Below are 57,063 nucleotides of genomic sequence, written 5' to 3'. Positions count from 1 at the left end.
GAGCCCCCTGTTTCCGACAGTGGCGATCAGGCGCGGCAAAACGGATTTGCCTGCGCGCAAGGGCCGTGGCACCAGCTGCTGGGCGTTCGTGAACCTGTTGGAACGTGGCGATATCGGCCAGGCCGTCTTGCTGACTTTACAGATGGTTCCGAAGGCACCCGCTGTTTCAAACGCTGCGGGATCGCCTCTGTCCGGCGGGCTGGTTTCTGAAAATGACGCGCTACATTGCCCCGGGGAAACAGAGCTGTCGGACAATGAAGGAGATATCCCGGCCAAGCCCGCCGGGGCTTTGTCTGCACATGGATCGATCGCTTTTTCACCCGGGCCGCGCGCACAGGCACCGCATGCAGGCACCGCGTACCGAAGCCCGGACCGATTGGTAACGAGCGCAACGCTTTCAAAAGCGAAAGACGGGAGAAACGAACACATGACCAAATATGACGTCGCGGTGATCGGCGCCGGGCACAACGCCCTGACCAGCGCCTGCTATCTGGCGAAGGCCGGCAAGAAAGTGGTTGTCCTTGAGCGCCGGCCGGTGATCGGCGGGGCCGCCTGCACAGAGGAGATGTTCGGCGGCTACAAGGTTGATATCGGCTCATCCATCCATGTGCTTTTCCCGACCACCGGAATCGCCAGGGATCTGGAACTCGAGAAGCACGGTCTCGAATATATCGAACTGGACCCTTGGGGTTTCTATCCGGTCAAGGGCACCGACAAGGCGATCACCTTTTACCGCAGCCTCGACAAGACCTGCGAGAGCATTGCCGCGATCAGCCCGCGCGATGCGGAAACCTATCGGGATTTCATGACGACATGGGGCGACGTGCAGCGTCTGATCTGGCCGGCGATGTCGGAACCGCCCTCCATGGGACAGACGATCGCCTCGGTGCTGAAAACAGCGTTCACCAGGCCCGGCGCCGTGCGTACCGCGCTCAAATCCGATGATCTGGTCCGCCAGGTGCTCATCGATTCCCGTCGCCTGCTCGAGGAGCTTTTCGAGAGTGAGGAGTTGAAGGCGGCGTTGATCTGGCTCGGCGCCCAGAACGGCCCGCATCCCGATACGGCGTCAAGCGCGACCATCCTTGGCCATTACGGCATGATCCATGACGATGGCGCGTTCCGCGCGATCGGCGGCTCTGGAATGGTGTCGGTGGCGCTCGGCCGTGCGCTGGAAGGGTTCGGCGGCACGATCCTGACCGATGCCGAGGTGGAGCGGGTGGTTAAAACCGGCGATGGTTTCGAGGTGCGCGCCGGCGACATGGCGGTGACCGCCGAAAACGTTCTGTTCGGCTGCCACGTCCAGACCGCGCTGCTCAAGCTGCTCGACCCGGATCTGGTCGACCCTGGCATGGCGCGCCGGTTGAAGGCGCTCAAGGTGATGAACGGCTCCGGTTTCATGATCCGTCAGGCCGTCTCGGAGCTGCCGGCCTATGCGGGGCAGGCGCTGAACGAGCACGGGGTCGGCGAATGCCATCACGGCATGCAACTGCTTTGCCCCAGCGTCCAGACGCTCACGCGCTCCACGAATCTCGGGCGCGCAGGGCGCCCGCCCGAGGTGCCACCGGTGATGCAGATGAGCTTCACAGCGGTAGACCCGTCGCTTGCGCCCGAAGGCAAGCATCTGCTCTACAGCTGGTCATCCTATCATCCCTATCACCTGGAGGGCGAGAACTGGGACGATATCGCCGAGCGCGAAGCCGACAAGATCTGGGATGTGGTCTGCGACTATACGCCGAACATGAAGGGCAAGCTGATTGATCGCTACATCCAGACACCGCTGGACATCGAGCGCGTGATCGGGATGGTCCAGGGCGATGTCACCCATCTGGAAATGAGCATGGACCAAATGCTTTCGTTCCGGCCGCTGCCGGATCTGTCCGGTTACAAGACGCCGATCGAGGGCGTCTATCTAACCGGCGCCAGCACGCATCCCGGCGGCGGCGTCTGGGGCGCGAGCGGCCGAAGCGCCGCCAAGGTGATGCTGAAGAACATAACGTGACGAACGGCCGGCGCGCGGATCCTTTTGCTCTCGCGCCGGTCTCACCTTGCGCGAGGGCGGTTGCAGGCGGCGCGGAAGGGCGAGTTGGGGGCAGGGCGGGACAACCGTGAAGCGCCTGTCAGTCGTCGCCGTCTGCGGTGTCGGGCAGCCCCTTGCGCGGTGTCGATGCCAGTTCCTCGAGCTCCTTCTGCGTCATCGAGTCATACATGTCCTTCGACGCGCCCTTCAACGAAGAGACGGACGTTTCACCGCGTTTGGCGGAAAGGGCCGCCCCGGCGGCCTTTTGCTGTGCTTTCGATCTTGCGGGCATGGTGACCTCCTTTGCATGTCCAAAGACGCAACCTTTCGGCGCTCCGATCGTTCCGCTCGGGAAGGCCGCCGCGTTTGGGGCACCGATCGCCAAGCGGCCCCCGGCATTCGGACATCAGGCTCGGGCGCGTCCCGCCCCAGCACGGGCGAAACTCTCGCGCCGCTTTGCCGGCGGGTGCGCCTTTCCCTGATCGGGGCCATACCGGCAGGACCCTGCCGACCGCCGGACCGTTTTCACGGCGGCAGGGAACCCGCGCGCGCCATCCCCCGTTGCCCCTGTGACCCTGAGCGCCATTTCGCCGCTCGTTCACAACCAGGAGGACGCCATGTCGCCGAAAAAGACCAGCCCCGAAATCACCATGACCCAAGGCGCCGGAGGAGAGCCGCAGCAACGCGGCGGCGAGACGCTGACCACCAATCACGGCATGCCGATCCCCGACAACCAGAACAGCCTGAAATCCGGCAAGCGCGGCCCGACGCTGCTTGAGGATTTCGTGCTGCGCGAAAAGATTTTCCACTTCGACCATGAACGCATCCCCGAGCGCATCGTTCATGCCCGCGGCACAGGCGTGCACGGGTATTTCGAATGCACTGATCCGATTCCCGAACTGACCATGGCCCAGCCGTTCCGGGAAAAGGGCACCAAGGTGCCGGTCTTTGCCCGGTTCTCGACCGTGGCCGGCTCGAAAGGGTCAAAGGATACGCCGCGCGACGTGCGCGGGTTCGCGGTGAAATTCTACACCGAAGAGGGCAATTGGGACCTCGTCGGCAACAACATCCCGGTGTTCTTCATCCAGGACGCGATGAAATTCCCCGACCTGATCCATTCGGTGAAACCCGAGGCCGACCGTGGCTTTCCGCAGGCCGCGTCCGCCCATGACACGTTCTGGGATTTCATCTCGCTGACACCTGAATCGATGAACATGGTGATGTGGGTCATGTCCGACCGGGCGATCCCGCGTTCCTTCCGGATGATGGACGGGTTCGGTGTTCATACCTTCCGCTTCATCAATGCCGATGGCGCGGCGAAATTCGTCAAGTTCCACTGGCGCAGCACCCTGCGCGCGCAATCGACGACATGGGACGAGGCGGTCAAGATTTCCGGCGCCGATCCCGATTATCAGCGCCGCGACATGTTCGAGGCGATCCAGTCGGGCGACTTCCCCGAATGGGAGCTGGGCGTTCAGGTCTTTGACGAAGACTGGGCGGCGCAACAGCCCTATGACGTGCTCGACGCGACCAAGCTGATCCCAGAGGAAGACATCCCGCTGCGCATCGTCGGGCGCATGGTGCTCGACCGTTACCCGGACAATTTCTTTGCCGAGACCGAGCAGGTCGCGTTCCTGCCGACGAACGTCATTCCGGGGATCGATTTTTCCGAAGATCCGCTGCTGCAGGGGCGGCTGTTCTCTTATCTCGACACTCAGAAATCGCGGCTGGGGACGACGAATTTCCACCAGATCCCGGTCAACGCGCCGAAATGCCCGATGCATAATTTCCAGCGCGACGGGATGATGCAGACGCATGTTCACAAGGGGCGCGCGAATTACGAGCCGAACAGCCTTTACAAGGCGGAAGAGGAAACCGGCCCCCGCCCGGCGGAGCACACGTTCACCACCCATCCGGAGGCCGAGGCCGGGCCGAAGCTGCGGGTGCGCTCTGAAAGCTTTGCCGACCATTACAGCCAGGCGCGCCAGTTCTACCTGAGCCAGACCAAACCGGAGCAGGATCACATCGTCGCGGCCATCACCTTCGAGCTGTCGAAGGTCGATCTGGAGCATGTGCGCGAACAGGTGCTGGCGCAGCTGCGCAACATCGACGAAGACATGGCCGCGCGCATCGCCAAGGGGCTGAACATCGACCTGCCGGAAGCCGCCGAACCCGCCAGGGAGCCGGTGGACATGCCGGTTTCGGACGCGCTCTCGATCCACAAGACCGCGACGACGGCGCCCAAGGGCCGCATGATCGGTGTGCTGGTCACCGATGGCACGGAGGACGCGCAGGTGGACGAGATCATGGCGGCGGCCGAGAAGGCGGGCGTGACGGTCAAGATCATCGCCGAAGCGCGCGGCGGCGTGACGCTCCGATCGGGCGAAAAGCTTGCGGCGGACGGGCAACTGGCCGGCTCACCTTCGGTGCTGTTCGATGCGGTGGCCGTGCTGGCCGCACCCGACGCCGCCGATCACCTTGCGACCCTCGCGCCCGCGAAAGATTTCGTGGCCGATGCCTTCGCGCATCTCAAGGCGATGGTGGTGACCGAGGCCGCGACCAAGCTGCTCGAGGCCGTCGACATCAAGCCGGACGAGTTCGTCTTTGATGCCGGCACCGCGCTCACGGCCGTGGTCGAGCACGCCCATGAACGGCTCTGGGCGCGCGAGGCCATGGTGAACCCCGCGCCGTAAAAAGCCGCCGAGAAACACAAAGGGCGCGCCCGCGAGGACGCGCCCTTTTCATGTCAAATGGTTCGTTCTCATGGGGCTTTCTGGCCGCCTTCAATGATCAGCCTGCGGACCGTCTCCATCTTCTCGATGATCGCGGGGGACAGGACAAAGGGGTAGAACGTGTCATGCCCCATCGCCTGATTGACCGCGTTCAGAGCGATCGACAGATCGATCCAGGCGCGGGCGAGCTGTTCCATCGGCACCGCTGCCATGGCGCGCAACCCGCCCTCCGGCAACCCGGAGCCGGCGATCAGGCCAAACGCCTGTGCGGTTTCCAGCCCCTCGAGAACATGCAGCACATGCGCCCAGGTTTCAGCGAAATCCTCCCACGGATGCGAACTGGCATAGGCGGAGATATAGCGCTCGGCCCAGTCGGCGGGGGGGCCTTCGGCGTAATGGGCGGCGAGGGAGGCGCCGTAATCCTGACGGTCATCGCCGAACACCGCCCGAAGCGTGTCGAGCAGGCGCGGATCGGCGCCGGTGAGCACATCCCAGTAGTGATGCGCGACCTCGTGGCGGAAATGACCGGGCAGCGTGCGATAGGGTTCGTGCATCTCTTCGCGGATGCGCGCGCGTTCGGCATCGTCGGCCTCGGCGATGTTCAGCGTGATGGTGCCGTTTTCATGGCCGGTCAGAACCCGTGGCGCGTTGGGGCCGGGCGGGTCTGCCTTGAACTCGAACACCGGGGCAGGGGCGCCGGCCGCATCGACAAGCGGCAGGCCAAGCCTGTCGAGCATCAGGATCACGGCGCGTTTGGCCTGCTCCAGCCGCGCCCATTTTTCGGCGTTGCCACCGACCGACAGGTTCGGCAGGATCGCGGTATGCGCGCAGGACAGGCAGCGCCCGTCCGGGCCCGCCGCCACCCAGTTGCATCCGATGATGGCGCGGTTGGCACAAGCGCGCGCGGTGTCGTCGTCGAGCAGGAGGAAGCCCGCAGCGGGATCAAACCCCAGCTCGGCACCGCAGGACAGGCAGGCGGTGTTGTCGAAATAGAGTCCCTGCTGGCAGGACGGGCAGTGATAGCGGCGCATGATGGCCCCTTGTAAATGGAGCAGGGAACGGAATGCCCCCCGCTGATCGAGAAAACCGGCCCCGCGGAACAGGGCCGGTCTAGCACAGGTCGGGCGCGCGGGCCCTCAGAACGTCAGGATCATGTGGGTCCCGATGTCGGGCAGCTCGTCTTCCTTCATATTCGCCTTCGCGATCTCGAAGCCGAATTTCAGCGTGCTGTCGCTGCTGCCCCAGATCGCGGCGTCGGTGAGTTCAAGACGCAGCATGGTGAGGTTCGGATCCTCCTTGCCGCCATGGAACCACGCGGCGGCCACCGGCGACCAGATCTCGTCCAGCTTGGCCTTGTCACAGGTTTCCGTCAACGTTCCGCGCAGGCAGGCCTGAAAGTCCTGGCCAGTGCTCATCACGCAAAAATGCGCGTGGCTGTCGGGCGCGAGGCTGCGCACCAGATCGGTATCCTTCGAGGTGATGAACCAGATCCGGTTGCGGTCCCAATCGGGAAAATGGGTCATCGGCTGCATATGCTGTGCCGACCCTTCTACGCCCAGCATCCCGGCGCGCAGGTTCTTCATTTCCTTGATCAGGGCGGCGCGGGGGTCTTTCTCAACGGCTTTATAGGCGTTCATGGCCAAATCCTTTCTGCAAGCAGGTGATCTTGCAGGCTCAACGATCCCGCCCCCGCAGGCGTTCCACGAACAGGTCGATACGGCGGGATACCGCCCGCGCCGCAATGGCGGGCGGATCGTGACCGAACGGGCGTAGCGTGCGATTTACATCTTCCGTGGGCTGTCTGGATGCCGTGGACGAAAATACGGCGTTCTGCACTTGCATCCAGCGCAACGACATCCATATACCATCCATACAGATGGAGATAAGACCATGAGCAACGTAAGGCAGATCCGCGACAAGACGCCGGACAGTGAAAAAATCACGATCAACCTCGGCTACGTCGATCTGGGACGGATCGATCTTCTGGTGCAGGAGGGGTTTTACTCCAACCGCAGCGATTTCATCCGGACGGCGATCCGCAATCAGCTCGACACCCACGGCGAAGCCGTCACCAGGTCGATCGAGCGGCACACCCTGGAACTGGGCCTGCGTGACTATGGCAGGGCCGATCTTGAGGCCGTGCGCGACGCGGGCGAGATTTTGCACATCAAGGTCGTCGGGCTTGCCCGCATCGGTGCCGATGTCACGCCCGACCTGGCCCTTCGTACCATTGGCTCGATCACCGTTCTGGGGGCCCTGCAGGCCAGCCCGGACATCAAAAAGGCGCTTGCCGATCGCATTCGGTAAGACGCGCAACACACGATAAGGACGAACAAAATGATCAACTTCAAAGCCGGCGCCCCGCGCCCGGCGACGGATGGCGCGCGCGCTGCGCGCATCGCGGCCGCCAAAGACCTTGTGCAACGCACACTCGCCCGGCACGGGTTGATGCCCGGCCCGGACGGCGGGCAGGCAAGGGGCCTGCAACAGGTCATGCCCTCGATGGAAAACCTGTTGGGCGGTTTGAAATCGCCGTTCGGCACTCCCCCCGCGCAAGACGTTCCGATCCCTGACGGGGCAGAGTTCCGGCATGCGCAGTTTTCCTGTGCCGCCGGCAGCCGCGCCTACCGCACCTACATCCCCTCCACCGCAGGTGACGGCGTCACGGGCATTGTCGTCATGCTGCACGGATGCACGCAGAACCCCGAGGATTTCGCCACCGGAACCGGCATGAACACCCTGGCGGAAGAGCATCGTTTCGTCGTGATCTACCCGCATCAATCGCGCGGTGACAACGCGCAATCATGCTGGAACTGGTTCAGCCGCGGTGATCAACGCCGCGACAGGGGCGAGCCTGCGATATTGGCCGGCATGGCGCGCGAGGCAATGGCCGAACATGGCGTGTCGAAGGAGCAGACCTTCGTCGCCGGCCTGTCTGCCGGGGCCGCGATGGCGGTGATACTTGGCGAAACCTACCCTGATGTCTTTTCGGCCGTGGGCGCCCATTCGGGGCTGCCGTTTGGCGCGGCACGGGATGTGCCATCCGCCTTTGCCGCCATGGCGGGCAATGCGGAGCAATCCACCGGCGCCGCGTCCAACACGCCGGCCGTCCGCACCATCGTGTTTCACGGCACGGGCGATGCCACGGTGCATCCCTCGAACGGCGAACGCATCGCACGCGACGCGATGGATCGCGGGGCGCGGCAATCCGTCGAGATCGAAGAGCAGGGCCACATATCGGGCCGCCGCTTTCGCTGCAAAGTCAGCGCGCCGGCTGGCGGGGCGGCAGAGCTGGAGCATTGGGTGGTGGAAGGATTGGGGCATGCGTGGTCGGGCGGGCGGCCGGGTGGCTCCTACACCGATGAAAAAGGCCCCGATGCCAGCGCCGAGATGATCCGCTTCTTCTTTGAGCCCTCCGGCAGGCGGGGCTGAGGCGGCAAACCGGGGCTCGGGATCAACTGCCACGAAGCGACAGGCGCGCTTCGTGGCCGCGCACCCCGGCGCCAGGCTACATACCCAGGCCGAACAGGATGACGCTGAACATCAGGAACGGGATCGCATAGACGGTATAGCGGTTTTTCTGGCGGATCAGCCCCGCGATCTGCTGTTGCCCGGCCATCATCTCCCGCATGAACACCCGGTCCGACCGGCCGACCCGGGCCAGGATTTCGGCGGGTTTTTCGGTGCTCAGGAAGATCTGCGAAATCCAGTCGTCCGACACCATCTTGCGCGGCCAGACGGTGCGGAAGGCCATGATCGCCGAAACCGTCGCCGACAGGATCGATGGTTTCTGCACCAGCCACTGGAACCGCTCCAGCACCGTAGCGGTGCCGTTCATCGTGAAAAGATCGGCGGCGATGATGCCCAGCACGGCCGCGGCCCCGCCGATCACCAGACTGGCCCTGCGGTCGGCGGCATCCAGACGGCCCGACAGATAGATCGTGAAAGACGACAGGCCGTGCATCTGCAGATAGAGATCACCGCGCCCGTTTTCCTCGGCATCATTGAGAACGGATTTATTCAAATGCGGGGCCTTTCAAATGTCTTCTCGCTGCAAATGCTACCAGCATGAATTACCGTCTGATCCGCTTTGCGTAAAGAGAGGCCGACGGGCGAATTGGATGCCGGGCCTGCACGACCGGGCGAAGGATTGTTATCAGTTTGCCCGTTTGCCGTGCACCAACATGCGAACGGGGAGGCGTGGGCGGGAATAAACTTGCGTCGCGCAGAAGGCTTGTAGCACATTCCCCGAAATTTTCGACATGTGTGGCGCCTTCGGGCGCTTGTTTCAGGAAAGGCAGAATTACATGCCCCGTTCGCCCGCGGTTGCCCCGGCGCCGGATGTGCCGCCGCGCTCGCCGCATGTGGCAACACCGATCGAGACCTATCTGAAGTCGCTTCACATGTCGCTGAGCGATGTCATGGCGGGCGAGGTTGCGAGCTATATCCCAGAGCTGGGGCTGGCGGACCCGAAAAAATTCGGGATCTGCATCGCAACCGTCGATGGCCAGCTTTATTCGGTCGGCGATGCCGGGTGCCCGTTTACCATACAGTCGATGTCCAAGCCCTTCATGCACGGCTATGCGCTGCGCGAGCACGGGCAGGAGCGTGTCGCCCGGCAGGTCGGCGTGGAACCGACGGGCGATCCGTTCAATTCCATCACTCTGGATGATGTGAACAACCGGCCCTTCAATCCGATGGTCAATGCCGGTGCCATCGCCGTGGCCGAGCTGATGAAAGGCGACAACACCAGCGAACGCACGGAAAACATGCTGGACTTCTTCGGCCAGTTCGCCGGGCGCCCGCTGGAGATCGATGAACAGGTCTACCGCTCGGAACATGCGACGGGGCACCGCAACCGGGCAATCGCCTATATGATGCTGAACACCGGCATGCTGAGCCTGCCGCCCGAAGAGGTGCTGGAGACCTATTTCCGGCAATGCTCGATCCGGGTGACGTGCCGGGACATGGCGGTGATGGCGGCGACGCTGGCCGCGCACGGGGTGAACCCGCTTTCGGGGCAGCGCGTGCTTTCGCCCGATCATGTGCGCGATGTGCTGTCGGTCATGAGCACCTGCGGCATGTATGACTATGCCGGGCAGTGGGCGTTCGACGTGGGCCTTCCGGCCAAGAGCGGGGTCGCGGGCGGTGTGATCGCCGTGATCCCCGGCCAGCTTGGCATCGCCGTCTATTCGCCGCCGCTGGATTCTGTCGGCAACAGTATCCGGGGGGTCGCGGTCTGTCAGAAGTTCGCGCAGGATTTCAGCCTTCACGCCTATCACGACCGCACCGATATCCGCTCGGTCATCCGGCGCGAATATACCGCCGGCAATGTTCACTCCAAGCGTATCCGCCCGGCAAGGGAGAGCGCGGTTCTGCGCGCGCAGGGGCACCGGTTGGTGGTGTTCGAGGTACAGGGCGCGCTGTTTTTCGGGTCGACCGAAAAGCTGATCCGGCGGATGGCGGAACGCTCGAAAGAGGCCGATGTCATCGTCGTGGATTTCAAGCGTGCCGGTTTCGTCGACAAGGCCGCCATTCAGCTGATCTGTCAGATGGCGCGCACGCTGGAGCCCACCAGATGCCGGCTGGTCTTTACCGAGCTGGGGTCCTTCGACGCGCTGTCCGATCTTCACGCCGCCGTCGACCGAGAGCGCGCCGAGACCGGGGTCGAGATCGTGCCTGATACCGACCGGGCGCTGGAGGCATACGAGGAAGCGCTGCTGGCCGAGGCCGGGGTTTCGCGCGAAGAGGAAAAGCTCTCGCTGGGCTCGCTCGATCTGTTCGAGGGGCTGGGCACGCAGGAGCTGAAGCTGCTGGAAAGCGCGGTCGGCACCTTTCGGTTCGACGCGGGCGAGCGGATCATCAACGAAGGCGACGACGCGCATCTGTTCTTCATCGTCGCGCGCGGGTCTGTCAGCATTTCGGTGACGGTCGAGGATGGGCGGTCGAAGCGCATCGGCTCTGTCGGGCCGGGCTATTCCTTTGGCGAGATGGCGCTGCTGGACGGCGAGAAACGGTCGGCCGACGTGACGGCGGATGTGCCGGTGCTGTGCTACGGGTTCTCGGTCGCGCGGGTGCGGGAGATCTCGGCGGGCTATCCGAACGTGATGACGGTGATCCTGGGCAATATCGTGCGCAGCATTTCCGACAGGCTGCGCTCTGCCAACGATGAAATCCGCACCCTCGAATGAGGCGCGCCGCGCGATCGGCATGAGTGCGGTTTTACCTTTACCCAACGTCGGCTTCTTGCCATGCTGTGGCGCGACATAATGTATCGGCGGCGACGGCCCCGCCGACCCAAGACCGATTCAAATTATCGTTTCCGATGGCTTCTTTTGCCAGACACCAGAGATTGACATGCGACACAGATTACCTTTCGCGGCATTGCTCGTTTCCCTGTTTTGCGCGGCGCCGCTGGCGGCCGGCACCTCGGATCAGGCCGGGGCGGAGCTTGCCAATGGCAACCGGCTTGCAGCCGTCCTGCGGACGGGGCGCAACGTACTGTCGAGCAATCAGGATCTGATCAACGATCCCGCCATCGGCGACAAGGGTCTGACAGGCAGCGTGTTCGTGGCACAGGTGATCGCGGCCTATACCGCGCAAAACGGTGCGCCGCCCGTCACCGACGATCTGTCCGAGGTTCAGCGCCGGCTGACGGAGGCGCAGCTTTCGTCGATGGCCGAGGTGATCGACGAAAGCCAGACCATTTTCAACGCCGAGGGCGTGGGGTTCAAAGGCTTTATCCCGGCGATTTTCGCGCGTCTGGTCAACGAGCGTTTCGCCGAGAAGATGCAGGCGCAGGCCCGGGTGAAGGTAACCGCGCCCGGCAACCTGGTGCGCAACCGCAAGGCCCGCCCCGACGCATGGGAAGACGGCGTGATCGAGGGCAGGTTCCGCAGCGCCGGCTGGGAAAAGGGCGCGCCATTCTATGAAGAGGTGCAGCTTGACGGCCAAAGCGCGTTCCGGATGCTGATTCCCGAATATTACTCCACCTCCTGCCTGAGCTGCCACGGCACCCCCGCCGGGGAAATGGATGTCACCGGATTTCCGAAAGAGGGCGGCGCCGAAGGCGATCTCGCAGGGGCGATCAGCATAACCTTCTTCAGATGAGCACGCCCGGCCCGGCCCCCTCGCGCCTGCGCTGGCTGGCGGAAAACAAGATACCGCTGCGCATCGGCTCGCTTTCGGCTGTGCTTCTGGGGGCGCTGGTGATCAGCACGGTGTTCATGGCCTTTGACCTGATGAACAACCTGCGCCGCATTCAGGATGCCAACACCCGGTTTCACCGCCTGCAGATCGCCGCCAGCGCCGACCGGCATTTCGGCGAGATGCGCTATTGGATGACGGATCTGTCCGTCAGCCTGCTGACGCTGTCAGAGCGGCGCGCGAATGCCGCCCGTACCGAGCTTGAGGCCGATCTGACCCGGCTGGAGGAGTTCGCCCCCGATGCCGCCGGGAAAATCCGGGCCGGCACCGCCGCCTATTACGCGCGGGCGCTGGATGCGGCGGATGCCTATACCGATGGCAACAGGATCATCGGCAACACGCTGCTGGCCGAGGCGCGGCTTGGCAGCGACGCGGTGGATCAGACGCTGGGCCAGCTCGTGGCCCAACTGGCCGACGAGGCCGATCAGGCCAACAGATCGGCGACGCTGGCTTCGCAGCGTTCGGTGATGCGCGCGCTGATCGCCTGTGTCGTGATCCTGATCGCGGGCGCGGCGCTGACCTGGCTGGTGCTGCGTTCGATCCTGACCCCGCTCGACAAGGTGAACCGGGCCATTGCGGCGCTGAACGAGGGCGAAACCGATGTGGCTTTGCCGCCCGAGGGCAAGGATGAGTTCGGCCGCATCTCGCAAACGCTGCGCACCCTGCGCGACAGTCAGGAAATGCGCCGCAGGCTGGAGGAAGCCGCCGAGGCGCAGCGCAACACGATCATGACGGCGATCGAAACCATCCCCGACGGGTTCGCCCTGTTCGACGCCGAGGACCGGGTGCTGTTGATGAACGCCCGGTTCCGCAAGATTTTCACCGGCGTCGACGACATTCTCGAGCCCGGCACGGCGTTCGAACAGATCCTGCGCGCCCAGGTCGAACGGGGCACGGTCGATACCGGCGGGCTGCCGGGTGAAGACTGGGTGGCCGCGCGGCTGCGGTTTCACCGCCACCCCGACGAGCTGCGCCAGGTGCTGCGGATCGGGGGCGCCTGGGTGCAGGTGACCAAACGCAAGACCCCGGATGGCGGTACGGTGGCGGTTTACAGCGACATCACCGATCTGAAGGACAAGCAGGAAGAGCTGGAAGAGGCGCGCGCCGGCGCCGAGGCCGCGAATGAGGCGAAAAGCCGGTTCCTTGCGTCGATGAGCCACGAGCTGCGCACGCCGCTGAACGCCATCATCGGCTACAGCGAAATGCTGATCGAGGATGCCAGGGACATCGGGCAGGAAGAGCCGGTGGACGATCTGGAAAAGATCATGGCTTCGGGGCGGCATCTTCTTTCGCTGATCAACGACGTGCTGGACCTGTCGAAGATCGAAGCCGGCAAGATGGAGCTTTACGTCGAAACCTTCGCGCTGCGCCCGTTGCTGGCCGAAGTCGAGGCCACCGTCGCGCCGCTGATCGCCAAGAACGGCAACCGGCTGATCGTGGACGCCCAGATCGACCCCGACGAGATCGCGACCGACAAGACAAAGCTGCGCCAGAACCTGTTCAACCTTCTGTCCAACGCCGCGAAATTCACCAGCGGCGGCACCATCACGCTTTCGGTGAAACGGGTGCGCCGGGGCGGGCAGGAGATGTTCGAGTTCATCGTCGCCGATGACGGGATCGGGATGAATGACGTGCAGAAATCCAAGCTCTTTCAGGCCTTTGTGCAGGCCGATTCCTCTACCACGCGCAACTATGGCGGCACCGGCCTGGGCCTGGCCATCGCGCAGCAGTTCACCCGTATGATGGGCGGGCATATCACCGTCGAAAGCCAGGAGGGCGCGGGCTCTGCCTTTTCCTTCGCGATTCCGGTGTCGTTTTCAGCGCAGCCCCAGGCCGGGGCGGGGGCGCAGGAGGCCGCGCATGCCGGGCGCGTTCTGGTGATCGACGACGAGGCCAGCGCCCGTTCCGCCGTTGCGCGGCTGGTGCGCGACGAAGGCTATGACGTGTTCACCGCCAGCAATGCCGAGGATGGATTGTCACTGGCGCGCAGGCACCGCCCGGATGCCATCATCCTCGACGTGATCATGCCCGAACGCGATGGCTGGTCGGTACTCAAAGAGCTGAAATCCGACCCCGACCTGTGCGAGACGCCCGTGATCCTGTCCACCGTCGTGACCGACCGCGAGATGGGGCTGGCCTTCGGTGCGGTCGATCACCTGACCAAGCCGGTCGATCCCAAGCGCCTGATCAGCACGCTGAACGCCGTCGCGGGCGACCGTGACCGCGAGGTTCTGATCGTGGACGACGATGCCGCGACCCGGACCCTCTTTCGCCGCATTCTGGTGCGCGAAGGCTGGCAGGTGCGCGAAGCCTCGGACGGGCAGCGCGCGCTGTCGCAGCTTGAAACGCGGCGCCCGACGCTGATCGTTCTGGATCTGCTGATGCCCAACCTCGACGGGTTCGAGGTGTTGCGCGCGCTGAAGGCGAATGCCGCGCTCCGCGATCTGCCGGTGATCGTGGTGACGTCCAAGGATCTTTCGGGAGAGGAGCTTGCATGGCTTAAATCCCATGCGGGCGATGTGATAAAGAAGGGCCAGAACGGCCGGTCCGAACTGGTGGCAGCCCTGAAAAGGCATATGGCCGCATAGAGACGGGCCTGGGAGGACACGAGACCATGACGACAATCCTGATCGTTGAAGACAACGACATGAACCTGGACATGCTGTCGCGCCGGCTCAAGCGCAAGGGCTTTGACATCGAAGCGGCACGGGACGGGCAGGCGGGTGTCGAGGCTGCGGCCAGTATCCTGCCCGATCTCATCCTGATGGACATGAGCCTGCCCGTCATCGACGGGTGGGAGGCGACGCGCCGGCTCAAGTCCAACGCCGCCACGGCGCGGATTCCGGTGATCGCTCTGACGGCCCATGCCATGGCCAGCGACCGGGAAAAGGCGCTTCAGGCCGGGTGTGACGATTATTACACCAAGCCGATCGAGCTGCCGGGGTTGCTGGAAAAGATCAGCATCCTTCTGAAACGGTAGGGCAGGTGATGAGCACCGGGCGGATCGGCACACTGGCGCTGGCGACACGGGTCGCGCAGAAGATCGCCGGCCCGGCCGAGGCGATCCTGGGGTATCAGACGCTGATCCTAGAAGAGCTGCGCCAGAGCGGCCCGGCAGAGGCGCGGGAGGATCTGGAAAAGGTTCTGGGCGCGGCCCGCGCGCTTCAGCAGCTTGTGCACGCCATCCTGCGCGGCGAGGTCGATCTGGGCGGCGGCGAAGAGACGGAGGCCCGCCTGCGCCACGATCTGCGCACCCCGATCAACGCGATCCTCGGTTATTCCGAGATGGTGCTGGAAGATTTCGCCGTCGATCTGGGCGATACCGCCTGCGCCGACATCAACACCGTTTTGTCCGAGGCGCGCCGCCTGCTGGCGCAGATCGAAACGCTGGTCGATATGTCCCGCGCCGATCCGGGGGCGGAGATCGGCGAAGACAGCGACACGCGGCTGGCCGAGGATCTGGAACGCACCCTGCGCAAGTCGGCATCCTCGGAGGCACGGGAAACCGGCCGCATCCTGATCGTCGATGATGAACCGGCGAACAGAGAGATTCTGGCCCGTCAGCTTCGGCGCAAGGGCCATGTGGTGCGCACCGCCGGTTCGGCACGCGATGCGTTCGAAACCCTGGCCGAGGAACGTTTCGATCTGGCGCTCGTGGATATTCTGATGCCCGACATGAACGGGATCGAGCTGCTCGGGCTGCTCAAGGGCGACGCGACCTGGCGCGATATGCCCGTGGTGATGATTTCAGGCCTGAACGAAACAGCCGCGATCGTGAAATGTATCGCGGCGGGGGCCGAGGATTATCTGCCGAAACCGGTCGACCCGGTGCTGTTGCATGCCCGGGTGGAGGCCTGCCTCGAACGGTTCCGCCTGCGCGAGCGGGAAAAGGAATTCACCGCCCGGATCCAGCATGAAAAGGATCGCGCGGATGCGCTGCTTCACGCGGTGCTGCCGGCGCCGGTGATCCGGCGGCTGAACGACGGCGAGGCCCAGATCGCCGACCGGTTCGACGATGTCAGCATCATCTTTGCCGATATCGTCGATTTCACCCCGCTGGTGGCGCGGACCGATCCCTCGATGCTGTTGCAGCAGCTCGCGGTGCTGTTCTCGGAATTCGACGATCTGGCCGAAAAGCACGGAATCGACAAGATCAAGACGATCGGCGATGCCTATATGGCCGCCGCCGGCGTGCCCGATCCGCGCCCCGATCACGCCCGCGCCGCCATCGCCTTTTCGCGTGATCTGATCCGGTCCATGGCCAGAGGGCTGGGGCTGGACCCCGACCTGAAGGTGCGCGTGGGCGTGCATTCGGGGCCCGTGGTGGCCGGGCTGATTGGCCGCAAGCGCTTTGTCTACGATGTCTGGGGCGAAACCGTTAACCTGGCCAGCCGGCTGGAAACCACGGGCATGGCCGGGCGGATACAGATTTCGGGCCAGACGCTTCGGGCGCTGGGAGAGGACGCCGGCCCCGCGCATGCGCGCGATCACGAAGTCAAGGGCATCGGCCTGATCACCACCTACCTGATCGACTGAGCCGGGCCGGGTGCCGTAACGGCAGGGCCGGCAGGGCCGGCGCGCTTATCCGGACGCCCGGATGTGCATTCGACTGGAATAAACCGTTGAAGATGTATAGATAACGCCGGAACAAGCTTCGTAGGGGGGAACTTCCGTTGCTCGATCTTTCAAATATGCGATCCGCCCTGGCGGAGCATTACGATCTGGAACCGTCGGTCGAAAAGGCCGAGGCCACGTATGACATCTATGACCGGATGGACCGAGTGGTCACGCCCGCCGATTGGGCGATATTCGCGCCATATGTAATTGAAATCAACAAGTTGAAGAAAGAACGCGACGCGGTGATCCTGGCGCATAACTACATGACGCCCGAGATTTATCACGGCATCGCGGATTTCGTCGGCGACAGCTTGCAGCTTGCCATCAAGGCGACCGAGGTCGAGGAAGAGGTGATCGTGCAATGCGGCGTGCATTTCATGGCCGAAACCTCGAAAATCCTGAACCCGGCCAAGACGGTTCTCATCCCCGACAGCGCCGCCGGCTGCTCGCTGGCAGAATCCATCACCGCCGAGGGCGTGGCCCAGATGCGCGCCAAATATCCCGGCGCGCCGGTGGTTTCCTATGTCAACACCACCGCCGAGGTGAAGGCGGCATCGGATATCTGCTGTACCTCGGCCAATGCGGTGCAGATCGTCGATGCGATGGAAAGCGACACGGTAATCATGACGCCCGATCAGTATCTGGCGCAGAACGTGGCCAACCAGTCGAAAAAGAAGATCGTCTTCTGGGAAGGCTCGTGCATCGTGCATGAGCTTTACACGGCCGAGGATCTGCGCGCCTACCGCGAGCATGACCCCGACATCAAGATCATCGCCCATCCCGAATGCACCCCCGATGTGGTGGCCGAGGCCGATTTCACCGGCTCGACCAGCGGCATGATCCAGTGGGTGCGCGATCACAAGCCGGCCAAGGCGATGCTGGTCACCGAATGTTCGATGGCCTCGAACATCGCCGACAGCCTGCCCGAGGTGGAATTCGCCAAACCCTGCAACATCTGCCCCTACATGAAGAAGATCACGCTGGAAAAGGTGCTCTACGCGCTGCACACGATGACCGAAGAGGTGGTCGTTGCGCCGGAGGTGGCCGATAAGGCCCGGCTCGCGGTCGAGCGGATGATCGATCTCAGCCGTTCGCTGGCCCGGTAACGGGCACGGCCATGGCACAGCCCGTCACGACGGATCGCATCGTTATTGTCGGCGCGGGCATGGGGGCGCTTTACGCCGCGCTGAAACTGGCGCCGCGCCCGGTGCTGGTCATCTCTCCGGAAACGCTGGGCGAGGGGGCAAGCTCCGCCTGGGCGCAGGGCGGGGTGGCGGCGGCGATGGATACCGCCGACAGCCCGCTGAAACATGCCGAAGACACGGTGCGGGCCGGGGCCGGCACGGTTGACGCGAAGGTGGCCGAACATGTCACCCATGACGCGCGCGACTATATCCTTGACCTGACCGATCTTGGCACGCCCTTCGACCGCGATGCCGAAGGCCATTACATGCTCAGCCGCGAGGCCGCCCACAGCATGGCGCGCGTGGTGCGTGTGCAGGGCGATCAGGCCGGGCGCCAGATCATGGAAACCCTGATCGCACAGGTGCGCCGCGCCCCTTCGGTGCAGGTGATGGAAGGGGTGATGGCCTCGGGGCTGGAGACCGACGGCGGCGTGGTGACCGGGATCTGGGTTCAAACCGCGTCCGAGGCCCGCTCTTTGCCGGTGCTGATCCGGGGCGCGGCCTATCTGCTCGCCGGGGGAGGCTCGGGCGGGCTCTATGCGCTGACGACCAATCCGCCGCGCATCCGCGGTCAGGTGATCGGCATGGCGGCGCGGGCAGGGGCGGTGATCGCGGATGCCGAATTCGTGCAGTTCCACCCCACGGCAATGGACATCGGCGAAGATCCGGCCCCCCTTGCGACAGAGGCATTGCGCGGCGAGGGCGCGACCCTGATCAACAAGCAGGGAGAGCGGTTCATGCGCGGCCTGCACCCCGACATGGAACTGGCGCCCCGCGATATCGTGGCGCGCGCCATCTTTGCCCAGACCCGGGCCGGCAACCGCCCGATGCTGGATACGCGCGGCGCGCTTGGCACCGAGGTTCTGACCCGGTTCCCGGCTGTGGCCCAAGCCTGCGCCCGCGCCGGGATCGACCCGGTGAAAGAGCCGATCCCGGTGGCTGCGGCGGCGCATTACCATATGGGCGGCATCGACACGGCGATCGACGGGCGCGCCAGCCTCGGCAACCTGTGGGTTTGCGGCGAGGCAAGCTCCACCGGGCTGCACGGCGCCAACCGCCTTGCTTCCAACGGGCTGCTCGAGGCGCTGGTGTTCGCGCGGAGCTGCGCCAACGGCATTGCCGAAACGTTGGGTGATGTGGTGCCCAGAGCTTGCCCCGAAGTCTCGATCGCGTTTCAGCCGGGCGGCGTTGCCCCCGATCCCGCCGCCGTGGCCAGGCTGCGCCGGGAGATGACAGATCACGTCGGCGTGGTGCGCAACGCGGCGGGGCTGAAAGCCGCGCTGCGGGTGATTGCCGGGCTCGAGGCGGAACAGGCGAATTGCCCCGGCTTTCTGAACATGACGGCCACCGCGACCCTGATCGCCGCCGGCGCCCTGATGCGCGAGGAATCGCGCGGCGGCCATTTCCGGGATGATTTCCCCGAGGCCCGCCCCGACATGGCCCATCGCAGCCGGCTGACGCTGAAACAGGCGCTGGCGCTGCGCGACAAGGTAATGAAGGAAACCGTATGACCCCTGCCCATATGACCGTGCCCGACCTGATCCTGGAGCCGCTGGTGCGCGGCGCACTGCTGGAGGATCTGGGACAATATGGCGATATCACCACCCGCGCCGTGATCCCGGCCGGAACCACCTATGACGCGCGGATCAACGCGCGCGAGCCGGGGGTGGTGTCGGGCATGCGGATCGCCGCGCTGGCGTTCCGTCTGGTCGATCCGGCGCTGAAGGTCACCACGCGCCTGCCCGATGGCGCGGCCTGCAACCCCGGCGATACGCTGATGGAGATCTCAGGCCCGGCCGCATCCATCCTGTCGGCCGAGCGGGTGGCACTGAACTTTGCCGGCCGGCTGAGCGGCATCGCCACGCTGACCGCGGGTTTTGTGGCCGAAACCAGCGGCACGCACACCCGCATCACCTGCACCCGCAAGACCACCCCGGGGCTGCGAGTGGCCGAAAAGCTGGCGGTGCTGCATGGCGGCGGCTTCAACCACCGGTTCGGCCTGTCGGATGCGATCCTGATCAAGGACAACCACATCGCCGCCGCCGGCGGTGTGCGCGAAGTGCTCGAGGCGGCCAAGGCGGTCGCGTCGCACATGGTGCGGGTCGAGATCGAGGTGGACCGGCTCGATCAGCTTGAAACCGTGCTGGCCACGGGCGGGGCCGATGTGGTGCTGCTGGACAATATGGATACGCCGACCCTGCGCGCGGCGGTGGCGCTGGTGGCCGGGCGGCTGGTGACAGAGGCATCGGGCAACATGCAACTGCCGCGCATCGCCGAGGTCGCCGCGACCGGGGTGGATTACATTTCCTCGGGCGCGCTGACCCATTCGGCGCGAACCCTTGATCTGGGTCTGGATTTCTAGCCCAGAGCCCGACTCTACAACCGCCCGATTGTGCCCGCGAAGGCGGCGGAAATCCAAGCTTTGCCCTGGATTCAGCCGCCATTTGCATCGCGCCGCGGGGTGAGTTGTTATTTGTATTCACCTATTCAGTATTGGCATTGGTATCTTCAAAACCCGGTGTCTATCGTTCCCGAAATCAACAAGCAGGGAGCTTATCATGAAGCTATTTGGAACGATTGCATCGGCATGCGCGCTGTCTGTCGCGCTGGCGATGGGGGCGGGTGCCGCCTCGATCAAGGTCGCCTATGACGCGGATCCGGTTTCGCTGGACCCGCATGAACAGCTTTCGGGCGGCACGCTGCAACTTTCGCATATGGTCTTCGATCCGCTGGTGCGCTGGACCCAGGATCTGCAGTTCGAAGGGCGCCTGGCCACGAGCTGGGAGCAGATCGACCCCACCACAACGCGGTTTTCGCTGCGCGAGGGCGTGAAGTTCCACTCGGGCAATGAAATGACCGCGAAAGACGTGAAGTGGACCTTTGATCGCCTCAAGGAAAGCCCTGATTTCAAAGGTATTTTCAATCTCTTCACCGGCATCGAGATTGTCGACGATTACACCGTCGACCTGAAAACGAGCGAGCCCTATCCGCTGGTCCTGCACACCGCGACCTATATCTTCCCGATGGATTCGGCCTTTTACTCGGGCGCCGATGACGGCGGGAACGACAAGGCTGCCATCGTCAAGCACGGCGATTCCTTTGCCTCGCGCAATGTTTCGGGCACCGGCCCCTATGTGATCACCGAGCGCGAGCAGGGCGTGAAGGTGGAGTTCGAGCGCTTTCCCGGCTATTGGGACAGTGAAAGCAAGGGCAATGTCGATCACATCACCCTGACCCCGATCAAGGAAGATCCCACCCGCGTCGCGGCGCTGCTGTCGGGCGATGTCGATTTCATCGCGCCGGTGCCGCCGACCGACCTGGCCCGGATCGACGCCGACGACAGCACCAATCTGATCACCATGTCCGGCACCCGGATCATCACCTTCCAGATGAACCAGGAGCGGGTCGAGGCGTTCAAGGATCCCAAGGTGCGTCTGGCGATCGACTACGCCGTCAACAACGCCGGGATCGTCGACCGCATCATGAAGGGCTTTGGCACCGTGGCCGCCCAGGCCAGCCCCGAGGGCTATCTGGGCTATGACGCCAGCCTTACCCCCCGTTTCGACGAGGCAAAGGCCATGGCCCTGATGGAAGAGGCCGGATATGGCGATGGTTTCGAGATCACCATGATGGCGCCGAACAACCGCTATGTGAACGACGACAAGATCGCGCAGGCGGTGGCCACGATGCTGGCGAAGATCAAGATCAAGGTCGATCTGAAAACCGTGCCCAAGGCGCAGTACTGGCCCGAGTTCGATGCGCGTGCCGCCGACATGATGATGATCGGCTGGCATTCGGACACCGAGGATTCGGCGAACTTCCATCAGTTCCTGACCCATTGCTTCAACGCCGAGACCGGCGACGGGCAGTATAACTCGGGCAACTACTGCAACCCCGAGGCCGACGCGCTGATGACCAAGGCAAATGCCGAAACCGATGTGGCCAAGCGCACCGCGCTGCTGCAGGAGCTGGAAGGCATCCTTTACGAAGAGGCCGCGTTCATTCCCCTGCACTGGCAAGACCTCGCCTGGGGCGCGCGCAAGGGCGTTCACGCCGAAAGCATCGTGAATGCGCTGGACTTCCCTTATTTCGGCGATCTCGTGGTCGACGAATAAGAACAGGACGTGGCGGGCTTCGGCCCGCCACACCTCCTGCCACACTGCTTTCACGGATCACCGCCCGCACCGCCGCGCCGTGATCCGCGCCCAACAAGGTAAGATCGAATGTTCGCCTATCTCGTCAAACGGGTCTTTCAGGCCGCGGTGGTGATGTTTGTCATCTCGCTGATAAGCTTTTCCATACAGGACAATCTGGGAGATCCGCTGCGCGAACTCGTCGGTCAGTCCGTGTCCGAAGAGGTGCGCGAGCAGTTGCGCGACGAGCTGGGGCTGAACGACAGTTTCCTGGTGCAATACGGCCGGTTCGCCAAAAAGGCGATGCGCGGCGATCTGGGCACCTCGTATTTCTTCAAGGAACCCGCACTTGAGGTGATCCTGAAAAAGCTGCCGGCGACGCTGGAACTGGTGCTGGGCGCCACGTTCATCATCATCGGCCTGTCGGTGCCGCTTGGCGTCTTTACCGCGATCCGGCCGCACTCCATTTTCAGCCGCGTCATCATGGGGTTCAGCATCATCGGCATTTCGGTGCCCGTGTTCCTGACCGCGATCCTGATGATCTTTGTTTTCTCGGTCGAGATGCGCATCCTGCCGTCCTACGGGCGTGGCGACGTGGTGCATGTGTTCGGCTACTGGTCGACCAATTTCCTGACATGGGACGGCTGGAAGCATATCCTGCTGCCCTCGGCCGCGCTGGCCTCGATCATGCTGCCGCTGTTCATCCGGCTGATCCGGTCAGAGATGATGGAGACGCTGCAAAGCGAATACGTGCGCTTTGCCTGGGCCAAGGGCCTGCGCCCGCGCCGCATCTGGTTCGTCCATGCGCTGAAGAACACGCTGTTGCCGGTGATCACGGTCGGCGGGGTGCAGATCGGCACCATGGTCGCCTATACGATCCTGACCGAAACCGTGTTTCAGTGGCCCGGCATGGGGTTCATGTTCCTTGAAGCGGTCAACCGCGTCGATACTCCGCTGATCGTGGCCTATCTGATCGTGGTCGGCTTCATCTTCGTGGTCACCAACACGATCGTCGATCTGATCTACGGGCTGGTCAACCCGACCGTGAAACTGGCGAGGATGGGCGCATGAGCAACCTGAGCACCAATCCCGAAAAGACCCGCATGCAAAAGATGTGGCACTCGAACATCGCCTACAGCTTCCGGCGCAACCCGGTGGCGATCGTCAGCCTGGCGGTGTTTCTGCTGATCGCGCTGTCGACGCTGTTCGCGCCGCTGCTGGCCCCGTTCGATCCCTATGACATGACCCAGTTCAACATTCTGGATTCCGAACTGCCCCCCGCGTGGGAGCAGGGCGGCGAGGCGCGGTTCGTGTTCGGCACCGATGCCCAGGGCCGCGATCTGTGGAGCGCGATCCTCTACGGCACGCGGGTGTCGCTGATCATCGGCATCTGCGCGGTGGCGGTGCAGGCGCTGCTCGGCATCACCATCGGGCTGGTCGCGGGCTATGTCGGGGGCAGGGTGGACAGCCTGCTGATGCGGCTGGCCGATGTGCAGCTTTCTTTCTCGACGCTGATGGTGGCGATCATCTTTCTGGCCATCAGCCAGGCGCTGTTCGGGTCGGAAACCTTCAACGAATACGCGCTGTTCATTCTTGTCATCGTGATCGGCGTGGCCGAGTGGCCGCAATACGCCCGGACCGTCCGTGCCACGGTGCTGGCCGAGAAGCGCAAGGAATATGTCGATGCGGCGCGGGTGCTGGCCTTCGGGCCGTTGCGCATCATGATCAAGCATATCCTGCCCAACTCGATCTCGCCGATCTTCGTGATCTCGACGGTGCAGGTCGCCAACGCGATCATATCAGAGGCGTCGCTGTCGTTTCTCGGGCTGGGGATGCCGGTGTCGCAGCCCTCGCTGGGCTCGCTGATTTCCAGCGGGTTCGATTATATCTTCTCGGGCAGCTGGTGGATCACCACCATTCCCGGCATCGTTCTGGTGGTTCTGGTCCTTGTGATCAACCTGCTGGGCGACTGGCTGCGCGATGTGCTGAACCCCAAGCTTTACAAGGGATAAGCTGATGTCCTTGCTTTCCGTGCGCGACCTTGTCGTCAAATTCGCCATGCGGGATCAGACCGTGACCGCGCTCAACGGCATTTCCTTCGATCTCAACCGGGGCGAACGGATGGGCATCGTCGGCGAATCCGGCGCCGGCAAGTCGATCACCGGCTTTGCCATCCTCAACCTGATCAGCCGCCCCGGCTTCATCGATTCCGGCCATGTTATGTTCGACGGGATGGATCTGGCCCATACGAGCGACAAGGCGCTGCGCACGATCCGCGGCAACCGCATCGCCATGATCTTCCAGGATCCGATGGTCACGCTGAACCCGGTTCTGACCATCGGCCAGCAGATGGTCGAGACGTTGCAGGCGCACCGTTCCCTGACCCGCAGGGATGCCGAGAAGATCGCGGTGGCGAAGCTGCGCGAGGTCTATATCCCGGCGCCCGAAGAACGGCTGCAGCAATACCCGCACGAGCTTTCGGGCGGCATGCGCCAGCGCATCATCATCGCCATCGCGCTGCTGCTCGACCCGCAGCTCATCATCGCCGACGAGCCGACCACCGCGCTCGACGTGACCATCCAGGCCGATATCATGGAGCTGCTGCTGGAGCTGTGCCAGAGCAACAACGTCAGCCTGATCCTGATCACCCATGACCTTGGCGTGGTGTCGCAGATGACCGAGCGCACCCTGGTGATGTATGCCGGGCGGATCATCGAAAGCGGCCGCACCCGCGCCATCATCAACGATCCGCAGCACCCCTATACCCAGGGCCTGATCAAGGCGCTGCCGCAACAGACGCTGCCGGGCGAGCGGCTGAAACAGATCCCCGGCAACATGCCGGCGCTGTCGGCCATCCCGCCGGGTTGCCCGTTCAACCCGCGCTGCGAATATACCGTCGACCGCTGCCGCACCACGATCCCCGAGCTGGTCAGGGTGGGGCCGGTCGAAGTGGCCTGCCATGAGGTGCAGCGCATGAACCGCGATACCGAGACCGAGGAACAAACCGCATGAGAGGCGATGACATCGGCCAGCCGCTGCTGGAGATCAGGCATCTGGAAAAACGCTTCGCGCTGGATCAGGGGTTTCTCGAAACGCTTCGGTTCCGCAAGGGCCACATCACCCGCGAGCGGCGCGAGGTACATGCCGTCAACGACGTCTCGCTTGGCATCGCGCGGGGCGAGGCGCTGTGCGTGGTCGGGGAGTCAGGCTGCGGCAAATCCACCGTGGCTCGGCTTATCGCCGGCCTGCTGACGCCCAGCTCCGGCTCGGTGCATTACGACGGCACCCGGATCGACACGCTTTCGGGCCGGGCACTGCGGCCGTTCCGCCGCAAGATGCAGATGATCTTTCAAAACCCCTATGCGTCGCTGAACCCGCGGATGACGATCCAGCAGACGCTCGAGGAACCGGTGCGCAACCATTTCCACGGCCTGCCGCGCGCGCAGGTCGAAGACAAGGTGGCCGAGGTGATGCGCGCGGTCGGCGTCGACCCGAACTGGGCCAAACGCTATCCGCACGAGTTTTCCGGCGGTCAGCGCCAGCGCATCGCCATCGCCCGCGCCCTGACCGTCGATCCTGACTTCGTGGTCGCCGATGAACCGATCTCGGCGCTTGACGTGTCGATCCAGGCGCAGGTGCTGAACCTGATGCTGGAGGCCAAGGACGAACGCGGCCTGACCTATCTGTTCATCACCCACGATCTGTCGGTGGTGCAGCATTTCGGCACGCGGGTCGCCGTGCTCTATCTCGGAACGCTGTGTGAACTGGCCGATACCGCCACGCTCTTCGCGAACCCCCGCCATCCCTATACCAAGGCCCTGCTCAGCGCCGTGCCGCAGCTGAAGGACGATCACCCCAACCACATCCGCCTGCGCGGAGAAATCCCGACCCCGATCAACATGCCGACAGGCTGTCCCTTCAAATCGCGCTGCAGCTATGCCAATGATCGGTGTGGCGCCGAACAACCGCGCCCGCTGCGGCAGCCTGACGGCGCCCTCGTGGCCTGTCATGCGGTCGAGGAAGACAGGTTAGGGTGACAGGCGCGCCCCTGCGGTAGGACAGTCGATTGGATATTCTCTGGTTAAAGGACTTCGAGTCTTTGGCCGCGCTGAAGAATTTCTCGCGCGCGGCGGAAGACCGCCACGTCAGCCAACCCGCCTTCAGCCGCCGCATCCGCATTCTGGAGGCCGAGGTGGGGGTCAGCCTGATCAACCGCGAAACCCTGCCGCTGTCGCTGACGCCGGCGGGCGAGCTTTTCCTGGTTCAGGCCCAACGCATCCTCAAAACCTATGCCGAAACCATCGAGCGCTGCCAGATCATCGACGCCGCCGACAGCGACGTGATCCGCTTCGCCACCACCCAGTCGCTCTACCTGACCCATTACAAGTCGCGCATCGCGCCGCTGGTAAAGGCGGGCGGCATCGACATAGATCTCAACTCCACCGCCTGGGCCGCGGATCAGTTCGTGACGGCGCTGCAACAGCATTATTGTGACGTGATCCTGACCTACTGGCACCCGGCCATGGATTTCCTGTCGCCGCTCGAAGTGTCAAAATGCGATTACCTGACCCTGTCGAACGACCGGTTCCTGCCCGTGTCACGCCCCGAGCCCGACGGAAGCCCGCGCTATCGCCTGCCGGCGCGCGGCGGCACATCGGTACCGCTTCTGGGCTACGGCTCGGCGTCGGTGCTCAGCTCGGTCGTCGAACATGTGCTGCGCCAACAGCTGACACGGCCCAATGTGCTGGTGGTCAACCACAACGGCCTCGCGGTGGGCATCAAGGCGATGATCCAGGAGGATTTCGGCATGGGCTGGCTGCCCGAAGAACTGTGCAAATCCGAAATCCAGAACGGCACGCTCTGCCTTGCCGCAGATCCCTCCTATGCCACATCACTGGAAATCCGGCTCTACCGCGACAGCGAAAACCGGAAACCCTCGCTGGTCAGGCTCTGGCGTCAGCTCGAAGACACGCTCTAGCTATGTCACCAGCGGCCACCCCGCGTGCCGTCAACGGTCAGCCAGTCCGGCCAGCCGACAAACCGCTCGACCGCCAGCAGCGCCAGGCACAGGGCGATGACCCCCAGCACCAGCTTTACCCGTTTTTCACCGGGCGGGTTCCGGGCCCAGCGGGCCATGCGCAAAAACCAGCGCGGATTCATTCGATGAACCTCACCTTGCCGATATAGGGCAGGTTGCGGTTGCGTTGGGCAAAGTCGATGCCATAGCCGACGACGAATTCATCCGGAATCTCGAACCCCGTCCAACTCGCCCTCACCGGCACCTCCCGGCGCGACGGCTTGTCCAGCAGGGCGATCGTCTCCAGCCGCCGCGGCTGACGGCCTTCCAGGAGATGCACCACATGCGACAGGGTAAATCCGGTATCGACGATATCTTCCACCACCAGAACATCGCGCCCCGAAATCTCGCCGCGCAGATCCTTCAGGATACGCACCTCGCGCGCGCTTTGCATGGCGTCCCCGTAGGAAGAGGCCTCGAGGAAATCCACCTCCACCGGCAGGTCCAGCTCGCGCACCAGATCGGCGATAAACACGAACGAGCCGCGCAACAGCCCCACCAGGATCAGCTTGTCAGTACCCGCGAAAGAGAGCCGTATCTCCTGCGCCAGCGCCTCGATCCGCGCGGCGATCGTCTTGGCCGAGATCATTTCATCTATGACATAAGGTCTTTCAGGCATGGCAATCTCTTGATTTCTCCGGCTCGGTGGTCGAAATGACGCCTCACTGTTATCAGCAAAGATTGCCCATGCCGACCCATTCCGAGACTCGCAAACTGCCGTATTCCGCCGCACAGATGTATGATCTGGTCGCCGATGTCGCCGCCTATCCGGATTTCCTGCCCTGGACAGCCGCGGCGCGCATCCGCTCGCGCAGCCCGATCCCGGGGGGCGAGGTGATGGAGGCCGATCTGGTCATCTCCTTCAAGGTCTTCCGCGAAAAATTCGGCAGCCGCGTCACGCTCTGGCCCGAAGCACAACGGATCGACACCGAATACCTGGATGGTCCTTTCCGCCACATGAAATCGACCTGGGCGTTCCGCGATCTCGACGAGGGCGGCTGCGAGGTGGATTTCTTCGTCGATTTCGAATTCCGCAACCGGATCCTGCAAGGCGTCATCGGCGTCGTGTTCCACGAAGCGATGCTGCGCGTCGTCAAGGCATTCGAATCCCGCGCCGCGCAGCTCTACGGCCAGCCGAATGGCTGATCAGCCCCTTCATCTTTCCGAAAATATCCCCGCCGGAGGCAAAAATCTCTTCGCGGCGCCCGCTCAGCCCATGTCGCGCAGCGCCGCCACCAACAGGCCAAGCGCATGTTCCACCGTGGCGCGGCGCACATTGCCCCGGCCAATCGCGCCGAAATCGACCGTTTCGCTGCGCGTGGGCGCGCCGTCCCGCGCCAGCCCGAAACAGACCCGCCCCTCGGGCTTGTGCTCCGATCCGCCGGGCCCGGCTATCCCGGTGACCGAAACGGCCAGCGCCGCATCCGAACGCGCCAGCGCCCCTTCCGCCATCTCGGCCGCGACCTGCTCCGACACCGCGCCATGGGTGGCCAGCGTCGCCGCGCGCACGTTCAGCATCTGGGTCTTGGCCGCGTTGGAATAGGTCACGAACCCCCGGTCGAACACATCCGACGATCCCGCCACATCGGTGATCGCCCCGGCGATCAGCCCGCCGGTACAGGATTCCGCCGTGGCGATCATCACGCCGCGCGCGCGGGCAAGCTCCAGCAGCGTGGTGGCGGGGCCCAGCGTCATCGCATCAGCACCCCGTGATAAAGCCCTGCCGCCAGAATCACCCCGAGCCCGGCAAGGGCACCGGCGATCAGATCATCCAGCATAACCCCCGCGGTGCCGCTGCGCCGGTCGGCCCAGCCCACCGGCCCCGGTTTCCAGATGTCGAACAGCCGGAACAGCACGAAGGCCCCGACCCAGCCCGGCCAAGGGAAATTCCAGCCGTCCAGCCCGGCCATCCAGAACCCGAGCGACGGGGCCAGCATCGCCAGCCACTGGCCCGCGACCTCGTCAATCACGATCTCCGACGGGTCCTTGTCGACGCGCCCGGCAATGTCACGGGCCACCGCCCAGAAGGCCAGAACGGTGACGGCGAGCGTGGCGAGGGCCAGCAGCGGAAAGCCCCCCAGCCCATGCAGCAGCAGCGCCAGCGCCACCGCCACGGCCGAGCCCCAGGTGCCGGGCGCCGGGCGCAGCCGACCGACATAGCAGAATGTGGTCACGAAACGGATCATGGTTTCACCAATGTTGCGGTTGCCAGGGCGGCGATGCCTTCCTCGCGGCCGGTGAACCCCAGCCGCTCCGACGTGGTCGCCTTTACGCTGACCCGGTCCGGCTCCAGCCCCATGATGCGGGCCATTTCCGCTTTCATCGCAGGCGCATGCGGGCCGATCTTCGGGTGTTCGCAAATCAGGGTGACGTCGGCATGGGTCAGGGCAAAGCCCCGCGCGCGGGCCAGCGCGACGGCGTGATCCAGAAAGATATGGCTGGCCGCGCCCTTCCATTGCGGATCGGAGGGCGGGAAATGCTGGCCGATATCGCCCATCCCGAGCGCGCCATAGATCGCATCGGTAACCGCATGCATGCCCACATCGGCATCCGAATGCCCCTGCAGGCCGCGCCCGTGCGGAATGCTGACGCCGCACAGCGTGACCGCATCGCCGGGGCCGAAACGGTGCACGTCGAACCCGTTGCCGGCGCGAATATCCATGGCATCCTCCTGCAACAGCCGTTCGGCGCGGGCGAAATCGGCGGGATGGGTGATCTTGAGGTTGTTTTCATCCCCCTCGACGATCGCCACGTCAAGCCCGGCAGCCAGCGCCACCTCTACATCATCGGCGGCCCCGCCGGGGTGGGCGGCATGGGCGGCGCGGATCGCCGCCAGCCGGAATCCCTGCGGCGTCTGGGCCCGGTAGAGCCCGTCGCGCGGTTCCGGGGCACGTACGCGCCCCTGCGCGCCGCGCCACAGCGCATCGGTGACGGGCAGGGCGGGGGCGGCACCCGGGCCGTGCTCCAGCGCCGCCAGCACGCGCCCGATCACCTCGGCGCTGACCAGCGGCCGCGCGCCGTCATGGATCAGAACCGCATCGATTCCCGGCGTGACCGCCTCCAGCCCGGCCCGGACAGACTGGCCGCGACTTGCGCCGCCATGAACAAGCGTGACGTTACGTGATCCTTCCCCGAGCGTTTCGCTGAAAAGCGCGTCATCCTGGGAATTCACCACCACGATGATCTGCGAGACACCCGGATGCGCCGCGAAGGCAGCAACCGAGCGCGCAAGCACAGGCACCCCCCGAAGCATCTGGTATTGCTTGGGAATATCCCCGCCTGCGCGGGTGCCGCGCCCGGCGGCCACGATGATGGCGGCGGTCTTCATCACGTCTCCCGTTTTGCTCTTTCCCGTGTACGTGCTGCCGCCGGGGGGGGCAATGCCGCAAAATGGTCATTCATAATGAGTAAAAAACAGGCACAGTATGATTCCGCGCCCGTTCTTTGGCCAGTGCAATTGCATTTACCGGGAATGAGAACTACCTCGAACGTTAATTGCACAAGGATTAAGCAGTTGGCCATTCGATTGGCGAATATCACCCTCGACCCGCCCGTTCTCCTCGCGCCGCTCGCGGGGATCACGGATCTGCCGTTTCGCGATCTGGTCTCGTCTTTCGGGGCCGGGCTGGTCGTGAGCGAGATGGTGGCGAGCCAGGAAATGGTGCAGGCCAAGCCCGGCGTGCGCGAACGGGCGGAGCTCGGTTTCGGCTCGGCCAACACCGCCGTGCAGCTTGCCGGGCGCGAGGCACATTGGATGGCCGAGGCCGCGCGCAAGGTCCAGGCCAACGGCGCCCGGATCATCGACATCAACATGGGCTGCCCGGCCAAGAAGGTGGTGAACGGCTACTCCGGCTCGGCGCTGATGCGCGACCCCGATCACGCGTTGCGCCTGATCGAGGCGGTTGTGGGCGCCGTGTCGATTCCCGTGACGCTGAAAACCCGGCTGGGCTGGGATGACGCCTGCCTGAACGCGCCCGATCTGGCGCGGCGGGCAGAGGCGGCCGGGGTGCGGATGATCACCATCCACGGGCGCACACGCTGCCAGTTCTACAAGGGCCGGGCCGACTGGGCCGCGATCCGCGCGGTGCGCGATGCGGTCGGCGTGCCGGTGGTGGCCAATGGCGATATCGTCGATGCCGAGACCGCGCGACAGGCGCTGGCGCTGTCGGGCGCCGATGGCGTGATGGTCGGGCGGGGGGCGCAGGGGCGGCCCTGGCAACTGGCGCAGATCGCTGCGGCACTGTCCGGCGTGCAGGGGCCGCAGCCACTGCGGGGGCACGCGTTTTACAGCATGGTCTCGGGCCATTACGAGGCGATGCTCGCCTTTTACGGCAACGCCCTGGGCACCCGCGTCGCCCGCAAGCACCTGGGCTGGTACATGGACGAAGCAGGCACGCCCGCCGGGCTGCGCCGCGCGGTGCTGACCGAACCCTCGCCCCGGCGCGTTCTGACGCTGCTGAAGGACGCGCTTGCCGGCGGCGTGCGTCAGGCCGCATGACCACCGAGCGTGACATCATATGGTCGGCCCTGCCGCTGCCCGCGTTCATCCTGGATCGCGACAACCGGATACGCGAGATCAACCCGGCGGCCGAGCAGTTCGTCAACAAATCCATCCGCTCGCTGCGCGGCGCGAAAGTGTGGGAACGGGTCACGGTCGACACCCTGCTCGACGAAGCCTTTGACCGGGTGCGCAACAACCATTCCGAGCTGGTGATCAACGATGTCGAGGTTTCGGCCCCGCGCCGCCCGCCGGTTCAGTGCAACATCCAGATCGCGCCGCTGCGCGAGGATGAGGGCACCATCCTGATGCTGATCTCGCCGCGCGAGATCGCAGAGCGGCTGGGCCGCGCGCAATCGTCGAAATCGGCCGCAAAGTCGGCGATCGGCATGGCCGAGATGCTGGCCCATGAAATCAAGAACCCGCTGGCCGGTATCACCGGCGCGGCGCAGCTTTTGTCGATGAACCTGAGCGACGGGGATCTGGAGCTGACCGATCTGATCGTGGCCGAAAGCCGCCGCATCGTGAAGCTGCTGGAACAGGTGGAGCAGTTCGGCAACCTGCGCCCGCCGCAATGCAAGCCGGTGAACCTGCATGATATCCTGGACCGCGTGCGCAAATCGGCAACGGTCGGCTTTGCGTCCCGGCTGAAGATCGTGGAGGCTTATGACCCGTCGCTGCCGCCGACCTGGGCCGATGGCGATCAGCTTTTGCAGGTGTTCCTGAACCTCCTGAAAAACGCCGCCGAGGCCATCGGCCGCAGCGGCGAGGGCGGAACGATCACGATGCGCACCTTCTATGACCAGTCGCTGCGCCGTCGCCGCGATGACGGGTCCGGCCTGCCGGTACCGCTTCAGGTCGAGATCATTGACGATGGTCCGGGCCTGCCCAAGGAGATCGCCGGCGACATTTTCGACCCGTTCGTTTCAGGGCGCGAGAACGGCACCGGGCTGGGCCTGGCGCTGGTGTCGAAGATCATATCGGACCACGACGGGCTGGTCGCGGTCGAGTCCGCGCCGGGGCGCACTGTGTTCCGCATCTCGCTGCCCATTGCCCCGAAGAAAAACGCCAAGACCAAGGTCGAGGAGCCCAAGACATGACAACGACACACCGGTCGGAGGATTACTGATGGATGGCACTGTTCTGGTCGCGGATGACGATCGCACGATCCGCACGGTTCTGACCCAGGCGCTGACCCGCGCCGGGTGCAAGGTGCATGCGACATCATCGCTGATGACGCTGATGCGCTGGGTCGAGGAGGGCAAGGGCGATCTGGTGATCTCGGACGTGGTCATGCCCGATGGCAACGGGCTCGACGCCCTGCCGCGCATCTCGCAAGAGCGGCCGGGCCTGCCGGTGATCGTGATTTCCGCGCAAAACACGATCATGACCGCGATTCAGGCGGCCGAGGCCGAGGCCTATGATTACCTGCCCAAACCGTTCGATCTGCCCGATCTGATGAAACGGGCGGCCCGCGCGCTGGAGGCCAAGCGCCGCGCGCCCAGCCCGCGCCACGAGGTGGCCGCCGAACCGTCGGACGACCTGCCGCTGGTGGGCCGCACGCCGCAGATGCAGGCGCTCTACCGGCTGGTGGCGCGGGTGATGAACACCGATCTGGCGGTTCTGATCACCGGCGAAAGCGGTACCGGAAAATCCCTGATCGCCCGTGCGATCCACGATTTTTCCGACCGGCGCACGCTGCCCTTCGTCACTGCCTCGGCGGCGGATCTGACGGGCATCGACGGCCCGTCGGAATTGCTGGCGCGGGCGCGCGGCGGCTCCATCCTGTTCGATGAAGTGTCGGATCTGGATGCCGACACCCAGGCGCGGATCGTGCGGATGCTCGACGGGTTCGGCGACAACGCCCCGCGCATCATGGCCACATCGCAGACCGATCTGATGGGCCGGATGGAAGAGGGGCAGTTCCGGCAGGATCTGTTCTACCGGCTGGGCGGGGTCACGGTGAACGTGCCCTCGCTGCGCGAACGGGTCGATGACATCCCGCTGCTGGCCGAGCATTTCCTGGCCCGCGCCGAACGCGACGGGCTGTCGCCGCGCCGATTCGCCGATGACGCGATGGATCTGATCCGCGCCTACAGCTGGCCGGGCAATGTGCGACAGCTGGAAAACACGATCCGCCATCTGCTGGTCACAAGCTCCGAAGACGTGATTTCACGCCACGAGGTCGAGGCGGTGCTGGGCTCGCAACCCGAGATCGAGCCGCTGGTCGGCGGCGGCGAGGGCGAAAAGCTTTCTTCCTCGGTCGCCAAACACTTGCGGCGCTACTTTGATCTGCATGGCGGGGTGTTGCCGCCGCCGGGCCTTTACGCCCGGATTCTGCGCGAGGTGGAGCTTCCGCTGATCGAGATCGCGCTGGACGCGACCGGCGGCAATCAGGCCAAATGCGCCGACCTGCTCGGCATCAACCGCAATACTTTGCGCAAGAAGATCACCGATCTGGATATTCGCGTGACACGCCGTCGAAAGTTGATGTAAAATCGCAACACGGGCGTGGCCCATCGGCGTCATGCCGATAAGGGCACGCGAGATATGGCGGTCAGCCGCGAAAAGCGGCGCAATATAAAGAGGCTGGTGGTGCGAAGCCCTGCGCGGAGCGCAACCTGGGAGCGGCTGCAGGCTTTGCGGCGTCAAAGACGCGTGCAGAACTTTGCGACTCTGGGTCTTGTGATCCTGGGACCGCTTCTGGCGATCGTGACATTCCTGATGCTCGGGCCGCTTGATCAGGGCGCCTCGGCTGCCGGCCTGCGGGGTATCCTGCTGGCCGACATGGTGTATATTCTGGTCGTGGCGGCGCTGGTGATGCAGCGTGTCGCGCAGATGATCGCGGCGCGGCGCCGGCGCTCGGCCGGGTCACGGCTGCACCTGAGGCTGACCGGCGTCTTCGCCCTGATCGCGCTGATTCCCACGGTGCTGGTGGCGGTTTTCGCGGTGCTGACGGTGAACACCGGGCTGGAGGGCTGGTTTTCGGTGCGGGTGCGGCAGGTGGTCGGCAGTTCGCTCGCCGCCGCGCAGGCCTATGAACAGGCGCAGCGCCACGACCTGGTCGAGGATGTCGAGGCGGTGGCCCATTTCCTGAACCAGTCGCGGCGCTCCACGTTTTTCCTGACGGATGGCGACATCCGGCAATTGCTGACCTCGGCGCAGGGTCAGGTGCAGCGCGGGGTGAAAGAGGCCTATGTGATCGACGCCAATGGCGAGATCCGCGCCCGCGGCGAGCGATCGTACCTTTTCGACTATGAACAACCCACCCCGTTGCAGATCACCCGCGCCGAAGCGGGCGAAACGGTGTTGGTGCAGGATTGGGACAACGACGAATTCCGCGTTCTGATCAAGCTGGCGGCCTATATCGACCGCTACCTCTACATCTCGCGGCAGGTGGACGGCAACATCCTCAACCTGCTCGACAATGCGCAGGAAACCGCGCTTTTCTATCAACAGCTCGAAAGCGAACGGGGCAAGGTTCTGTTCGAATTCGGCCTGGTTTACATGGGCTTCGCGCTGATCCTGATCCTTGCCGCGGTCTGGCTGGGCCTGTGGTTCGCCGAAAGGCTCTCGCGCCCGGTGGGGCGGCTTGCCGGGGCGGCGCAGCGGGTGGGCGCGGGCGATTTCGATGTGCGCGTGATCGAGGAAAAGGGCGACGATGAAATCGCCATGCTGGGCCGGGTGTTCAACCAGATGACCCGCCAGCTCAAGCTGCAGCACGACGCGCTTCTGGAAAACAACCGGCAGATCGAAAGCCGGCGGCGGCTGTTCGATTCGGTTCTGTCGTCGGTCACGGCGGGGGTGATCGGCCTTGATGCCGACGGGCGGCTGGAATTCATGAACCGCTCGGCGCTGCGCCTGCTGGGGCTGGAAGAGGCGCAGGATCACGACCTGCCGCTGGCGGCGGTGGTGCCCGAGTTCGGGCCGCTGTTTGCCCGGCTGCGCGAAAAATCGGACGAGGCCGCGCAGGACGAGCTGAAGGTCACGCGCCGGGGCAAATCGGGCAACCTGCTGGTGCGCATGGCCACCCGGCGCAACAGCGCCGGAACGCTGGAAGGTTATGTGGTGACCTTCGACGACGTGACCGATCTGGTGACCGCCCAGCGCATGGCCGCATGGGGCGATGTGGCACGGCGTATCGCGCATGAGATCAAGAACCCGCTGACCCCGATCCAGCTTTCGGCGGAACGGCTGAAGCGCAGGTTCCGCAAGGCGGCGGGCGAAGACGCCGAGTTTCTGGATCAGTACACCGACGTGATCATCCGCCAGACCAATGACTTGCGGCGCATTGTCGATGAGTTCTCCAAATTCGCGCGGATGCCCGAACCCGACCGGCGGCTGGGCGATCTGGTCAAGATCACGCGCGATGCGGTGCTGCTGCAGGAAAGCGGCCAGCCCGGCGTGCGCTTTGTGACCGATCTTCCGGCCGGGCCGGTATTGGCAGAGCTGGATGAGACCATGATTTCACAGGCGCTGACCAACCTGATCAAGAATGCGGGCGAGGCCACGGAAACCCTGCGCGAACGGGGAAAACACGAGGGTTTTATCCCTGAAATCAGGATCGCCCTTGTGCTGGATGGCGATCAGGCGGTACTGCGCATTTCCGACAACGGCATCGGCCTTCCGGAAGACCGCGCGCGCCTGTTCGAACCCTACGTGACCACCCGGGACAAGGGCACCGGCCTTGGCCTGCCCATCGTGAAGAAAATCGTTGAAGAGCATGGCGGAGCACTGGCCCTGCGCGACGCGCCGGTGTTCGAGGGCTGCGGCCATCACGGCGCCGAGGCAGAGATTCGCCTGCCGCTGGCGCCGGCGATGCTGCTGGCCCCCGTCGCGGAATAGAATAAGAGAAGAGGATAGAGCAACATGGGCGACATTCTTATTGTTGATGACGAAAGAGATATTCGAGAACTGATTTCCGACATCCTGCGCGATGAGGGCTACACCACCCGGCTTGCCGGCAACTCGGACAGCTGCATGTCCGAGATCAATTCCGAACCGCCGGCGCTGCTGGTTCTGGATATCTGGCTGAAGGACAGCCGGATGGACGGGATCGACATCCTGACCACGGTCAAGCGCGACAACCCCGATATTCCGATCGTCATCATTTCCGGCCATGGCAATATCGAGATCGCCGTGGCGGCGATCAAGCAGGGCGCCTATGACTTCATCGAGAAGCCGTTCAACATCGACCAGCTTCTGGTGGTCGTGCGCCGCGCGATGGAGGCGTCGCGGCTGCGGCGCGAAAACCTGGATCTGAAGCGGCGCGATGTCGCCTCGTCGCACATGGTCGGGTCCAGCTCGGCCTTCAAGGCGCTGAAATCGAGCCTCGACAAGGTGAACAAATCAAACGGGCGGGTGATGCTGACCGGCCCCGCGGGCAGCGGCAAGGAGGTCGCCGCACGCTATATCCACGCCAATTCGAACCGGGCCTCCGGGCCCTTCGTCAGCGTCAACTCCGCCTCGATCGAACCGGAGCGGATGGAAGAGGTGCTGTTCGGCCGCGAAAGCCCCGACCGCGGCGTGGAGCCGGGGCTTCTGGAACAGGCGCATGGCGGCGTGCTGTTCTTCGACGAGATCGCCGACATGCCGCTTGGCACCCAGTCCAAGATCCTGCGCGTGCTGGTCGATCAGCAATTCACCCGTGTCGGCGGCACCGGCAAGGTGCGGGTGGATATGCGCGTGATCTCCAGCACCACCCGCGATCTGAAGGCCGCGATCGACAAGGGCGCGTTCCGGCAGGAGCTTTACCACCGGCTGAACGTGGTGCCCATTCCGGTGCCCTCGCTGGACGAGCGGCGCGAGGATATACCCGAACTGTCGGCGCATTTCATCGAAGAGTTCAATCGGACCCAGGGCCTGCCGCTGCGGATGATGAGCGAAGAGGCCGAGGCACTGTTGCAGACGATGATGTGGCCGGGCAACGTGCGCCAGCTGAAGAACGTGATCGAACGGGTGCTGATCCTGGGCGACGGCGCCGGGCCGATCGAAACCAGCGAATTGCCGATGCCGGCGGATGAACCCATGGGCGAGGGGCGGCTGGTGATGGCCGGCGCACTGGCCACGCTGCCCCTGCGCGAGGCGCGCGAGCTGTTCGAGCGCGAATACCTGCTGACCCAGATCAACCGTTTCGGCGGCAATATCAGCCGCACCGCCAGTTTCGTGGGGATGGAGCGCTCGGCGCTGCACCGCAAGCTCAAATCGCTGGGCGTTGTCACCACCAACAAGGCGGGCGGGCGCGTGGCCCATGTGGAAAACGAAAGCGAGCTGTGATTGACCGTCTCACCCGGTTCTGCAATGGATGAGGCCAACGTCGCAGCCGGGATGCGGGAATGAAGGTCATCATCTGTGGCGCGGGCCAGGTCGGCTGGCAGATCGCGCGGCATCTAGCCAATGAAAAGAACGACGTCACCGTTGTCGACAGCAACGCCGATCTGGTGCGGCGGGCGACCGACTCGCTGGATGTTCAGGGGGTGGCGGGGTTTGCCTCTTACCCCGATGTGCTGGAAAGGGCCGGGGCCCGCGACGCCGACATGATCATCGCCGCCACCTATTCGGACGAGGTGAACATGGTCACCTGCCAGGTGGCGCATTCGGTGTTCGCGGTGCCGCGCAAGATCGCGCGCCTGCGGGCGCAAAGCTATCTGACGGCGATCTATTCCGATCTTTACCGGCGCGACCACATGCCGATCGACGTGGTGATCAGCCCCGAGCGCGAGGTTTCGGTGGCGGCACTGCAGCGGCTCGCGGCGCCCGCGGCCTTTGACACCGAAAGCTTTCTGGAGGGCAAGGCCCAGCTTCTGGGCATTCTGCTGGATGACGATTGCCCGGTGGTCAACACGCCGTTGCGCCAGCTGACCGATCTGTTTTCCACCCTGCGCGCGCTGGTCGTGGGGGTTCGCCGCGCCGGCACGCTGTTTTCGCCGGAACCGGGTGATCAGCTTTTCCCGGGCGATCAGATCTATGTGTTCTCCCATACCGAAGACGTGAACCGCACGCTGGAAATCTTTGGGAAATCAACGAAAAAGCAGGAACGCGTGGTCATCATCGGCGGCGGCAACGTTGGCCTGAGCGTGGCGCGCGAACTCGAAAGCCGCACCGACCGGGTGCGCGCCAAGGTGATCGAGAAGAACCGGCATCGGGCCGAGATCGCCGCCGACGCGCTGGAACGCACCATCGTGCTGCATGGCGACGGCATGGATATGGCGCTGCTGACCGAGGCCAATATCGACCGCGCCGATGCGGTTCTGGCGGTCACCGACGATGACAAGACCAACCTGCTGGTTGCGGTGCGGGCCAAGGCGGCGGGCTGCCCGATGGCGATCTGCCTGGTCAACGACCCCTCGCTGGTGCCGCTGATGGGCCCGCTCGACATCGACGCCTATATCAACCCGCGCGCCACCACCGTCAGCTCCATCCTGCGCCACATCCGGCACGGGCGGGTGCGCGGCGTCTATTCCATCGGCGATGCCGAGGCCGAGGTGATCGAGGCGCAGGTCCTGTCCACCTCGCCGATCGCGGGCCGCATGATCCGTGAGATCGACTTTCCCGAGGGCGTTCTGGTCGGCGCCATCATGAAGGGCGGCAAGGTGGTGCGGCCCAACGGCGGCACCCGCGTCGACGAGGGCGATGTGATCGCCATCTTCTCGCTCACCTCCGACGTGCCCGAAGTGGAGCGCCTGCTGCAGGTCTCCATCGATTTCTTCTGACGCCGATGCAACGCGTTCTGAACATTCCGCTTCTTGTCATCCTGATGGGGATCGGCGCGCTGGCAATGTTCGTGCCGTTTCTGCACGCGATGGCCCTGCGCGACTGGATGAGCGCGCGCAGCTTCTTCTATTCGGGGCTTGTGTTCTTTTTTCTGGCCACGCTGATCGGCATCGCCACCTATAACGGCCGGGCCCGCAACCTCGCCCGCAGCCACCTGATGGCGCTGCCCATCTGCTTTTTGTGCCTGCCCTTGATGCTGGCCGTGCCGTTTGACGAGGCGGTGCGCGACACCAGCTATCTGAATTCTTATTTCGAAATGGTCTCGAGCCTGACCACCACCGGGGCGACGCTGTTCGACGATCCCGCGCGGCTGGCGCCTTCGGTGCATCTGTGGCGCGCACTTGTGGGCTGGCTGGGCGGGCTTTTCGTCTGGATCACGGCGATCGCCATTCTGGCGCCGATGAACCTCGGCGGGTTCGAGGTGCTGGCCACCGACGGGCTGGGCGGCGGCACCCGGTTCGGGCAGGACAGCGTGCGCCGGACCGATCCGCGCGAACGGCTGATGCGCTATAGCCTGCAACTGCTCCCGATCTATACGGCGCTGACCGGCGTGCTTCTTCTGCTTTTGCTCATTGCCGGCGAGGATCCGTTCGTGGCGCTCTGCCACGCGATGTCGACCCTGGCCACCAGCGGCATTTCCCCCGTCGGCGGGCTGTCGGGGGCGCAGGCCGGGGTGCCGGGCGAGATGTTCATCTTCGCCTTCTTTATCTTCGCCATCTCGCGCCAGAGCTTCGCCCCCGATCAGCGCGGCGAGGGCTGGCGCCGGCTGGCCCGCGATTCCGAATTCCTGATGGCGCTGCTCTGCGTCGCGCTGCTGCCGGCCTTCCTGTTCCTGCGCCACTGGATCGGGGCCTATGACGTGGACGACCAGCAGAATGTCGCCGCCGCGCTCAACGCGCTGTGGGGCAGCATCTTTTCGGTGCTGTCCTTCCTGACAACCACCGGCTTCGTGTCGGCCGACTGGGCCGAGGCGCGCGATTGGTCGGGGTTGCAGACGCCGGGCCTGATCCTGCTGGGGCTGGCGCTGACCGGGGGCGGGGTGGCCACCACCGCCGGAGGGGTAAAGCTTTTGCGGGTCTATGCGCTGTACAAGCACGGGGTGCGCGAGATGGAAAAGCTGATCCACCCGCATTCTGTCGGCGGCGCGGGCGCGCGGGCGCGGCGCATCCGGCGGCAGGGGGCCTATGTGGCCTGGGTATTCTTCATGCTGTTCGCGCTCAGCATCGCGCTGGTCATGACCGCGCTGTCGCTGACGGGTCTGCCGTTCGAGGACGTCACCATCCTGTCGGTGGCCGCGCTGGCAACCACCGGGCCGCTGGCCGAGGTGGCCGGCGAACAGGTCATCCGCTTTGCCGAGCTTGGCACCGCCGGCAAGCTGATCATTTCCGCCGCGATGGTGCTGGGGCGGCTGGAGGCGCTGGCCATCATCGCGCTGCTGAACCCGGAGTTCTGGCGGCAGTAATGCCGCAGCCGCAAAATGTTTGGGCAGACAGGAAGTTTTGGGCTGGAATCTCCTGATTGTGCACTTCATACTTGGCCGCGTATGCGCGGAAGGTCACCCCGAGCCGGGTGTCAATTAAGAAAAAGGCAAGAAAAACAATGGCTGCCGATAAACAGAACCTGCAGGACGCATTTCTGAACCACGTCCGAAAAACAAAGGTTCCGGTGACGATTTTCCTTATCAATGGTGTAAAGCTTCAGGGTGTGATCACCTGGTTTGACAATTTCTGTGTGCTGTTGCGTCGCGACGGCCAGTCGCAGCTTGTTTACAAACATGCGATTTCCACCATCATGCCGGCCCAGCCGATCAACCTGTATGACGGTGAGGAATAATTACGGGCTTCGAAGACCACAGCCCCACGCCCACGCGGGCCTGGGTTCTGCACCCCGAAATCACCTCTGACCGCGCGCGCAGGGCCTCCGGGCCCGCGCTGGAAGAGGCCGTGGCGCTGGCCGCGGCGCTTCCCGGGCTGGAGGTCGTCGGGGCGGAGGTCGTGCGCCTGCCGAAGGCCCGGCCCGGTCTGCTTTTCGGTACTGGCAAGGTCGAGGAGATCGGCGCCAAACTGGCCGCGCAAGAGGTCGGGCTTGTACTCGTCGACGGCCATGTGACCCCGGTACAGCAGCGCAACCTGGAACGGGAATGGAAGGTCAAGCTTCTGGACCGTACCGGGCTGATCCTCGAGATTTTCGCCGATCGCGCCCGCACCCGCGAAGGTGTGCTGCAGGTCGAGCTTGCGGCGCTCTCCTATCAACGAACCCGGCTGGTGCGCGCCTGGACCCATCTGGAACGCCAGCGTGGCGGGCTCGGCTTTGTCGGCGGCCCCGGCGAAACCCAGATCGAGGCAGACAGGCGCGCCATCGACGAGGCGATCACCCGGATCAAGCGTCAGCTCTCCAAGGTTGCCAAAACGCGCGAGTTGCACCGGGCGGCGCGCAAGAAGGTGCCGTTTCCCGTGGTCGCGCTGGTGGGCTATACAAACGCCGGGAAATCCACGCTTTTCAACCGGTTGACCGGGGCGGAGGTGATGGCGAAAGACATGCTTTTCGCCACGCTCGACCCCACGATGCGCGGTGTGGTTCTGCCTTCCGGGCGCAAGATCATCCTGTCCGATACGGTGGGCTTCATCTCCGAGCTGCCGACACAGCTCGTGGCCGCCTTTCGCGCCACGCTGGAAGAGGTGCTCGAGGCTGATCTGATCGTGCATGTGCGCGACATCTCGCATGCCGACAGTGATGAACAGGCCCGCGATGTGGCGTCCATTCTGGGCGAACTGGGCGTCTCGGAAACCACGCCGCTGTTCGAGGTCTGGAACAAGATCGACCGGCTGGACGAAGCCCGCCGCGCGGCCCTGGCCGTGAAGGCGGAGCGTGAGCCCGATATCTTCAGCCTGTCGGCCCTGACAGGCGAGGGGGTCGATACCTTGCTGGCCGCGGTCTCGGCGGCGCTGGATGAAGAAAGGTTCGAACTGGACCTGCATCTGGGCTTCGACGAAGGCAAGCGCAGGGCCTGGCTGTTTCAGCAGGGTGTGGTGGAGAGCGAGGAACAGGTCGAAGACGGCTATCGCCTGCATGTGCGCTGGACCGCGCGGCAGGAAAGCCGGTTCCGCGAGATCTAGGGCCGTGCGACACCGCGCAGGGTGGTTTCCAGATCGCCATAGCCTGTGAACCGGCGCTCATAGCTCAGGCCCAGGCGGGCGGCGCAGTCCCGCGCCCTGGCATCCAGCGCCGGGTCATCAGTCTGCGCCTGATAGACCAGGGTTTCATAATTGCCGAAATACATATCGCGCAGGTCGGGGTGCCGGTCGAGGCCCAGCGGTTTCCAGACGAAGGCGTCAAACTGCCGGACAAGGAAATCGGTCAGGTAAAAGGCCGTCACCTCCGCCCGCTCGGCGAAGGCGGCGTTGCCCTCGAAAAAGGAATAGCAATGCGGCCCTTCGACCATGCCGACGCCCAGCCTGTCACACAGCGCCTTGAGCTGCCCGCCGGTGCCGCAATCGGCATAGACCACGAAGATCTCGTCATATTCGGGGCGGTGGCGGGCGATGGCGGTCTCGACCGCGGGCGTGATCCGCTCTGGGTGGTTGTGCAGGATCGCGGGCAGGCAGATCAGGCTGAGGTGATCCCAGCCATTGGTGCGGATCAGCGCCAGGATCTCATGCGCCAGCGCGCCGCAGGCCAGCAGCAGGATACGCGCCGTCGGGGCCGGAAACGCCGCCCCGTCGGTGGTAAGCTGCTGATCATCTGGCGTCATCCGGCCCCCGGCGCGACCTAGCCGGCCGCCATCTGGTTGTGCTTGCGCGCGATGAAATCCTTGGCGGTTTCCACCGCCACGGCCGCGTCGCGGCAATAGGCATCGGCACCGATCGCCTTGCCGAACTCTTCGTTCAGCGGCGCGCCGCCCACCAGAACGATATAGTCCTGACGCTTGCCCTGTTCCTTCAGCGTGTCGATCACCACCTTCATATAGGGCATGGTGGTCGTCAGCAGGGCCGACATGCCCAGAATATCCGCCTCTTCCCGCTCAAGCGCGGCGATGTAATCCTCGGCCGGGTTGTTGATGCCCAGATCGATGATCTCGAACCCCGCGCCCTCCATCATCATGCCGACAAGGTTCTTGCCGATGTCGTGGATATCGCCCTTCACGGTGCCGATCACCATCTTGCCCATGCGCGGCGCGCCGGTTTCGGCCAGCAGCGGCTTCAGGATCGCCATGCCGCCCTTCATCGCATTGGCCGCCAGCAGCACCTCGGGCACGAACAGGATCCCGTCGCGGAAATCGTTGCCGACAACGGTCATGCCCGCCACCAGCGCCTCTGTCAGCACCTTGTAGGGGGTCCAGCCACGGGCCAGCAGAATGCCCACGCCTTCTTCGATTTCTTCCTTCAGACCGTCATACAGATCGTCATGCATCTGCAGCACCAGTTCCTCATCCGGCAGTTCGGAGAGGATGATTTCGTCTTCTTCTTCAGCCATCTTTGCGTTTCCTCAGATGGGGCGCTGGGGCGCGCCGATTTCCGTCAGGTATTTGATCAAGTTTGAAGCTTTGCCGCGCCGGGGGTTGGCATATTGCGACATGGGCGCCCACGCAACCGACGCGGGCGGCACCGAATGTCCGCCCCGGCACCGGTTTCACCAGGGCAGGGGCGGCGCGGGGCTGGCGGTGCGCCTTCGGATGTTCTATATTCGTTCCATGTCGCCCCATGAATACCAAGACATCCCCGCAGAGCGCCGCAAGGCGCGCGCCGCCGCCACCAACCGGACCGGGCGGTTCGAGCCCTATGCCCGCATCGCGGTCGATGACGGCTGGCCGCGCGACGAGGCGTTGCCGCCGCTGCGCACCGAGCTGAGCCTGGAGCGTCCGCGCAGCGTGATTTCCCGCAACAGCTCGCCCGACCTTCCGTTTGACAGGTCGATCAACCCCTACCGGGGCTGCGAACATGGCTGCATCTATTGCTTCGCGCGGCCCACCCACGCCTGGCTCGGCCTGTCGCCGGGGCTGGATTTCGAAACGCGGCTGGTGGCCCGGCCCACGGCGCCCGAGGTTCTGGCGCGTGAGCTGTCGGCGAAACGCTATCGTCCGCGCACCATCGCCATCGGCACCAATACCGATCCCTATCAGCCGATCGAGAAGGAGCAGCGCATCATGCGGCGCATCCTCGAGGTGCTGCTGGAGTTCCGGCACCCGGTCGGCATTGTCACCAAGGGCGCGCTGATCGAACGGGACATTGACATCCTGCAGGAGATGGCCGCGCTGGGGCTGGTGCGGGTCGGCATTTCCGTCACCTCGCTCGACCGCAAGCTGTCGCGCGCGATGGAGCCGCGCGCGCCCACGCCCGAACGGCGCCTCGCCGTGATCGGCAAGCTGGCCGGCGCGGGGATCGAGGTGCGGGCGATGGTTTCGCCCATCGTGCCCGCCCTGACCGACCATGAGCTGGAGGCGATCCTGGCCCGCGCCGCCGAGGCCGGGGCGCGTGCCGCAAGCTGGATCATGCTGCGCCTGCCGCTGGAGGTGTCGCCGCTGTTTCAGGAGTGGCTGGCCGAGCATTTCCCCGACCGCGCCGCCCGCGTGATGGCGCGGCTGCGCGAGATGCACGGCGGACGCGATTATTCGCCCGAGTGGGGCAAGCGGATGCGGGGCGAGGGGCATTACGCCAAGCTCATCGGCGCGCGCTTTGCCCATGCGGCGAAACGGCTGGGGCTGGATGCGCCCCTGCCGCCGCTCCGCTGCGACCGCTTTCGCGTGCCGCCCCGCGCCGGCGATCAGCTTTCCCTGTTCTGACATGGCTGCGCCGTTTCAGCCCCGCCGGCGGCGGCGGGTGCGCGCGGGGACTTCATCGTCGCCGGTGCCGTCGGAGGCCGAGGAAAAACCGCCGAGCTTTTCGGTGATCTCTTCCAGCGAAGGGCGCGGGCCGCGCGGGCGGGTTTCCAGCGCCTCGCGCATCGCCCTGAGATGCTCGGGCGTGGTGCCGCAGCAGCCGCCGATGATCGTGGCGCCGCAATCGCGGGCCAGAACCGCATAATCGGCCATCAGGGCCGGGGTGCCATCGTAATGAATATGCCCGTCGTGGTATTTCGGGATGCCGGCGTTGCCCTTGGCGATCAGCGGGCGTTCGGTGCCCGAGGCGGCAAAGCCCAGCACCGTGCGCAGCAGGTCGGACGCGCCGACGCCGCAATTGGCGCCGAAGGCCAGCGGCGGGTAGGGCAGCTTTTCCACCATCTCGGCCATCCCGGCCGAGGTGACGCCCATCATCGTGCGGCCTGCGGTGTCAAAGCTCATGGTGCCGCACCAGGGCATTCCCGCCAGCTTGGCGGCCTCTCCGGCGGCCTTGTATTCCTCGGGCGCAGAGATGGTTTCCACCCACAGCACATCGGCGCCGCCCTCTTTCAGCCCCTCGGCCTGTTCGTGAAACATCTCGACCGCCACCGCATAGGTCAGCGCGCCCATCGGCACCATGATCTCGCCGGTCGGCCCGACGGAGCCCGCCACCACGACCGGACGACCGGCGGCATCGGCCACCTCACGGCCCAGTTCGGCGGCGGCGCGATTCAACTCGCGCACCCGGTGCTCGGCGCTGTGCAGTTTCAGGCGCGACGCATTGCCGCCGAACGTATTGGTCAGAAACAGGTCCGATCCGGCATTGACCGCGCCGCGATACAGGGTGCGGATCTTCTCGGGCTCGTCCACGTTCCACAGCTCCGGCGCGTCGCCCGAGCTGAGGCCCATGTTGAACAGGTTGGTGCCGGTGGCGCCATCAGCCAGAAGCCAGTCGCGGGTTTCAAGCAGGCGGGAGAGCGCATCGGGCATTTGTCACGTCCTTTCGGAAACACACAAAGGGCGGTTCAGGCCGCCCATTCGCGCGACAGGTGCCATGATCGCGGCGGTTTCGCAAACTCTTAATGGTCATAATCATCTTGAAGCAGGCGCATATTGGCCCGGCTCGGCGGGCGGGCGCAGGATCTCGCGCGCGATCTCCGCCCCGGCCACGGCCAGCGCCAGACGAGAGGGCGCGGCGATATAAAGCGTTTCCCACTCCGGCGCGAAGGCGGATTTGAACTGGCGCAGGCCGGCGGGCGCCAGCCGGTGCCGCAAACGGGCCAGCACCGCGCTGGCCAGCGGCCCGTCGTAGGGGACGGCCGCCAGAGACAGGCGCGGGCAGCCCTCGGCCGCCGCCCGCGCGATGGCGGCCGCGATCAGCGCGTGCATCGTGCCGTCTGGCGCATCGCCGCGCTGGCGCATCAGATCCAGCGTCTGTTCGCGCGCGCCGACGTGAAAGCTGGCAAAGCCGATCAGATCATCGCCGATCCAGGCCAGAAAGACCCGCTGCCGGGCAAGGTGACGGGGGCAGAACATACCCATCGAAAAGCCGCGCGCGCCGCCGTTTTCCGCGCACCACGCGGCGTTGACCGCCCGCATCCGTGCGATCGGCAGGTGGCGCGGCGCCTCGATCCGCAGCCCGGCCTGCTCGGCCTTGCGCAGCTTGCGCCGCAACTGCCGGCAACCCGGCGCCTGCACCGCGAAGGACGCGGGCACAAGACGGGCCTCGCGCGCGATCGGCAGGGCGGCGAAGCCGCGCCGGCGCGCCACCGCAGCCATCCTCGCGCTGCATTTGTAGAGGCAGGGCGCGCGATAGGCGGCGCGGGCATGGGTGATCAGCCTGTCCAGCGCCGGGCCATGATCGCCCAAGAGCGGCTCGCCCAGCGCGACCAGGGTTTGCCCGGTCCGGGCGATCACCCATTCGGGTCGGTCGCGCCCGTCGGCCAGAAGCCGCTTGTCGCCCTGATAGGCAAGCTGCGCCTCGGCCCGCGGCGCGTTGAACAGGGTGCCGCGCTGGCCCTGCGTCAGGCTCTGGGGCGTCAGGGGCCGGCCGGGCTTGTCGCGCTCGCCCTCCGCCACCCGGCCGCGCGCGCAGGCGGCGGCGCCAAGGCAGGAGGGCAGGGCGTAATAGACCGCGCGCCAGACCAGAACCCCGCCCAGCAGCGCGGCATTGTCCGCCTGCGGCAGCAGCGCCAGCAGCGTCACCTCGAACGGGCCGACGCCGCCGGGGGTGCCCGACAACAGCCCGGCGCCGAGCGCAATCAGAAAGGCGGGCAGAAACAGAGCGAAACCGGGGGCGGTGCCCGGCGGCAGCACGGCATAAAGCGCGGCGCCGGCGGCCAGGCAATCAAGCGCCGTCAGCGCCAGCAGCGTGCCCATCGCCCGCAGGCTGGGAAGCCGAAGCGCCCGCCCGAACAGCACCAGCCGCGGCGCGCAGAGCGAGAGCATGACCGCGCCGGCCGCAGCGGCCAGCACGCCCCATTGGAACGGCCCCAGCCAGGCCACCGGCGCGGGCCGAACCACCAGAACCAGCGCCGTGAACACCGCCCAGCCAGCCAGGAAAGAGGCGGCCACCAACGCCGAAAGCCGCGCCGCGCCCGCCGATCCCAATCCGGGCAGCATCCGCCAGCGCACCAGCGTGCCGCTGACGATGCCAAAGCCCAGCGTCTGGCTGACCGCGATCGCCGATGCCCCGCTCAGCCGGGCCGCGCGGGCGGGCACGCCAGTGCCCAGAAGCCCGTGCAACAGCCCGTCATATCGGGCCACCGCCCAGAAGCTGAGCGCGGTGGCCAGCATCGCCTGCGCCCACTGGCCGGCCGAAATGGCGCGCAGGCCCTGCATCACCTCGGCCCGGTCGATCCCGCTCAGCCGGTCCTGCATCACCAGAACGAAAAGCCCGGCAATGATCAGCGGCGCCGCCCGCCGCAGCAGGGTTTTGCCGCCGCGCAGCGGCCCGTTCGCAGTGATTTGCATGCCCGAGGCATCTGTCGGCATGGTCCCTCCACCCGTCTGTGATCGCGCAGGGGTAGCGCGGCAGATCCGCAGATCGGCTTAACAGTTCGAATTTTGCGCAAAAATAAACGCGCCCGGAGCGGCCGGGCGCGTTACAACTGCGATCCGCCGTGGCGGATCAGAGTTCGGTCATGAGCTGCGCCTTGGCTTCGGCCAGAACCTCGACCATCCGGGTGCGGATGGTGCGCTCATCGGCCTTGTCGCCCAGATCGCCGGCCACCTTGCGGAACACGTCTTCATGGCCGGCTTCTTCGAAATCGGCCTTGACCACGGATTTGGCATATTCCGCGGCCTCTTCGCCGGACAAGCCCATCAGTTCGGCGGCCCACAGGCCCAGCAGCTTGTTTGCGCGCGCCTGCGCCTTGAACTTCATTTCTTCGTCATGGGCGAACTTGTTCTCAAACGCGTTTTCGCGATCGTCGAAGGTGGTCATCGGCCTTGGTCCTCCAGAATCCTGTCGCGCCGGTTTTAAGGTATCGCGGCGGCGCTGCCTAGGGGCCGTGGGCGCTACCATCGGACCAAAACCCCGCTGAATCGTCGCAATTCCGGGCCGCCTTGCCCTGAGGGCGGCCTTGGCATAAGAGAAATGAAAATGCGGGCGGGGCATTGCGGCCCATCGCGCCCGAAGATCGGAGTTTCCATGGCACGGCGCAAAAAAATCTACGAAGGCAAGGCGAAGATCCTTTACGAAGGCCCAGAGCCCGGCACCCTCGTGCAGTATTTCAAGGATGATGCCACCGCGTTCAACGCCGAGAAGAAGGCGACGATCGAAGGCAAGGGCGTGCTGAACAACCGGCTGAGCGAATATTTCATGACCGGGCTCAACGCGATCGGCGTGCCGACCCATTTCATCAAGCGGATCAACATGCGCGAACAGCTGATCCGCGCGGTCGAGATCATTCCGCTGGAAATCATCGTGCGCAATTTCGCCGCCGGCTCCATGGCCAAGCGGCTGGGGCTGGAGGAGGGGGCGGCGCTGCCGCGGCCGATCGTCGAGTTTTCCTACAAGGACGACAAGCTGGGCGACCCGCTGGTGCCCGAGGAATACATCATTGCCTTCGGCTGGGCCTCGCAGCAGGACATGGACGATATCGTCGCGCTGGCGCTGCGGGTGAACGACTTCCTGTCGGGGGTCATGTATGGCGTCGGCATCAAGCTGGTGGATTTCAAGATCGAGATCGGGCGCGTCTATGACGGCGATTACATGCGCCTCGTGGTGGCCGACGAGATCAGCCCCGACAGCTGCCGGCTGTGGGACATCAAGACCGGCCAGAAACTCGACAAGGACGTGTTCCGCCGCGATCTGGGCAATCTGACCGACGCCTATACCGAAGTGGCCCGGCGCCTGGGCGTGTTGCCGTCGAACGTCACCCACGCGACGAAACCGACACTGATCAACTAAAACACGAAACTTTCTGTTTCCCTCGCGGCAACAGTGGTTTCTATTAACATGTATTAACTTTGTGCCAGGAAGACGGCATGATGTTGCGATTGGCATATCGCAATTGGCGTTTTGTTTCAGGCGCGCATGAAGAGTATGAGGAGGTAATTCAATGACACTGCTAAAGACACTTGCTGCCTCGGCGGCATTCTCCCTCTGTGCGGCCGCGGCTTCGGCCACGGTCGTGGATATGATCGGTGATCAGGATTTCGCCGATGGCACGGCACCGCTTTGGGTCACGGATTTCGAAGCCGCGTCTGCCGGCGATCCGGCACCGTTCAACATCTTCGTGGGCTCCGATCCGTTCCGCACCTTCGGTTCGGTCGAATACAGCCACGCGTTTTCGCTGAATAGCGCGGCGCCGGTGTCCGCTTCGATCGAGATCGGTATTTTCGATCACGATTCGCCCGCGTTCAACCCGGTCGATACGCTCGACATCTATTTTGACGGCATCCTGCAGGATGATACGGTGTGGCGGGGCGCCTCGGGCGCGCTGCCCAGCGCGGTGACGGTGCGCAGCATGTTCGTCGATCCCGCATTGCTGAGCGACGGGCTGCTCGAGGTCGGTATCTTCGCAGTGGCAACCGGCGACCGCCGGTTCCGGGGCAACGGCATCGGCGTCGATTTCTCGAAGCTGACGATCAACACCGCCGCGGTTCCGCTGCCGGCCGGCGCGCCGCTTCTGATCGGGGCGCTGGGGCTGCTGGGCTTCGTGCGCAAGCGCCGGCGCGGCTGATTGCGGCCCGAAGACGAGGTTGCCCGCGCCCCACAAGGCGCGGGTTTCTTTTTGCGTGGCTCTTGCCGGAGGGCGGGCAGACAAGTATTCAGCCGGTGAACAGAGTCACCAAGGGGGCAGGCCGATGAAGGCGCGCGTACAAGTCATGCTGAAACAGGGCGTTCTGGATCCGCAGGGCGAGGCAGTGCGCCACGCGCTGGAGACCCTCGGCTTCGACGGGGTGGAAAGCGTGCGCCAGGGCAAGGTGATCGAGCTGGAACTGGCCGAGACCGACGCGGGCAAGGCCGAGGCCACCGTCACCGATATGTGCGAAAAGCTGCTGGCGAACACGGTGATCGAAAGCTACGCGGTGGAGATCGCCTGATGCGCGCCGCGGTCATTCAGTTCCCCGGCTCCAACTGCGACCGCGACATGGCCGTTGCCTTGGATCAGGTCGCGGGCAATGCCCAGACGCGGATCGTCTGGCACAAGGAAACCAGCCTGCCCGAAGGGCTGGATCTGGTGGCCATCCCCGGCGGGTTCTCCTTTGGCGATTACCTGCGCTGCGGCGCGATCGCCGCGCGCTCTCCGATTGCCCGCGCGATCGTCGATTTCGCCAATCGGGGCGGCTATGTGCTGGGGGTCTGCAACGGCTTTCAGGTGCTGACCGAAACCGGCCTGCTGCCCGGCGCGCTGCTGCGCAACGCGGGGCTGAAATACATCTGCAAGACCGTGCCGCTGCAGGTGGAAACCACCGACAGCGCCTTTTCCGCAGGCTATGAGGCGAAACAGCGGATCAACATTCCGATCGCCCATCATGACGGCAACTACACCGCCGATGCGCAAACGGTCGCGAGATTGCAGGCCGAAGACCGGGTGGCCCTCACCTATCTCGACAATCCCAACGGCTCTGTCGCAGATATCGCCGGTGTGCTGAGCGAAAACCGGCGGGTGCTGGGGATGATGCCCCACCCCGAGCGGATCGCCGATCCGGCGCTCGGCGGCACTGACGGTGCGGCGCTTTTTCGCGCACTTGCCAACAGGATGGCGCCGGCCTGAGCCGCGGGCGCTTGTTCGCGCCTGCCGCGATGCATAAACTCTGTGCATGTCAGAGACCGGCAAACCGACAGAACAAAAGATGCTGAAAAGCGGAAAAGGTTGGCGCGTGCGCGCCATTCTGATCGGGTTTTTCCTGTTTGCCGTCGCGCTCGTCTGGATCACCAACACCTGGCTGACCGAACGGTTCACCGCCGCGACCCGCAACCGGGCCGAGGTACGGCTGGCGCTTTATTCCGGCAACGTGCTGTCAGAGCTGCAGCGCGCCTCTGTCGTGCCGCTGCTCCTGTCGCGTGACCCGACGCTGATCGGGGCGCTGAACTCCAACGATTTTTCGCAAAGTTCGCAGCGCCTGATTTCCTATCTGGAGGAGATCGGCGCCGCCTCGATGATGCTGCTGGATGCCTCGGGGCGGGTGGTATCGGCCACGGATCGTTCACTTCTGGGCGCCAATCTGCGCGGCGCACATTTCTTTGTTGAGGCGTTGCGCGCCAATGACACGGTTTTCACCGCCGAGCAGAATGAAACCGGGGTGATGGATTTCACCTATTCGCGCCGCGTGATCAGCGAGCGCGAGAATGTGGGCGTCATCGCCGTGGCCGTCGATCTGGCCAAGTTCGAACAAAGCTGGGCCGGCATTTCCGACGCGGTGATGATCACCGACAGCGAAGGCCGGATCATTCTTGCGACCGAACCGCGCTGGCGCGGCCGCACCGTCGAAGAGGCGCTGGCCGCGCAATCGGCCAATTCCGCCATCCGCCGCGCGATCCAGGCCACCGCCGACTGGGCCGCGCTGCCGGCCGATGCCTATATCCTCGGCGAGGCGGTGATGCGCAACGAGGCCCGCATCCCGTTTCAGGGCTGGCGGCTGGTCAGTTTCACCACCTATTCGTCGATCCGCGAACGGGTGAACGGCGTTCTGTCGCTGGAGATCATGGGATTCGCCCTGTTGCTGGCGGTCGGTTTCTACCTGATCTCGCGGCGGGCCCAGTCTCGCTCGGCGTTCTTTCAGATGGAATCGGCGGAGTTGCGCGCATTGAACATGCGGCTGCAGCGGGAAATCGCCGAACGTGAAAAGGCCGAAAAGAACCTCGAAGTGGCCGAACAGACGCTGGCCCAAAGCTCCAAGCTGGCGGCGCTGGGAGAGATGTCGGCCGCCGTCAGCCATGAACTGAACCAGCCGCTGGCGGCGATGAAAACCTATCTGGCCGGCGCGCGCCTGTTGCTGCAGCGCAAGCGCAACGAAGAGGCGCTGGCCTCGTTCCTGCGGATCGACGATCTGATCGAGCGGATGGGCTCGATCACCCGCCAGCTCAAGAGCTACGCGCGCAAGGGCGGCGACCGGGTGGAAGCGATTGATTTCAAGATATGTATCGGATCGGCCCTGGCGATGATGGAGCCGCAGCTCAAGCGCCGCAAGGTGACCATCACCCGCACATTGCCGCCGCAGCCGGTGATGGTGATGGTCGATCGGGTGCGGCTGGAACAGGTGATCATCAACCTGCTGCGCAACGCGCTCGACGCCACCAAGATGGCCGACGATCCGCAGATCGACCTGATCCTGTCGTCGGGCGAAACCGCCACGCTGACGGTGCGCGACAACGGCCACGGGATCGACGATCTGGAATCGCTGTTCGAGCCGTTTTACACCACCAAGCAGCCGGGCGACGGTGTCGGCCTGGGGCTTGCAATTTCATCGGGCATAATAAACGACCTTGGCGGTCGTCTGACCGCGCTGAACGCGCCGTCGGGCGGCGCGGTATTCGAGGTACAACTGCCCATCCTGAGTGACGAGGTCGAGGCAGCGGAATGAACAGAAGAAACGAAGGAAGTGCGATGAGCCGCGGAATCAGGATCGCCATCGTGGACGATGAGCAGGACATGCGCCAATCGATCAGCCAGTGGCTGGCGCTGTCGGGGTTCGATACCGAAACCTACCCTTCGGCCGAAGAGGCGCTGAAGGTGATCGGAACCGATTTTCCGGGGATCGTGGTATCGGACATCCGCATGCCGGGAATGGATGGCATGGCCTTTCTCAAGCGGCTGATGAGCCTCGACAGCAACCTGCCGGTGATCATGATCACCGGCCATGGTGACGTGCCGATGGCGGTCGAGGCGATGCGCGTGGGCGCCTATGACTTTCTGGAAAAGCCGTTCAACCCCGACCGCATGACCGAACTGGCCAAGCGTGCCGCCCATAACCGGCGGATGACGCTCGACAACCGCGCCCTGCGGCGCGAGCTGTCGGATGGCAAGGTGCTGATGAAGAAACTCATCGGCTCGTCGCCGCTGATGGAGCGGCTGCGCGAGGATATCCTGGATCTGGGCCAGGCCGACGGTCATGTGCTGATCGACGGCGAGACAGGCACCGGCAAGACGCTGGTGTCGCACGCGCTGCACGCGGTCGGCCCGCGCGCCGGGCGGAAGTTCGTGCAGGTTTCCTGCGCGGCGTTGTCAGAGCGTGACCTGGCCACCCGGATGTTCGGCCCGATGGAAGAGGGCGGCGAGCTGCCGCTGGTCGAAGAGGCGCGCGGCGGCACATTGTGTCTGGAGGATATCGAGGCGCTGCCGCACACGCTGCAGGCGCGTCTGGTGACCTTTCTGAACGATCAGGGATCGCCGCCCGAAACCCGTATCATCGCCGTGTCGAACCTGCAGGAGCAGGGCAAGACCTGCGAGGACGTGCTGCGCCCCGATCTGTTCTTCCGGCTGGCGGCGATGCGGATCACCCTGCCGCCGCTGCGCGCGCGCGGCGAGGACATCCTGACGCTGTTCACCCGGCTGAGCGAACAGTTCGCCGAGGAATACGGCTGCGCCGCCCCCGAGGTCAGCGCGCAGGAGGCCGCGCAGCTTTTGCAGGCGCCCTGGCCGGGCAACGTGCGCCAGCTGATCAACGTGGCCGAGCGCGCCGTGCTGCAAAGCCGCCGCGGCTCGGGCACCATCGCCTCGCTTCTGATGAGCAACGATGAGGATGACGCGCAGCCGGTGATGACCACCGAAGGCAAGCCGCTGAAGGAATACGTGGAAGCCTTCGAACGGATGCTGATCGACAACACCATGCGGCGGCACCGGGGCTCTATCGTCAACGTGATGGAAGAGCTTTGCCTGCCGCGCCGCACCCTGAACGAGAAGATGGCGAAATACGGGCTGAGCCGGTCTGATTACCTTTGATTGGCCGTGTCGGGAAAAAGACCATTGTCTTTGCATGTATTCCGCCGCTAAGGTCGTAAAACGTCAGGTTGTTCCTATATTACAGCCTGACGATGTTCAGTTTCGCTGTTTTCGCGCGGCCCCGGCAGAAAGTCCGGCACCGGAGCGAGGCCAGACCGATCGGTCCCACGGACCACAAGATTGCCCCCCGATGCGGGCGGGTATTAACCAACGGATGCCAATACAGGCATCGGAGACAAACCGCGATGGAACGCGTGAGCACGGACAGGCATACAGCAGGCAGGCACGTCGCCGCCCGTAAAACCGCCGTCGCACACCCCCACGCCCAAACAAGACACCACCCGCAACGTCCGGCCCCTTCGGGGCAGGGGCGTTTGCCGCGGTGCAAAGAGACACAATGGCTAAGAAAATGCTTATCGACGCCACCCACGCGGAAGAATGCCGCGTTGTGGTGGTTGACGGAACCAGGGTTGACGAATTCGATTTCGAAAGCGTCAACAAGCGCCAGCTTGCTGGCAACATCTATCTGGCAAAGGTAACACGGGTCGAACCCTCGCTTCAGGCGGCCTTTGTCGATTACGGCGGAAACCGGCATGGTTTCCTTGCCTTTTCCGAGGTTCACCCGGATTACTATCAGATCCCGGTCGCCGACCGCGAGGCGCTGCTCGCCGAGGAACGCGCCTATGCCGCGTCGCTCGAAGAGGAAGACGAAAAACCGGCCAAGGCGAAATCCTCCAGCCGCTCGCGTTCGCGTTCGCGGTCACGCTCCAAGCCCAAGGCGGCAGAGGCGAAAAACGGGGATGCGGTGGAAACCCGCGAGGTTTCCGAGGCGATCCCCGGAATGGATGTGGTCGATCTTGGCGATGACAGCGACGAGGCGCTGCCGCTGACCGGTGACGCCGCGATGGCAGATGCCCCCGAAGCCGAACAGGCTTCGCCGCCGCAGCCGTCGGCCGGACAGGCCGCGGAGGACCCTTCCGATGCGACGGCCAAGGGCGATGACAGCGACGCCGGCGATGATGAAGACAACGGCGATGACAGCGAAGATGATCGCTCCGACGCGTCGGAGCGCGATTCCGACATCGAGTCGGTCGCCGATGAGGATGTCAGCGAAGAGATCCGCCAGCCGCGCAAGCCGCGCCCCAAACGCTACAAGATCCAGGAAGTCATCAAGGTCCGCCAGATTCTTCTGGTGCAGGTCGTCAAGGAGGAGCGCGGCAACAAGGGCGCGGCCCTGACCACCTATCTGAGCCTCGCCGGGCGCTATTGCGTGCTGATGCCCAACACCGCGCGTGGCGGCGGCATCAGCCGCAAGATCACCAACGCGGCCGACCGCAAGAAGCTCAAGGAAATCGCGGGCGAGATCGAGGTGCCGGAAGGCGCCGGCCTGATCATCCGCACCGCGGGCGCCAACCGCACCAAATCGGAAATCAAGCGCGATTACGAATATCTGCAGCGCCTGTGGGAGCAGATCCGCGAGCTGACGCTGAAATCCGTCGCGCCCGCGCCGATCTATGAAGAAGGCAACCTGATCAAGCGCACGATCCGCGATCTCTACAGCCGCGAGATCGACGAGGTTCTGGTGGAGGGCGAGGCCGGCTATCGCGTCGCCAAGGACTTCATGAAGATGATCATGCCGTCCCACGCCAAGAACGTGAAGCACTACACCGACCCGATGCCGCTGTTCGCGCGGTATCAGGTGGAAAGCTATCTGTCGTCGATGTTCAACCCGACGGTGCAGCTCAGGTCCGGCGGTTATATCGTGATCGGCATCACCGAGGCGCTGGTGGCGGTGGATGTGAACTCGGGCCGCGCCACCAAGGAAGGCTCGATCGAGGAAACCGCGCTGAAGACCAACCTGGAGGCCGCCGAAGAGGTGGCGCGCCAGATGCGTCTGCGCGACCTTGCCGGGCTGATCGTGATCGATTTCATCGACATGGAAGAGCGCAAGAACAACGCCGCCGTCGAGAAGAAGCTGAAAGACAAGCTCAAGACCGATCGCGCCCGCATTCAGGTGGGCCGCATTTCGGGCTTCGGCCTTCTGGAAATGTCGCGCCAGCGTCTGCGCCCCGGCATGCTCGAGGCGACGACACAGCCATGCCCGGCCTGCCACGGCACCGGCCTGATCCGCTCGGATGACAATCTGGCGCTGTCGATCCTGCGCCAGCTGGAAGAAGAGGGCGTGCGCGGCCGCTCCAAAGAGGTGTTGCTGAAGGCGCCTGTGGGCATCGTCAACTATCTGATGAACCAGAAGCGCGAGCATATCGCACAGATCGAGGCGCGCTATGGCATCGCCGTGCGGGTCGAGGCCGACCCGTTCCTGATTTCGCCCGATTTCTCGATCGAGCGGTTCAAGACCGCCACGCGCCATGTGGCCGAGGTGGCGACGCAGGCGATTTCGATCGACATGTCGGATATGCCCGAGGCTGAAGAGCCCGAGCAGGAACCCGAAGTCGAAAGCGTGGCAGAAGAGGCGGCGCCCGAAGAGGCCACCACCGAAGAGACGCAGGCGCCCAAGAAACGCCGCCGCCGCCGCCGGCGCAAGAAAAGCGGATCGTCGAATGGCGATCAGCAGAACGGTGATCAGCAGAATGGTGATCAGAACGGTGATCAGGC

At 64.6% G+C, this 57,063-nt stretch carries 51 protein-coding genes (1 of these 51 only partly in view); 37 read left to right on the top strand and 14 right to left on the bottom strand.

Translation table 11 applies throughout. The annotated features are described in order from the left end of the window. Positions 1–427 precede the first annotated feature (427 nt). Complete coding sequence (locus GGR17_RS10240; protein WP_054538893.1) at positions 428–1,999, top strand: phytoene desaturase family protein; 1,572 nt, start codon at positions 428–430, stop codon at positions 1,997–1,999. A gap of 118 nt (positions 2,000–2,117) precedes the next feature. On the opposite strand, the gene GGR17_RS10235 is transcribed toward GGR17_RS10240, so the two are convergent. Further along, entirely contained in the window at positions 2,118–2,309 is a 192-nt protein-coding gene (locus GGR17_RS10235; protein ID WP_054538892.1) for a DUF3008 family protein, read from the bottom strand. Between the two features lie 325 nt (positions 2,310–2,634). Between GGR17_RS10235 and GGR17_RS10230 the strand changes: the two genes are divergently transcribed. Beyond that, on the top strand, positions 2,635–4,710 hold the full coding sequence (locus GGR17_RS10230; protein ID WP_054540387.1) for a catalase: 2,076 nt from the start codon (positions 2,635–2,637) through the stop codon (positions 4,708–4,710). A gap of 68 nt (positions 4,711–4,778) precedes the next feature. Here GGR17_RS10230 and GGR17_RS10225 read toward each other — a convergent pair whose 3' ends face one another. Next, the gene (locus tag GGR17_RS10225) at positions 4,779–5,780 is read right to left on the bottom strand and encodes a zinc-binding metallopeptidase family protein (RefSeq protein WP_054538891.1); all 1,002 of its coding nucleotides are present in this window, start codon (positions 5,778–5,780) and stop codon (positions 4,779–4,781) included. Positions 5,781–5,885: 105 nt separating this feature from the next. After that, the gene (locus GGR17_RS10220) at positions 5,886–6,386 is read right to left on the bottom strand and encodes a pyridoxamine 5'-phosphate oxidase family protein (protein WP_054538890.1); all 501 of its coding nucleotides are present in this window, start codon (positions 6,384–6,386) and stop codon (positions 5,886–5,888) included. Here GGR17_RS10220 and GGR17_RS10215 point away from each other — a divergent pair. The 3 genes from GGR17_RS10215 (at position 6,385) to GGR17_RS10205 (ending at position 8,181) form a co-directional block, all read left to right on the top strand. Further along, positions 6,385–6,522 (top strand): hypothetical protein, encoded by a 138-nt coding sequence (locus GGR17_RS10215; protein ID WP_157445557.1) that lies wholly within the window; start codon positions 6,385–6,387, stop codon positions 6,520–6,522. The two genes, GGR17_RS10220 and GGR17_RS10215, sit on opposite strands and share 2 nt — an antisense overlap. 117 nt (positions 6,523–6,639) lie before the next feature. Further along, positions 6,640–7,056, top strand: a complete 417-nt coding sequence (locus GGR17_RS10210; RefSeq protein WP_054538889.1) for a hypothetical protein — start codon at positions 6,640–6,642, stop codon at positions 7,054–7,056. A gap of 30 nt (positions 7,057–7,086) precedes the next feature. Next, positions 7,087–8,181, top strand: coding sequence for an extracellular catalytic domain type 1 short-chain-length polyhydroxyalkanoate depolymerase (locus GGR17_RS10205; protein ID WP_054538888.1), 1,095 nt, complete (start codon positions 7,087–7,089; stop codon positions 8,179–8,181). 76 nt (positions 8,182–8,257) lie between these two features. Here the strand turns inward: GGR17_RS10205 and GGR17_RS10200 are convergent, their stop codons facing one another. Then, the gene (locus GGR17_RS10200) at positions 8,258–8,773 is read right to left on the bottom strand and encodes a hypothetical protein (protein WP_054538887.1); all 516 of its coding nucleotides are present in this window, start codon (positions 8,771–8,773) and stop codon (positions 8,258–8,260) included. Positions 8,774–9,056: 283 nt separating this feature from the next. Between GGR17_RS10200 and glsA the strand changes: the two genes are divergently transcribed. The 14 genes from glsA to GGR17_RS10130 all read left to right on the top strand — a co-directional run bounded on the left by glsA (position 9,057) and on the right by GGR17_RS10130 (position 26,867). Then, a complete protein-coding gene (gene glsA / locus GGR17_RS10195) occupies positions 9,057–10,940 on the top strand; it encodes a glutaminase A (RefSeq protein ID WP_162231819.1) in 1,884 nt (627 codons plus the stop codon). A 166-nt stretch (positions 10,941–11,106) separates the two neighbouring features. Continuing rightward, positions 11,107–11,859 (top strand): Tll0287-like domain-containing protein, encoded by a 753-nt coding sequence (locus tag GGR17_RS10190; RefSeq protein WP_054538885.1) that lies wholly within the window; start codon positions 11,107–11,109, stop codon positions 11,857–11,859. After that, the gene (locus GGR17_RS10185; RefSeq protein WP_054538884.1) at positions 11,856–14,543 is read left to right on the top strand and encodes a hybrid sensor histidine kinase/response regulator; all 2,688 of its coding nucleotides are present in this window, start codon (positions 11,856–11,858) and stop codon (positions 14,541–14,543) included. Before GGR17_RS10190 ends, GGR17_RS10185 begins: the two co-directional genes overlap by 4 nt. A gap of 26 nt (positions 14,544–14,569) precedes the next feature. Further along, positions 14,570–14,935, top strand: a complete 366-nt coding sequence (locus tag GGR17_RS10180; RefSeq protein ID WP_054538883.1) for a response regulator — start codon at positions 14,570–14,572, stop codon at positions 14,933–14,935. Between the two features lie 8 nt (positions 14,936–14,943). Next, positions 14,944–16,491 carry an adenylate/guanylate cyclase domain-containing protein gene (locus GGR17_RS10175; protein WP_054538882.1) on the top strand — a complete coding sequence of 516 codons (1,548 nt, stop codon included), beginning with the start codon at positions 14,944–14,946 and terminating at the stop codon, positions 16,489–16,491. 137 nt (positions 16,492–16,628) lie between these two features. Then, positions 16,629–17,678, top strand: a complete 1,050-nt coding sequence (gene nadA, locus GGR17_RS10170) for a quinolinate synthase NadA (protein WP_054538881.1) — start codon at positions 16,629–16,631, stop codon at positions 17,676–17,678. 11 nt (positions 17,679–17,689) lie between these two features. Continuing rightward, entirely contained in the window at positions 17,690–19,267 is a 1,578-nt protein-coding gene (locus tag GGR17_RS10165; protein WP_054538880.1) for an L-aspartate oxidase, read from the top strand. Continuing rightward, the gene (gene nadC, locus GGR17_RS10160; protein ID WP_037206719.1) at positions 19,264–20,118 is read left to right on the top strand and encodes a carboxylating nicotinate-nucleotide diphosphorylase; all 855 of its coding nucleotides are present in this window, start codon (positions 19,264–19,266) and stop codon (positions 20,116–20,118) included. The genes GGR17_RS10165 and nadC overlap by 4 nt, the downstream gene beginning before the upstream one ends. Positions 20,119–20,314: 196 nt before the next feature. Then, positions 20,315–21,871 carry an ABC transporter substrate-binding protein gene (locus tag GGR17_RS10155; protein ID WP_054538879.1) on the top strand — a complete coding sequence of 519 codons (1,557 nt, stop codon included), beginning with the start codon at positions 20,315–20,317 and terminating at the stop codon, positions 21,869–21,871. A 108-nt stretch (positions 21,872–21,979) separates the two neighbouring features. Then, complete coding sequence (locus tag GGR17_RS10150) at positions 21,980–22,960, top strand: ABC transporter permease (RefSeq protein WP_054538878.1); 981 nt, start codon at positions 21,980–21,982, stop codon at positions 22,958–22,960. Beyond that, a complete protein-coding gene (locus GGR17_RS10145; protein ID WP_054538877.1) occupies positions 22,957–23,901 on the top strand; it encodes an ABC transporter permease in 945 nt (314 codons plus the stop codon). The genes GGR17_RS10150 and GGR17_RS10145 overlap by 4 nt, the downstream gene beginning before the upstream one ends. 4 nt (positions 23,902–23,905) lie before the next feature. Then, complete coding sequence (locus GGR17_RS10140) at positions 23,906–24,901, top strand: ABC transporter ATP-binding protein (RefSeq protein ID WP_054538876.1); 996 nt, start codon at positions 23,906–23,908, stop codon at positions 24,899–24,901. Next, positions 24,898–25,926 carry an ABC transporter ATP-binding protein gene (locus GGR17_RS10135; RefSeq protein WP_054538875.1) on the top strand — a complete coding sequence of 343 codons (1,029 nt, stop codon included), beginning with the start codon at positions 24,898–24,900 and terminating at the stop codon, positions 25,924–25,926. The genes GGR17_RS10140 and GGR17_RS10135 overlap by 4 nt, the downstream gene beginning before the upstream one ends. Positions 25,927–25,955: 29 nt before the next feature. After that, complete coding sequence (locus GGR17_RS10130; protein WP_054538874.1) at positions 25,956–26,867, top strand: LysR family transcriptional regulator; 912 nt, start codon at positions 25,956–25,958, stop codon at positions 26,865–26,867. A gap of 5 nt (positions 26,868–26,872) precedes the next feature. On the opposite strand, the gene GGR17_RS10125 is transcribed toward GGR17_RS10130, so the two are convergent. Further along, positions 26,873–27,025, bottom strand: a complete 153-nt coding sequence (locus GGR17_RS10125; protein WP_183314780.1) for a hypothetical protein — start codon at positions 27,023–27,025, stop codon at positions 26,873–26,875. Positions 27,026–27,045: 20 nt separating this feature from the next. Continuing rightward, the gene (gene hpt, locus GGR17_RS10120; protein WP_054538873.1) at positions 27,046–27,585 is read right to left on the bottom strand and encodes a hypoxanthine phosphoribosyltransferase; all 540 of its coding nucleotides are present in this window, start codon (positions 27,583–27,585) and stop codon (positions 27,046–27,048) included. Positions 27,586–27,653: 68 nt separating this feature from the next. Here hpt and GGR17_RS10115 point away from each other — a divergent pair, with 68 nt between their 5' ends. Continuing rightward, positions 27,654–28,112 carry a type II toxin-antitoxin system RatA family toxin gene (locus GGR17_RS10115; RefSeq protein ID WP_054538872.1) on the top strand — a complete coding sequence of 153 codons (459 nt, stop codon included), beginning with the start codon at positions 27,654–27,656 and terminating at the stop codon, positions 28,110–28,112. 63 nt (positions 28,113–28,175) lie between these two features. On the opposite strand, the gene GGR17_RS10110 is transcribed toward GGR17_RS10115, so the two are convergent. From GGR17_RS10110 to GGR17_RS10100, 3 genes are read right to left on the bottom strand one after another with little or no spacing between them, the layout of a single operon-like run. Next, positions 28,176–28,661: a CinA family protein gene (locus GGR17_RS10110; protein ID WP_054538871.1), complete on the bottom strand. Its 486-nt coding sequence runs from the start codon at positions 28,659–28,661 to the stop codon at positions 28,176–28,178. Then, positions 28,658–29,152, bottom strand: a complete 495-nt coding sequence (locus GGR17_RS10105; RefSeq protein ID WP_054538870.1) for a phosphatidylglycerophosphatase A family protein — start codon at positions 29,150–29,152, stop codon at positions 28,658–28,660. The genes GGR17_RS10110 and GGR17_RS10105 overlap by 4 nt, the downstream gene beginning before the upstream one ends. Continuing rightward, positions 29,149–30,294, bottom strand: a complete 1,146-nt coding sequence (locus GGR17_RS10100; RefSeq protein WP_054538869.1) for a bifunctional 2-C-methyl-D-erythritol 4-phosphate cytidylyltransferase/2-C-methyl-D-erythritol 2,4-cyclodiphosphate synthase — start codon at positions 30,292–30,294, stop codon at positions 29,149–29,151. The genes GGR17_RS10105 and GGR17_RS10100 overlap by 4 nt, the downstream gene beginning before the upstream one ends. 144 nt (positions 30,295–30,438) lie before the next feature. Between GGR17_RS10100 and dusB the strand changes: the two genes are divergently transcribed. The 9 genes from dusB to hflX all read left to right on the top strand — a co-directional run bounded on the left by dusB (position 30,439) and on the right by hflX (position 42,353). Continuing rightward, positions 30,439–31,464 (top strand): tRNA dihydrouridine synthase DusB, encoded by a 1,026-nt coding sequence (gene dusB, locus GGR17_RS10095; protein WP_082386588.1) that lies wholly within the window; start codon positions 30,439–30,441, stop codon positions 31,462–31,464. After that, positions 31,461–32,564, top strand: coding sequence for a two-component system sensor histidine kinase NtrB (locus GGR17_RS10090; RefSeq protein ID WP_054538867.1), 1,104 nt, complete (start codon positions 31,461–31,463; stop codon positions 32,562–32,564). Before dusB ends, GGR17_RS10090 begins: the two co-directional genes overlap by 4 nt. A gap of 28 nt (positions 32,565–32,592) precedes the next feature. Beyond that, positions 32,593–33,960, top strand: coding sequence for a sigma-54-dependent Fis family transcriptional regulator (locus tag GGR17_RS10085; protein ID WP_037206750.1), 1,368 nt, complete (start codon positions 32,593–32,595; stop codon positions 33,958–33,960). A 99-nt stretch (positions 33,961–34,059) separates the two neighbouring features. Further along, positions 34,060–36,309 carry a sensor histidine kinase gene (locus tag GGR17_RS10080; protein ID WP_407926658.1) on the top strand — a complete coding sequence of 750 codons (2,250 nt, stop codon included), beginning with the start codon at positions 34,060–34,062 and terminating at the stop codon, positions 36,307–36,309. A 24-nt stretch (positions 36,310–36,333) separates the two neighbouring features. Beyond that, entirely contained in the window at positions 36,334–37,740 is a 1,407-nt protein-coding gene (ntrX, locus tag GGR17_RS10075) for a nitrogen assimilation response regulator NtrX (RefSeq protein WP_037206752.1), read from the top strand. A 59-nt stretch (positions 37,741–37,799) separates the two neighbouring features. After that, entirely contained in the window at positions 37,800–39,176 is a 1,377-nt protein-coding gene (trkA, locus tag GGR17_RS10070) for a Trk system potassium transporter TrkA (RefSeq protein WP_037206754.1), read from the top strand. Positions 39,177–39,181: 5 nt separating this feature from the next. Further along, positions 39,182–40,699: a TrkH family potassium uptake protein gene (locus GGR17_RS10065; protein WP_054538866.1), complete on the top strand. Its 1,518-nt coding sequence runs from the start codon at positions 39,182–39,184 to the stop codon at positions 40,697–40,699. Positions 40,700–40,836: 137 nt separating this feature from the next. Then, complete coding sequence (gene hfq / locus GGR17_RS10060; protein WP_037206760.1) at positions 40,837–41,070, top strand: RNA chaperone Hfq; 234 nt, start codon at positions 40,837–40,839, stop codon at positions 41,068–41,070. After that, positions 41,070–42,353, top strand: a complete 1,284-nt coding sequence (gene hflX, locus GGR17_RS10055; RefSeq protein ID WP_157445556.1) for a GTPase HflX — start codon at positions 41,070–41,072, stop codon at positions 42,351–42,353. The genes hfq and hflX overlap by 1 nt, the downstream gene beginning before the upstream one ends. Here the strand turns inward: hflX and GGR17_RS10050 are convergent. Together GGR17_RS10050 and GGR17_RS10045 are read right to left on the bottom strand one after the other, a co-directional pair. Next, complete coding sequence (locus tag GGR17_RS10050; protein WP_054538864.1) at positions 42,350–42,988, bottom strand: DUF1638 domain-containing protein; 639 nt, start codon at positions 42,986–42,988, stop codon at positions 42,350–42,352. The two genes, hflX and GGR17_RS10050, sit on opposite strands and share 4 nt — an antisense overlap. 17 nt (positions 42,989–43,005) lie before the next feature. Then, complete coding sequence (locus GGR17_RS10045) at positions 43,006–43,710, bottom strand: corrinoid protein (protein WP_037206766.1); 705 nt, start codon at positions 43,708–43,710, stop codon at positions 43,006–43,008. A 217-nt stretch (positions 43,711–43,927) separates the two neighbouring features. Between GGR17_RS10045 and GGR17_RS10040 the strand changes: the two genes are divergently transcribed. Then, on the top strand, positions 43,928–45,016 hold the full coding sequence (locus GGR17_RS10040; RefSeq protein WP_054540385.1) for a PA0069 family radical SAM protein: 1,089 nt from the start codon (positions 43,928–43,930) through the stop codon (positions 45,014–45,016). A 15-nt stretch (positions 45,017–45,031) separates the two neighbouring features. Here GGR17_RS10040 and bmt read toward each other — a convergent pair whose 3' ends face one another. The 3 genes from bmt to GGR17_RS10025 form a co-directional block, all read right to left on the bottom strand. Then, the gene (gene bmt / locus GGR17_RS10035) at positions 45,032–46,042 is read right to left on the bottom strand and encodes a betaine--homocysteine S-methyltransferase (RefSeq protein ID WP_054538863.1); all 1,011 of its coding nucleotides are present in this window, start codon (positions 46,040–46,042) and stop codon (positions 45,032–45,034) included. A gap of 102 nt (positions 46,043–46,144) precedes the next feature. Further along, positions 46,145–48,046 (bottom strand): phosphatidylglycerol lysyltransferase domain-containing protein, encoded by a 1,902-nt coding sequence (locus tag GGR17_RS10030; RefSeq protein WP_082386586.1) that lies wholly within the window; start codon positions 48,044–48,046, stop codon positions 46,145–46,147. Between the two features lie 136 nt (positions 48,047–48,182). Then, positions 48,183–48,497, bottom strand: coding sequence for a DUF1476 domain-containing protein (locus GGR17_RS10025; protein ID WP_037206454.1), 315 nt, complete (start codon positions 48,495–48,497; stop codon positions 48,183–48,185). Between the two features lie 207 nt (positions 48,498–48,704). On the opposite strand from GGR17_RS10025, the gene purC reads away from it, so the two are divergent. The 7 genes from purC to GGR17_RS09990 form a co-directional block, all read left to right on the top strand. Next, positions 48,705–49,466: a phosphoribosylaminoimidazolesuccinocarboxamide synthase gene (purC, locus tag GGR17_RS10020; RefSeq protein ID WP_037206456.1), complete on the top strand. Its 762-nt coding sequence runs from the start codon at positions 48,705–48,707 to the stop codon at positions 49,464–49,466. 151 nt (positions 49,467–49,617) lie between these two features. Next, the gene (locus GGR17_RS10015; RefSeq protein ID WP_054538861.1) at positions 49,618–50,241 is read left to right on the top strand and encodes a hypothetical protein; all 624 of its coding nucleotides are present in this window, start codon (positions 49,618–49,620) and stop codon (positions 50,239–50,241) included. 124 nt (positions 50,242–50,365) lie between these two features. Then, complete coding sequence (purS, locus tag GGR17_RS10010) at positions 50,366–50,605, top strand: phosphoribosylformylglycinamidine synthase subunit PurS (RefSeq protein ID WP_037206461.1); 240 nt, start codon at positions 50,366–50,368, stop codon at positions 50,603–50,605. After that, on the top strand, positions 50,605–51,279 hold the full coding sequence (gene purQ / locus GGR17_RS10005; protein ID WP_054538860.1) for a phosphoribosylformylglycinamidine synthase subunit PurQ: 675 nt from the start codon (positions 50,605–50,607) through the stop codon (positions 51,277–51,279). The genes purS and purQ overlap by 1 nt, the downstream gene beginning before the upstream one ends. A 46-nt stretch (positions 51,280–51,325) precedes the next feature. Then, positions 51,326–53,089 carry a sensor histidine kinase gene (locus tag GGR17_RS10000; RefSeq protein WP_037206464.1) on the top strand — a complete coding sequence of 588 codons (1,764 nt, stop codon included), beginning with the start codon at positions 51,326–51,328 and terminating at the stop codon, positions 53,087–53,089. A 23-nt stretch (positions 53,090–53,112) separates the two neighbouring features. After that, positions 53,113–54,447 (top strand): sigma-54-dependent transcriptional regulator, encoded by a 1,335-nt coding sequence (locus GGR17_RS09995; RefSeq protein ID WP_037206466.1) that lies wholly within the window; start codon positions 53,113–53,115, stop codon positions 54,445–54,447. Between the two features lie 397 nt (positions 54,448–54,844). Next, positions 54,845–57,063, top strand: the 5' portion of a protein-coding gene (locus tag GGR17_RS09990) for an Rne/Rng family ribonuclease (RefSeq protein WP_054538859.1). It continues 361 nt past the right edge of the window; 2,219 of the gene's 2,580 nt are visible here — the first part of the coding sequence; it begins with the start codon at positions 54,845–54,847; the stop codon falls past the right edge of the window.

It is taken from the genome of Actibacterium naphthalenivorans (assembly GCF_014196965.1).
Classification (GTDB): domain Bacteria; phylum Pseudomonadota; class Alphaproteobacteria; order Rhodobacterales; family Rhodobacteraceae; genus Actibacterium_A; species Actibacterium_A naphthalenivorans.
Note: the sequence above shows the minus strand (reverse complement) of the source record. Positions and strands in the feature narration are given on the sequence as shown.

What these genes read in the sequence shown, in the direction of transcription:
- GGR17_RS10015 (WP_054538861.1), top strand. Translation starts at nt 49,618, where the DNA reads ATGACACTGCTAAAGACACTTGCTGCCTCGGCGGCATTCTCCCTCTGT.
- GGR17_RS10230 (WP_054540387.1), top strand. Translation starts at nt 2,635, where the DNA reads ATGTCGCCGAAAAAGACCAGCCCCGAAATCACCATGACCCAAGGCGCC.
- GGR17_RS10215 (WP_157445557.1), top strand. Translation starts at nt 6,385, where the DNA reads ATGGCCAAATCCTTTCTGCAAGCAGGTGATCTTGCAGGCTCAACGATC.
- GGR17_RS10135 (WP_054538875.1), top strand. Translation starts at nt 24,898, where the DNA reads ATGAGAGGCGATGACATCGGCCAGCCGCTGCTGGAGATCAGGCATCTG.
- hfq (WP_037206760.1), top strand. Translation starts at nt 40,837, where the DNA reads ATGGCTGCCGATAAACAGAACCTGCAGGACGCATTTCTGAACCACGTC.
- GGR17_RS10125 (WP_183314780.1), bottom strand. Translation starts at nt 27,025, where the DNA reads ATGGCCCGCTGGGCCCGGAACCCGCCCGGTGAAAAACGGGTAAAGCTG.
- glsA (WP_162231819.1), top strand. Translation starts at nt 9,057, where the DNA reads ATGCCCCGTTCGCCCGCGGTTGCCCCGGCGCCGGATGTGCCGCCGCGC.
- GGR17_RS10140 (WP_054538876.1), top strand. Translation starts at nt 23,906, where the DNA reads ATGTCCTTGCTTTCCGTGCGCGACCTTGTCGTCAAATTCGCCATGCGG.
- GGR17_RS10185 (WP_054538884.1), top strand. Translation starts at nt 11,856, where the DNA reads ATGAGCACGCCCGGCCCGGCCCCCTCGCGCCTGCGCTGGCTGGCGGAA.
- GGR17_RS10100 (WP_054538869.1), bottom strand. Translation starts at nt 30,294, where the DNA reads ATGAAGACCGCCGCCATCATCGTGGCCGCCGGGCGCGGCACCCGCGCA.
- GGR17_RS10205 (WP_054538888.1), top strand. Translation starts at nt 7,087, where the DNA reads ATGATCAACTTCAAAGCCGGCGCCCCGCGCCCGGCGACGGATGGCGCG.
- GGR17_RS10220 (WP_054538890.1), bottom strand. Translation starts at nt 6,386, where the DNA reads ATGAACGCCTATAAAGCCGTTGAGAAAGACCCCCGCGCCGCCCTGATC.
- GGR17_RS10190 (WP_054538885.1), top strand. Translation starts at nt 11,107, where the DNA reads ATGCGACACAGATTACCTTTCGCGGCATTGCTCGTTTCCCTGTTTTGC.
- GGR17_RS10165 (WP_054538880.1), top strand. Translation starts at nt 17,690, where the DNA reads ATGGCACAGCCCGTCACGACGGATCGCATCGTTATTGTCGGCGCGGGC.
- GGR17_RS09995 (WP_037206466.1), top strand. Translation starts at nt 53,113, where the DNA reads ATGAGCCGCGGAATCAGGATCGCCATCGTGGACGATGAGCAGGACATG.
- GGR17_RS10025 (WP_037206454.1), bottom strand. Translation starts at nt 48,497, where the DNA reads ATGACCACCTTCGACGATCGCGAAAACGCGTTTGAGAACAAGTTCGCC.
- GGR17_RS10150 (WP_054538878.1), top strand. Translation starts at nt 21,980, where the DNA reads ATGTTCGCCTATCTCGTCAAACGGGTCTTTCAGGCCGCGGTGGTGATG.
- hpt (WP_054538873.1), bottom strand. Translation starts at nt 27,585, where the DNA reads ATGCCTGAAAGACCTTATGTCATAGATGAAATGATCTCGGCCAAGACG.
- GGR17_RS10225 (WP_054538891.1), bottom strand. Translation starts at nt 5,780, where the DNA reads ATGCGCCGCTATCACTGCCCGTCCTGCCAGCAGGGACTCTATTTCGAC.
- nadC (WP_037206719.1), top strand. Translation starts at nt 19,264, where the DNA reads ATGACCCCTGCCCATATGACCGTGCCCGACCTGATCCTGGAGCCGCTG.
- GGR17_RS10175 (WP_054538882.1), top strand. Translation starts at nt 14,944, where the DNA reads ATGAGCACCGGGCGGATCGGCACACTGGCGCTGGCGACACGGGTCGCG.
- GGR17_RS10155 (WP_054538879.1), top strand. Translation starts at nt 20,315, where the DNA reads ATGAAGCTATTTGGAACGATTGCATCGGCATGCGCGCTGTCTGTCGCG.
- GGR17_RS10030 (WP_082386586.1), bottom strand. Translation starts at nt 48,046, where the DNA reads ATGCCGACAGATGCCTCGGGCATGCAAATCACTGCGAACGGGCCGCTG.
- trkA (WP_037206754.1), top strand. Translation starts at nt 37,800, where the DNA reads ATGAAGGTCATCATCTGTGGCGCGGGCCAGGTCGGCTGGCAGATCGCG.
- bmt (WP_054538863.1), bottom strand. Translation starts at nt 46,042, where the DNA reads ATGCCCGATGCGCTCTCCCGCCTGCTTGAAACCCGCGACTGGCTTCTG.
- GGR17_RS10110 (WP_054538871.1), bottom strand. Translation starts at nt 28,661, where the DNA reads ATGACGCTGGGCCCCGCCACCACGCTGCTGGAGCTTGCCCGCGCGCGC.
- purQ (WP_054538860.1), top strand. Translation starts at nt 50,605, where the DNA reads ATGCGCGCCGCGGTCATTCAGTTCCCCGGCTCCAACTGCGACCGCGAC.
- dusB (WP_082386588.1), top strand. Translation starts at nt 30,439, where the DNA reads ATGAGAACTACCTCGAACGTTAATTGCACAAGGATTAAGCAGTTGGCC.
- GGR17_RS10065 (WP_054538866.1), top strand. Translation starts at nt 39,182, where the DNA reads ATGCAACGCGTTCTGAACATTCCGCTTCTTGTCATCCTGATGGGGATC.
- GGR17_RS10105 (WP_054538870.1), bottom strand. Translation starts at nt 29,152, where the DNA reads ATGATCCGTTTCGTGACCACATTCTGCTATGTCGGTCGGCTGCGCCCG.
- GGR17_RS10115 (WP_054538872.1), top strand. Translation starts at nt 27,654, where the DNA reads ATGCCGACCCATTCCGAGACTCGCAAACTGCCGTATTCCGCCGCACAG.
- GGR17_RS10145 (WP_054538877.1), top strand. Translation starts at nt 22,957, where the DNA reads ATGAGCAACCTGAGCACCAATCCCGAAAAGACCCGCATGCAAAAGATG.
- purC (WP_037206456.1), top strand. Translation starts at nt 48,705, where the DNA reads ATGGCACGGCGCAAAAAAATCTACGAAGGCAAGGCGAAGATCCTTTAC.
- GGR17_RS10000 (WP_037206464.1), top strand. Translation starts at nt 51,326, where the DNA reads ATGTCAGAGACCGGCAAACCGACAGAACAAAAGATGCTGAAAAGCGGA.
- GGR17_RS10050 (WP_054538864.1), bottom strand. Translation starts at nt 42,988, where the DNA reads ATGACGCCAGATGATCAGCAGCTTACCACCGACGGGGCGGCGTTTCCG.
- GGR17_RS10240 (WP_054538893.1), top strand. Translation starts at nt 428, where the DNA reads ATGACCAAATATGACGTCGCGGTGATCGGCGCCGGGCACAACGCCCTG.
- GGR17_RS10235 (WP_054538892.1), bottom strand. Translation starts at nt 2,309, where the DNA reads ATGCCCGCAAGATCGAAAGCACAGCAAAAGGCCGCCGGGGCGGCCCTT.
- GGR17_RS10090 (WP_054538867.1), top strand. Translation starts at nt 31,461, where the DNA reads ATGACCACCGAGCGTGACATCATATGGTCGGCCCTGCCGCTGCCCGCG.
- ntrX (WP_037206752.1), top strand. Translation starts at nt 36,334, where the DNA reads ATGGGCGACATTCTTATTGTTGATGACGAAAGAGATATTCGAGAACTG.
- GGR17_RS10180 (WP_054538883.1), top strand. Translation starts at nt 14,570, where the DNA reads ATGACGACAATCCTGATCGTTGAAGACAACGACATGAACCTGGACATG.
- purS (WP_037206461.1), top strand. Translation starts at nt 50,366, where the DNA reads ATGAAGGCGCGCGTACAAGTCATGCTGAAACAGGGCGTTCTGGATCCG.
- GGR17_RS10045 (WP_037206766.1), bottom strand. Translation starts at nt 43,710, where the DNA reads ATGGCTGAAGAAGAAGACGAAATCATCCTCTCCGAACTGCCGGATGAG.
- GGR17_RS10210 (WP_054538889.1), top strand. Translation starts at nt 6,640, where the DNA reads ATGAGCAACGTAAGGCAGATCCGCGACAAGACGCCGGACAGTGAAAAA.
- GGR17_RS10040 (WP_054540385.1), top strand. Translation starts at nt 43,928, where the DNA reads ATGTCGCCCCATGAATACCAAGACATCCCCGCAGAGCGCCGCAAGGCG.
- GGR17_RS10085 (WP_037206750.1), top strand. Translation starts at nt 32,593, where the DNA reads ATGGATGGCACTGTTCTGGTCGCGGATGACGATCGCACGATCCGCACG.